Consider the following 40,584-nt stretch of genomic DNA (forward strand, 5'->3'; position numbering starts at 1 on the left):
GGCCGCGCTCCCCCCGGGGATCGACGCGTCCATCGATCGCACTTTCGTCGCCGAGGGCTTCCGCCGACAGTTCGACACGCTGGTCCGTGGTGCGGCCGCACCGGTGACGATCCGCCGAAGTGTGCCTGCGCCCCGTGCGGGGGGGACACCCGAGGCGCGGCCCGAGGCGCGGCCTGTGCCGCAGGCCGACGTGCGGCCCGAGGTGCGCCCCGAGCCTGGGCCCGATGTGCGGCCTGAACCACTGCCAGCACCTCGGCCCGACGCCGTCGCGACGCCCCGCCTCGAAGTGCTTCCGACGGCCCTGCCCGAGACGCTGCCCGAACCCGTACCCACGCCCGTCCGACTCGACCCGCGTCCCCACCTGTTGACCGTGGCGAGACAGGTCATGCAGTCCAGCATGGGCGTCGAGGTCGACGAGGAACCGGCCGCCCTCGTGGGAGCGGCCGGCGATCATGTCGTCCTCGTCCCGCTGGAGATGAGTGAGCCCGCCGGGACGTATCGCGTGCGGATGCGCGTGGAGGCGGAGGTGACACTCGCGCTCGCCCAGCGCGCCCGCCGCCATGTCACGGTGGACGAGGCCATGGCCGTGCAGGCGCTGCAGGATCTCGCGTGGACGCTCGCGAGCCGGTTGCTCGGCGCGATGCGGGCCGATGGCGTCCGCGGCGAACTCGGCCTTCCCGAGCTGACGACCGCGGCCGAGCCAGGTGGCCCGACCGACGGCAGCACCGTCACCGAGGTGGGATTCGCCTCGACGGCTGGTGACGTCCGTTTCTCGCTGGCACTGCAGGTGGCGCCGGCGGGGGCCCCGCGACCCTGACCCCGTCTCACGCTCACGACGGGCCCGGGGGCGCCGATTGCCCGACCATGCGGTCCCGCGACGTGCACGCCCCCCGGTTCCCCTCCCGACTGCACGGTGTGCGGCGCCTGGTCGCGGCCGGCCTGGCGATGGTCTGCCTTGCGCCGGGAGTGGCCGCAGGCCAGGACGTGCGGGGCACGCCGGAGGACACGCTCGCGGCGTTGTGGCAGTCCTACCGCGACCGCTACATCACCGCGAAGGGCGAGGTGGTCGATCCCTCGCGCGAGGGGCGCGTCTCCTCGGAAGCGCAGTCCTATGCGCTCGTGCGGGCGGTCTGGATGCGCGACCATGCCACGTTCGGGCGTGTGCTCGCCTGGACCGATGCCCATCTCCGACGGCCAGACGGCCTGTATTCGTGGTGGTGGGATCCGGCGCGGAACGTCGCGCTCGATCGCAACACCGCGACCGACGGCGACATCGAGATCGCCTATGCCCTGGCCATGGCCTCGGTCGTGTTCGAGCGCCCGGCGTATGCCACGGCGGCGCGTGCGCTCGTGCGTGCCATTCGCGCCGGGGCGACGCTGCCCGTTGGCGACGGCTGGTTTCCCTCGGCCGGCAACTGGGCGGGCCCGGAGCGCATCGTCAACCTGTCGTACTTCTACCCGTATGCCACGCCGTGGTTCGCGTGGCTCGACCCGGGGGCCGGCTGGGAGCAGCTGAATGCGCGCGGCTACGCCCTGATCGCACGCAGTCTGGACGCGGGCCCCTGGGCGCTGCCGGCCGACTTTCACGTGCTGCGCGAGACCGGGGGCCTCGAGCCGCTGCCGCCGGGGCATGCCCTGAGCGCGCTGTTCTCGTACGACAGCATGCGCATCCCGTGGCGCGTGGAGATGGCCTGTCGCCTGCTCGGTGAGGCGCAGGCGTGCCGGCTGAGCGAGCGCCTCGTGTCGCGGCTGCGCGCCCTGCAGGAGCGCGACGGACGCCTCGTCACGCGGTACTCGGCGGAGGGTGTCGCGCGCAACGCCGAGGAGTCCACCAGCTTCTACGCGGCGTTCCTGCCAGGCTTCCAACGCGTCGCCCCGGAGATCGCCAGCACGTGGCGCGCCTCGCATCTCGGCGCGGGGGCGATAGGCGGTGTCATGCGGGACACGCACCGCTACTACGATGCGAACTGGGTCTGGTTCGGCCTGGCCGCCGCCGACGGCGTCCTCGATTCACGCACGCCGCCGGTTCCCGGTCAGCCCTGACGGCCGGCTCGGAGAGCCGGCCCTACCCGGAGCCCGGAGCCCGGAGCCCGGTTCCCGGTTCCCGGTTCCCGGCTCCCGGTTCCCGGCTCCCGGCTCCCGGTTCCCGGTTCCCGGTTTGCTATATTCCGCTCCATCATCATGACCACGCACCTTCCCGTGTGTGCGGCGTGCCTGTTGGCCACGCTGCTCGTCGCTCCACTGGCCGCGCAACAGGCGCCGGCTCCGACGTCGCCCAAGCCGAGTCCGAAGGACACCGAGGTCTGGGAGCCCGCACCCGTGGTGGTGACGCCCGGCGCGTCGAGCGACGCCGCGCCGTCGGATGCCATTGTCCTGTTCGGCGGCACGCACCTCGACGAATGGGTCAACGTCAAGGGCGGAGGCCCGGCCGGCTGGAGGGTCGCCGACGGTGTCTTCACCGTCGACAAGCCGGTCGGCAACATCCAGACGAAGCGGTCCTTCACCAATTACCAGCTCCACCTCGAGTGGCGGGTGCCGGCCACCATCACCGGCAAGGACCAGGGCCGCGGCAACAGCGGGCTGTTCCTCGCGTCGACTGGCGGCGGCGACGCCGGCTACGAACTGCAGATTCTCGACTCCTACAACAACCGCACGTACGCGAACGGGCAGGCCGGCAGCCTCTACAAGCAGGCCATCCCGTTGGCCAATGCCATGCGCAAGCCGGGGGAGTGGAATGTCTACGACGTGATCTGGACCGCGCCCACGTTCAACAGCGACGGCTCGGTGCGCACGCGGGCGCGTGTCACCGTCCTGCACAACGGCGTCCTGATCCAGAACAACTACGAGCTGACCGGCGAGACGCGCTACATCGGCGCGCCGACCTACAAGGCGCACGGCGCCACGCCGATCAAGCTGCAGGCGCACGGCGACCCGAGCGAACCCCTCAGCTTCCGCAACATCTGGCTGCGCGAGCTCGAGTAGGGCCGTGAGACGACCGGACGCGCGGCGCGATGACTGACGCAGGTCCCCCGACCCCGTCGCCGCCCGCGGGGGCGCCTGCGCCCGCGCGGCGCCACGTGCGCGGTGTCGGCATCGCCCTGTTCGCGCTGGCGGGGCTGGCCCTGATCACCCCCATCGCCACCGACAGCGCGATGGGGCGGGTGGGGCTGCTGCTCCTCATCGCCGGCTTGCTCGAGGTCTACGACGGCTTCCGCCGATCGCGCGACGCCGATGCCCGCGCGGCCTGGGTCAACGGCGCCGGCACCATGCTGATCGGTGTGGTGGTGCTCAACAGCACCACCCTCGTGACCAGCGCGTTCCTGATCGTGCTCGGCGCGTGGTTCTTCGTCGACGCCCTGCGCTATGCCCGGCGCGGCGTCGCGGTCGCCCGTGGTCACGCCACGCTGCCGTGGCGGGCCTGGGCGTTCCCGCTGCTCGGCAACCTCACCGTCGCCCTCGTCATCCTGCTGCTGCGCGAGCGGGTGTTGCCGCTGACGATTGCCATCACGGCGTTCCTCCGCATCCTCGGGGCCGCCTGGAACGTCCTGGCCGCGCCGGTGCTCGCCTCGACCGACGCCGGCGACACGGCGCTCGTCGACCTCGGGCTGCACGACAATCCGGCCCTCGTGCGCATGGCCGATCGGCTCGAAGAGGAGGAGGTCGCCCGTGGCTCCTTCGATCGCGAGTGGATCGTCGGCTTCACCGCGACCCTGTTCGCGCTGCACGCCGGACGCATGGGCTTCGACGGCTCCCTGCTGGCCGCGGTGTCGCCCGCAGTGGCGGTGCTGGGCGACTGGTTCATCGCCCTGCTCGTCGCCGCCTTCGTCGTCACCCCGGCGCGGCTGTCGTTTCGCAAGCTGACGCGTCCGCTCGAGCGGTATGCCTGGTCCGTGTCGATCGGCGACTCGCCGCTGTGGGTCGCGCGCTACGGGCAGCGCGTCGCCCGGTTCTGGCTCGAGGCCCGGCTGCGCTTCGCCATTCGCGTCCGCCAGGCGCGCTATTCGCCGCGGGCCGCGCTGCGTCGCGGCTTGCGCATCGGGCTCCCGGCCGCCGCCGTCATCGCGGCCACCGTGCCCGTGTGGGGCATGAGCTGGTACTTCGACACGGAGAACTGGGCCGCTGGCGTCTGGAACTCCTGGGCCGAGGCGCGCACCGACACCTGGCGCGAGGCGATGGTCCGCGCCGTCATGGCTGCCGAGCCGGTCGGGGCAGGCGCGTCGGCGTTCGCCGTCACGCCTGAGGGACTGCCGCCCGCGAGCGACTTCTCCTTCATCGTCATCGGCGACACGGGCGAGGGCGATGCCTCGCAGCACGTCCTGCGCGATTCGCTGCTGACCGCCGCAGGGCAGCCCGACGTGAAGTTCGTCGTGGTGTCGTCCGACGTCGTCTATCCCACCGGCGCCATGCGCAACTACGAGGCGAACTTCTGGCTGCCCTTCAAGGGCGTGCGCGTGCCGGTGTACGCCATCCCCGGCAATCACGACTGGTACGACGCGCTCGAGGGCTTCGCCGCGACGTTCCTCACGCCGAGCGCGGCGAAGGTCGCCATGCGGGCGCGCATCGAGGCCGACGAGCGGATCACCAGCACGACCGACGCCGACATCGAGGCCCTCGTCGCGAAAGCCGGCTTTCTCGGTCGCGAGTACCGCGTGCCCGTCGGCCGTCAGCGGGCGCCGTTCTTCCAGGTCCAGACGGAGACGTTCGCACTCATCGCCGTCGACACGGGCGTCGCGCGCCGTGTGGATGACGCGCAGTGGGCCTGGCTTGAGGGCGCGCTCGACGCCGCGCGCGGCAAGTTCGTGATGGTCGTGCTGGGGCACCCGCTGTTTGCCGGCGGCACCTACCAGGCCGATCCCGACGACGATGATCCGACCGGATTGGCGGCGCTCCACGCGCTGCTGCGCTCGCATGGCGTGTCCATCGTGATGGCCGGAGACACTCACGACCTCGAGTACTACGTCGAACAGCCGCAGCGCCGCGGGATGTCGACGATGCATCACTGGGTCAACGGCGGCGGCGGCGCGTATCTGAGCTTCGGGACGGCGCTCGCATGGCCGGCGTCACCTGCCACCACCACATGGGCGCACTACCCGGGGTATCGCGACGTGCGCGCGAAGATCGGGGGTGAAACCCCCTGGTGGAAGCGGCCCGCCTGGTGGTGGACGCGCGACCTCGGCGCCTGGCCCTTCACGGCCGAGTGGTTGTCGGCGTTGTTCGACTCGAACGAAGCGCCGTTCTTCCAGAGCTTCGTCGAGGTCCGGGTCGAGCCGACGGCGCGGCGGGTGCGCGTGCGGCCGTGGGGTGTCCATGGTCGGCTGCGGTGGCGCGACCTCCACGCCTCGGCCGACCTGCCGGCCGGCGGCGCCCAACCCAGCGATCAGGTCGAGTGGGTGCTTCCCTGGCGCTGACGCGCCTCACTCCCAGCGGAACACGTAGGACGCCAGCGCCGTGAAGGCCACGAACATCACGGCGAGCACGGCCGCCTCCGGCGCATGGGCGATCCAGCCCTCGCCGCGCCAGATGCCGCGCAGCAACGAGACCGCGTGCGACATCGGGAGCGCGTGTGCCACCACCTGCAGACTCGCCGGCAAGCGGTCGAGCGCCACGAAGAGCCCGGAGAACCCGAGCATCGCGTAGACGACGAGACTGGCCACCGGCTGGGCGAACCGCGCCGTCGGCACCACGCTGGCGATGATGAAGCCGACCGACAGCAGGCACAGGGTCGTGAACAGCAGGGCGATGCCGAACGAGACCAGCGGTGCGCCGCCCGAGGGGCCGAACGATCGCGCCCCGACGAGCACGAGAGCCAGGAGCGACAGCGCCGTGAACCCCAGCTTGACGAGCACGTGCGCGAGCAGGATGGTGACGGGTTGCAGCGGCGTGGCGCGCAGCCGCTTCAGGATGCCGCCCTCCCGGTAGATGGCGATGATGGCGACCAGCGACACCACCGCGCTCAGCGCCACCATCACGGAGGCCAGGATGGGCAGGTCACCCGACAACAGGGCGGGCAGGGCGGTGCGTGGCGCGCCCCGGCCCATGCGTCGCATCAGCAGGAACAGCAGGATGGGGAAGCCCACCGTGCCGATCACGCCGAGCGGCTCGCGCAGGAAGATCTTCGTCTCGAGCCAGGTCAGCTTCCAGAGCCCACGCAACATCCTGATCAACTCCTGATGGAGTGGCCGGTCAGCCGGAGGAAGACGTCCTCGAGCGTGGCGGTCTGCGACTGCACGCCGGTGACGTGCAGGCCGTTGGTGGACAGGCACGCCAGCACATCGTCCAGCAGGTCCTCGTCGTTCCCGTGCACCAGCACACCCTGCGCGCCAGGGTCGACGCGCGTCACCGAGCGACACGCGGCCAGCAACGAGGCGGCCCGGGCATCGTCGGTGGTGATGGCGACGGCGCGCTCCGGACAATGCCGACGGACCAGGGCCGCCGGCGTGCCGATGTCGATCACGCGGCCGTGATCGACGATGGCCACGCGGTCGCAGAGGCGCTCGGCTTCCTCCATGAGGTGCGTGGTGAGCACGACGGTCTTGCCGCGGGCACGGATGCCGCGAATCAGCTCCCAGATGGTGCGGCGGGCCTGCGGGTCGAGGCCCGTGGTGAGTTCGTCGAGGAAGACGATCTCGGGATCGTGGATCAGGGCCAGGGCGATGAAGAGGCGCTGCTTCTGCCCGCCGGACAAGGTCATGAACCACGCCGAACGCTTCTCGTGCAGGCCGAGCTGCTGGAGCAGGCGGGCACCGTCGACCGGCTGGCGATACAGGGACGCCCAGAGGTCGACAGCCTCCCAGACCGTGATGCGTTTCTGGAGGTGGGCTTCCTGCAACTGCACGCCGAGGCGGGGCTGCAGGGCGGTGGCGTCGCGCCAGGGATCCAGCCCGAGCACGCGGACGCGCCCGGCATCCGGTGTGCGCAGGCCCTCGACGCACTCCAGCGTGGTCGTCTTGCCGGCGCCATTGGGACCGATCAGGCCGAAGATCTCGCCTTCCCTGACGTCGAACGACACGTCCTCGACGGCCAGCACCGTCCCGTACTGCTTGCGCAGCCCGTCCACCTCGATCACCTGGGCCATCCGCCTCAAGCCTATCCTGTCCGGGCAATCCCTCGCGCTGGATCGGCGCGCCCCGACGTACGATCTCCAGCCATGCCCGACATCTCGGGGCCCGCTGACACCTCGCGACGCCGACTTGCGGCCGTCGATGCCCTGCGCGGCCTCGTCATCGTGCTGATGGCGCTCGACCACGCCCGCGACTTCTTCCACGCCGGCGCGATGACCGGATCGCCGACCGATCTGACGCAGACCACCGCCGCAGTGTTCCTCACGCGCTGGGTCACACATCTCTGTGCGCCGACGTTTGCCGGGCTGGCCGGGCTGGGGGCGTGGCTCCGTCTGCAGCGCCCAGGGGAGTCGCGTGCCTCGGTCGCGCGCTATCTGGTCAGCCGCGGCGTCGGGATCATCGTGCTCGAGTTGACGGTGATGCGGTTGGCGATGAACGCGACGTGGTCACCGGCCCATCCGCTGTTGCTGCTCGTGCTGTGGATGCTCGGGCTGTCGATGATCGTGCTGGCGGCGCTGCTGTGGGTGCCGACGCGGCTCCTGCTGGTGGCCAGTGTCGCGGTCATCGCGGCGCACCACGGCCTCGATCGGGTGGTGGCGGCCGACCTCGGCTCGTGGGCCGGACTCTGGCGGGTGCTGCACGAGCCAGGGGTGGTGACGGTGCGCGGCGTCGTGGCGGTGGTGGGGTACCCGTTGATACCGTGGGTCGCGGTGATGAGCGCAGGCTTTGCGATCGGCCCGTGGTTCACCCTGCCGGCGGACGCGCGTCGGCGGCGCCTGTTCGGCGTCGGCCTGGCCCTGTGTGTCGGGTTCGTCGTGCTGCGGTGGGCCAACGGGTATGGCGACCCGGCCCCGTGGGCGCCGCAGGCCTCAGGCGTGTTCACCGGCCTGTCGTTCCTGAACACGACGAAGTATCCGCCCTCGCTTGCGTTCCTGATGATGACCCTTGGGCCGGCGCTGCTGCTGCTCGGCTGGATGGAACGACGAGGCTGGCAGCCAGGGCATCCGCTCGTGGTGCTGGGGCGCGTGCCGCTGTTCTTCTACGTCAGCCACTTCGTCGTGCTGCACGCGATGGCGGCGGGGCTGGCCCTGGCCGTGTACGGCGGGGCGGCCTCGGCGGTGCTCCGGATGCCGGTGCCTTCGATGGGCGGACCGGCGGCGGCCTTCCCGCCGGGGTTCGGCTATCCGCTCTGGGTGACGTACGTGGCGTGGGTGGTGGTGCTGATCCTGCTGTGGCCCGCGTGCCAGTGGGTGGCGGGCGCCCGCGCGAGACGCGGCGGTGCGGGAGCGTTCCGGCCGGGCGGCGCGCGGCGTGGTGCGCCGGCGTCGCCCTGAGCCGGAGCCGGCTCACTGTGCGGGAACGGCCTGCACCGACAGCGCGATCTTCACCTCGTCGCCGACGAGGAAGCCGCCGGTCTCGAGCGCGGCGTTCCACGTCAGCCCGTAGTCCTTGCGGTTGAGGGTGTACTCGGCTTCGAACGCGATCCGCTCGTTGCCCCAGGGGTCCTTCGCCGTGCCGAGGAAGGTCACCGGCAGGGTGATCTCCCGCGTGACGTCGCGAATCGTGAACTGCCCGGTCACGTGGTACGCATCGCCACCCTGCGCGGTGATGCCCGTGCTGGTGAAGGTGATGGTCGGGTACGTCTCGGTCTCGAAGAAGTCAGGCGAGCGCAGGTGGGCGTCGCGGTCCTTCTGGTTGGTGTCGATGCTCGCGGCCTGAATCGTGAAGGCCACGGTCGAATTCGCAGGGGCGGCGGCGTCGAAGGCGATGGTGCCGGCGAACTCGGAGAAACGACCGCGCACCTTGGTGATGAGGTGGCGGACCGTGAAGGTGGCCTCGGAGTGGGCCGCGTCGATCTGATAGTGGGTCACGCTGGTGGCGTTGGCTGTCGTCATGTGCGTCTCCTGTGATGACTGGACTGCAGGGTCGAAGGCGGTGAGGGGGCGCGAGTCCTATGTCGCGATGCCCCGGCGCAGCGCCGCGAGCAACGTGATGAGGGTCTGCACCTGGTCGGCGTCGAGCAGGCCGACGTGCTGCGCCAGGAAGCGGGCGGTCACGTCGTCGAGGGCCGCAAGGACCTCGAGGCCTTTGGCGGTGATTCGGGTGGTCACGTAGCGACGGTCGTCGCCGCCGCGCGCCCGCGCAATGTAGCCGGTGTCCTCGAGGCGATCGAGCAACCGCGTCACGTCGGGCACCCGACGCACCATCCGCTCGCCGACCTCACTCCGGCACAGGCCGTCTTCTCCGGCCCCGCGCAGGATGCGCAGCACGTTGTACTGCGTGCTCGTGATGCCCGACGCCTTGAGCTCGGACTCGAGCGCATGCTCGAGCAGCGCGGCCGTGCGCTGCACCGAGACGAACGCCTCCTCGAGTGGGGTACGAAATGGCTTCGTCTGCTTGAGTTCGACCTGCAGGTCCGTCTGCATGTGATGACAATAGATGTTTAAACACGCATTGTCAACAGCCATCCAGCGCGACAGGGCGGGAGGGGCCCGTACGAGCGCCCATCCCGCCTTCCCTTTTCCCTTCAACCTTCAACCTTCAACCTTCAACCTTCAACCTTCAACCTTCGACCTTCAACCTGAGCCCGTCCAGCCGAGCCCTGAGCCCTGAGCCCTGAGCCTGCCCTGCTGAGCCTTGAGCCCTGAGCCGTGAGCCCAACCTATGCCGGCGGCTTCGCTGCCGCAGCGGGCTTCGGTTCCGGCTTCTTCGTCGGGGGGTGCCGCTGGCCCTGGTGGCAGGTGTAGCAGGTGACGCGCTGCTCGCCGGCCTTGGGTTCGTCACCAACGCTGGCGGGGAAGCTCTGGTTCACCGCGTCGGTGTACTTCATCATCTCGCGCGTCGCTTCCTTGTGCTCCTTGCGGTCGCTCTCGAAGTTGTACGCCGACATGTCCGACGGATCGGGGCCGGCAACGTGACAGTACACGCAGCGCACCCCCATCGACTGGCTGAAGCCCTGCATGATGGCCAGCAGTTCCTTGGGCTGGATGTCCTTGGGCAGCAGCTTGAGGTTCTTCGGGGCTGGCGGCAGCCAGTCGGCCGGGAGTCCTCCCTGGGCCGGGGCGGCGGTGCCCGCCGCAGGTGGCGTCGGGGCCTGCCCGGCGGCGGTGACCATCACGCTGCAGAGGAGCACAGCAGCAGAGAAGGGAACGAAACCACGCATCATGCAATCTCCCGGGAAGCGACAGCACTGTGCTGAAGCCGCGATGCTAACGCATTTTCGCCGGAGCTTGCTGCCACCGTGGCGCATCCAGGTCGCGTGGCGGCTCAGGACCCGAGCTCGGCGATGACGCCGCCGATGGACCGCGCGTCGGGGGCCACTTGCTGCAACGCGTAGCCCGCACCCGCCAGGCACAACACCACGACCACGGCCGGCAGCCAGGTGCGCCGCACCACGCCGACACTCCAGTGCTGCATGTCGCGTGGACGCAGCCGGCGGTACACGGTGGTGACGAGCGCGGCATCGAGCGTGACCTCGGCGAGGAGCGCCGGTGCGATGGCGATGACGTAGCCCACCGCGATCAGGCCCCCGCACACCAGCACCGCCACCACGACGAGCCACACGGCGTCGTCGGCGTCGAGGTCGAAGGACCAGCCGCCCGATCCGCTGCCCACCGTGGCCGATCCACGCGCGTCGGCCACCGCGCGCACGTCACCCGACCACCGCGCGCCCCCTCCGCCGCCGCCGCTGCGGCCGCCGCCGGCCAGCATCTGGACGGGGCCGTCGTCACCGCGTGCGTTTCCTGTCCCGGACCACACGTCGAGGTCCGGCACCCACTCCCACCGGTGAAGATGAATCCAGCACTGCAGCAGCGCGAGAAAGGCGAGATAGCCGCTCATGGCGGCAAGGGGGTAGCGGATCGCCATCGCGTCCACGCCCGCGCGCAGCAGGCCGACGGACGTCAGGAAGCCGGCCACGCCAGCGCCGGTCACGATGAGGGTCAGCTGAATTCTCGGGAACCGCGGCGCGACGTGCCGGCGCTCGAGATCGCGGATGAGGGCGTCCCGCTCAGAGAGGGCCATCGATCCACTCGCGCGCCGCGGCGGGCGTGTCGAACACCTGCGATCGGTACCCATACGCGGTGAGGAGATCGGCGATGTCGTGCGTGGCGGCCAGGGCCTGGTCGGGAGCGGCCACGAGGGCCACCCGGCGCCGGGCGAGGCCGCGCGTCGCCCAACGGGTCACGCGATCGCGCAGCGTGTCCAGGGCGTCGTCGTGCGGCGCCAGCGTGGCTCGGCGCAGATCCACGATCAGCGGCGCCGTGCTGTCACCGAGCCCGACGTCCACCAGCGTGTCGCGCACCTGCCCGGGGTCGGGCAGGCCGATGTCGCCGATGACCACGAGGTGCAGCACGCGGCCCGAGGGATCGGCGACCACGGTGAAGGAGGAGGCCGTCATGAGGCGCGCCCGTCGGTGGGGAAGCCGCGGTGCGTGAGCAGAGCGGTGACCTCGGGATCGCGACCGCGGAACTGCCGGTAGGCCTCCGCGCGGTCGATGCTGTTGCCGGAGGCCAGGATGAGGCGCCGGAACGCATCGGCCACCTCGGGCGCCCACGGACTGCCGGCCTCCTCGAACGCGGCCCAGGTGTCGGAGGCCATCACGTCGGCCCACAGGTAGCTGTAGTAGCCGGCCGAGTAGGCGTCGGACGCGAAGAGATGCGTGAAGTGCGGCAGCCGGTGCCGCATCGCCACCTCGCGTGGTGCCCCGATGGCGGCCAGTGTCTCGCGTTCGAACGCCGCCGGATCCACGAGGCCGTCCGGGCGCGTGTGCAGCCGCATGTCGACGAGGGCCGGCGCGAGATACTCGACCGTCGCGTAGCCCTGGTTGAACGTCGAGGCCCGCCCCACCTTGTCGACCAGTGCCTGCGGCATCGGCGCCTTCGTCTGGTAATGGGTCGCGTACGTGTCGAGCAGGTCGCGGGTCAGCACCCAGTGCTCGTGCACCTGACTGGGCAGTTCGACGAAGTCGTACGGCGTCTCGGCCAGGCCCGGGTAGCTCACCTCCATCAGCAATCCGTGCAGGGCGTGGCCGAACTCGTGAAAGAGCGTCCTGGCGTCGTCGAGGCTGATCAGGACCGGCTCGCCGGGCGCTCCCTTGACGAAGTTGTTGTTGTTGGACGCGATGGCCGTGACCGGACCGTCCCACAGACGCTGGTCGCGATACGCCGCCGCCCAGGCCCCCGATCGCTTGTACTGCCGGGCGAAATCGTCGCGGTAGAACAGACCGATGTGGCGTCCCGACTCCGTGTCGGTGACCTCGAACACCCGCACGTCGGGGTGGAAGACGGGCACGGTGCCGGTGATCTCGGTGAAGGTCAGCCCGTAGAGGCGCGCCGCCATGGCGTACGACGCCGCGATCATGCTGTTCAGCTCGAAGTACGGCGTGAGCTCGTTGGTGTCGAGCGCGTAGCGGTCGCGCCGGACCTGCTCGGCGTAGTAGAGGTAGTCCCACGGCTCGATCGTGATCCCCGGCGCCTCCGCCGCGGCGATCGCCTGCATGTCGGCGACCTCCTCCCGCACCCGCGTCACCGCCGGGGCCCAGACCTTCAGCATCAGGTCGGTGGCCCGTTCGGGTGTGCCGGCCATGGTGTCGTCCAGGCGCCAGTGGGCATGTGAGGGGAAGCCGAGCACGGCGGCCCGCTCGGCCCGGAGGCCGACGATGCGAGCGACCAGCGCATTCGTGTCGGAGAGACCACCCGTGTCGCCGCGCTGCTTGAATGCGGTCCAGAGGCGTGCCCGCAGGTCCCGTCGGGCGGAGTGCGTGAGGAACGGATCGACCGAGGAGCGGGTGTGGACGACCACCCACTGGTCGGGGAGCTGTCGCTCGTCCGCGGCCGCCCGATACGCAGAGACCAGCGACGCCGGCAGGCCCGCCAGGTCGTCCTCGTGCGCGAGCACCGTCCAGGCGTCCTCGGCGGCCAGCACCCGCGTGGAGAACTCGGAGAAGGCGCGGGCCAGCTCCTGGTTGAGGCGCGACAACTCCGCCTTCTCGTCGGCGCCCAGGCGCGCGCCCTGACGGACGAAGGCGTCGTAGGTGCGTTCGGTGAGGCGCTGCTGGTCGGCGGTGAGGCCGGCGGTCGCCCGCGAGGCATGGACCGCGGCGACACGCGCGAAGAGTGCGGCGTCGAGCCGGATCGCGTCGTCGGCCGCGGTCAGCACCGGCGACCACTCCTGATCGAGTGCCTGATACTCGGGCGTGTTGGCGTTGCTGCTCATCACGCTGAACAGGACCAGCACGCGGCCGAGCGGCCGCCCGGCCCGTTCGAGCGCCTCGATGGTGTTGGCCCAGGTCGGCGCCTCGGGCGACGAGGTGATGGCGAGGATCTCGTCGCGTCGCAAGGCGACCGCGGCCGAGAACGCGGCGGGGAACTGCGCGGGTGTCACCTCGTGCCACGGCGGCACGCCGCCGTACGGGCCGGTCCACGGCGAGAGCAGCGGCGGCAGCGGCGACGAGGGCGGCTGGGGCGCGACGGTCGAATCTGGCGGCGTCGGAGTGGTCACGGAAACGTCCACGGTGTGCGTGTCGGCCCCCCGGAGTCAAGACCCCGTAGAATGGGCGCCTTGGCCCTGACCGCGACGATCCATACCGTGGACATCGATCTCACCGACCATGATCGAGGCGTCTACGACACCCTCGCCCTTCGTGTCGCGCGTCATCCCTCGGAGTCGGACGACTATCTGGTCACGCGCGTGCTGGCCTACGCGCTCGAGTACGGCGAGGGCATCGCGTTCTCGACCGGCGGACTCTCCTCGCCCGACGATCCGCCCCTGACCATTCGCGACCTGACCGGAGGCCTCCTGGCCTGGATCGAGATCGGCTGGCCGGACGCGGCGCGGTTGCACAAGGCCGCCAAGGCGTCGCCGCGCGTGGTCGTGTACCCGCACAAGGACCCCGGGCAGTGGGTCAGGCGCCTCGACGGGGCGCGCATCCATCGAGCCGCCGACATCGAGGTGCGGGTGATCGACGGCAGCCTGATCACCGCGCTGGCCGCGCGGCTGACGCGACGCATGGCCTTCGGCCTCGCGGTGTCGGAAGGCGAGCTCTTCGTGTCGCTCGCCGACGAGACGCTGACCGGCACCGTCTCGCCGCTCACGCTCCCCTGACGCCGCTGGCCGCCGGTATAGTGGTGCGGAGATGCCCCGGACGATGAGCGCCCTGGTCGGCGCCCTGGCGCTGGCCGCACTGACGATGGCCATCGGGTGCCGCGGCGATCAGGCCGCACCGCCACCCGTCGCCTCGGGCACGGCCCCCGCCTCCACACCCACCACCGCGACCTACGCCGGCCGCGCCCAGTGCGCCCGCTGCCATCAGGCCGAAGCGCAGGCGTGGCAGGGCTCGCACCACGACCTGGCGATGCAGGAGCCGACACCGCAGACCGTGCTCGGCAACTTCGGCCGGGCCACGTTCACATACGCCGGCACCACCACGCGCTTCAGTCGTCGTGGTGCCACTTACGTCGTGCGGACCGACGGACCCGACGGGGTGGTGCGCGATTACGACGTCGCGTACGTGTTCGGCGTCTATCCGCTGCAGCAGTACCTGATCGCCTTTCCGGACGGCCGCTATCAGGCCCTGAGCATCGCCTGGGATGCGCGTCCCGCGCGCGAGGGCGGGCAGCGCTGGTACCACCTCTACGCAGACGAGCGCGTCACCCACACGGACGTGCTGCACTGGACGAAGTTCAGCCAGAACTGGAACGCGCAGTGTGCGACGTGCCACTCGACCAACCTGCGCAAGGGGTACGACCGGGCGACCAACACCTACAAGACGACCTGGTCCGAGATCGACGTGTCTTGCGAGACGTGTCATGGACCCGCGTCGGCGCATGTGGCCTGGGCCGACGCCCGTCCGTCCGGATCGTCACCGGCGTCGATCAGCGCGGCAGCGATGGGATTGACGGCCTCGCTGCGTGAGCGTCGTGGCGTGCAGTGGACGATGCAGATGGCGACGGGCATCGCGCGGCGCAGTCCGGCGCCCGGGGCCGATCGGGCCGAGGTCGAGGTGTGCGCGCCGTGCCACGCGCGTCGCGCCGAGCGCTTCGATGCGCACGTGCCGGGACAGCCGTTCCTGATGTCCTACCGGCCGACGTTCCTCTCCGAAGGGCTGTACCGCGCCGACGGCCAGATGCAGGACGAGGTCTACAACTACGGCTCGTTTCTCCAGAGCCGCATGTACGCCGCGGGCGTGACCTGCGCCGATTGCCATGACCCGCACAGCCTGAAGCTCAAGGCCGAGGGCAACGCGGTCTGCGCCCAGTGTCACCTGCCCAGCACGTTCGACGTGCCGACGCACCACGGGCACCAGTCGGGTACCGCCGGTGCTTCCTGCGTCGCGTGTCACATGCCCACCGAGACCTACATGGGCGTCGACCGTCGTCACGACCACGGCTTCCGCGTGCCGCGACCCGACATCACCGAGCGCGTCGGGACCCCCAACACCTGTGCGGCCTGTCACGCCGCCAAACCTGCGGCCTGGGCCTCGGCCGCTCTCGACCGCTGGCGCCCGCCGACATGGCGGGCCCGCCCGCAGTTTGCCGAGACCTTCGCCGGCGCGCGTGCGGGTCGCGCCGATCGCATCGCGGCACTCCCGGCGATCGCGTCGGACCCGCGGCAGCCCGGCATCGTGCGCGCCTCGGCCCTCGACCTGCTGCAGGCGTCCGGGAGTGCGCTGCTCGAGTCGTCGCTCGACGCGCTGGCGGGTGATGCGGATCCGCTCGTGCGCCTGGCGGTCGCGTTGGGGCTGCCCCGCCTCGAACCGGCGGCGCGCGCCCGCGTCGGCGGTCGACTCCTCACCGATCCGCTCCGGACGATTCGGGTGGATGCCGCATCGGCCCTCGCGGGGGAGCCCGCGGCCTGGTTGCCGGCCGACCAGCGGCAGGCCCTCGAGCAGGCGCTGGCCGACGTGCGCGTGTCCGAGGGATTCAATGCCGACCGGCCGGAGTCGTATCTGAACCTCGCGTTGCTCGAGGAGAAGCGTGGAAACGTCGCGGCAGCGATGCAGGAGTACGAGGCGGCCACCGCGTATGCCCCGTGGTTCCTGCCGGCCTGGGTCAATCTCGCGGAACTGCAGCGCCAGGGCGGCGATGAGGCGACGGCCGAGCGGACACTGCGCCGCGCGCTGGCCGTCGCGCCCGGCGATGCGAGCGTGCTCTACGCACTGGGACTCTCCGCCTATCGACAGCAGCGTCCCGACGACGCCGTGGCGTTGCTGGCGCAGGCGTCGCGCGCGGCCCCGGAGGTGCCGCGGTATGCCTTTGCCCACGCGCTCGCGCTCGACGCGCGCGGCAAGGTCGCCGAGGCGCTGGCCGTCGTCGATGCGGCGCTGGTGCGCCATCCGGATGATCGGGATCTCCTCGATGCCGGGCTGGCGGCGGCGCAGAAGTCCGCGGACGTCGATCGGGCGCGCGTCTACGTGCGACGGCTGCTGGTGCTGGCACCGGGCGACCCCGAGCTGAACGCACTGGCGGGGCGTCTCGGCGTCAGATGATCGGGGGGACGCGTCAGACCACGCTGTCGGGCGGCGGCGATGGGATACTGCGGCGATGAGCACGATCCGCATCGCGCTGGCCAACCTCGCCTTTCCGACCACGCGAGACGCCTCCGTGGCCCTCACGCGTGCGGCGGTTCATGACGCGGCCACCGCCGGCGCGGCCATTGTCTGTTTCCCGGAATGCTACGTGCCGGGGTATCGCGCGAGCGGCAAGGGGGTGCTGCCTGCCGACGAGGCCTGGCTGGCCGACGCCGTCGCGCAGGTAGGGGAGACCGCCGGCGCCGCCGGCATCACCGTGGTGCTTGGCACGGAGCGCGTGACCGACGCCGGGCTCCACGCCTCGGCGATCGTGATCGGTCCCGACGGCCACGTCGCCGGCATCCAGGACAAGGTGCAGATCGATCCCTCTGAGGAGGGGCTGTACACACCGGGCGCGGGACGCCAGATGTTCACGGCGGCCGGGGTCATGTTTGGCGTGACCATCTGCCATGAGGGCTGGCGCTACCCGGAGACCGTGCGCTGGGCGGCGCGGCGCGGCGCGCAGGTCGTCTTCCACCAGGCCTTCCATGAAGCGGAACCCGGCGGTTACCGACCGACGACGTTCGCCGACCCGGCCAACACGTTCCACGAGAAGGCCGTGCTCTGTCGCGCGGCCGAGAACACCTGCTTCGTGGCCACGGTCAACTACGCCAGCGACGGATCGCCGACGACCTCGGCGATCGCGCGGCCGGACGGGACGCTGCAGGCGTATCAGCCCTACGGCGTCGCCGGCCTGCTCGTGGCCGACCTCGACCTGTCGCTCGCAACCGGCCTGCTGGCGTCGCGCTGCGGCGAGTACCGCTGAGAGCCCCGCAGATGACGGACCACATCGACGCGGCGGTGCTGCTCTGGCACTACACGGTCTCGGGGCGACTGCAGCGCATCCTCGCCGATGGCGTCTTGAAGCGCTCGACCACCGGACTGCGCAAGGGGGAGCGGGCCGGGGTGTGGTTCACGTCACGGTCGACGTGGGAGCCGACGGCGACGCCATGGCGTCGCGGCGCCGATGGGCAGTTCCGCGCCGCGTCGATGGACACGCTGGCGGCCGCGGGCCTGGCGCGGATCGGCGTCGCCCCGGATCTGGTGCGCACCACCTGGGCGCAGCATCGGCGTTTCGGTGGCTTGCCGTGGGCCGATGGCGAAGCCGTCGAGCGCAATGCCCGACAGCAGGCCTCCGATCCCGAGCAGTGGCGCGCCAGCTACCGCGACGTGCCGCGGTCGCAGTGGGCACGCGTCCAGGTCTCCACCGATGGCGTGACGTGGACCGACGTGCCCGAGGGCTGACCGCCGCACGTCAGACGTCGCTCGGGTGCGTGAACGCGATGGAGGTGAAGGCGACCGCGAGCGCGGCGTACACCACGGCGACTCCCCACACCCCTGCCGTGGCTCCCTTGGCGGCGAACCTGAGCAGGGCCAGCCCGCCTGCGACGAAGTGCACCAGGTTGGCCATCACCAGCGGGCGGGCGTAGATGCCCCCCATGCGGGCGCCTCTCGACATCCAGTCGAGCATGGCGAACCCGAGGTAGAGGGCGCCACCGACCTGCACCGCGGCCGCGGCGGCCGGCGTGGCGGCAGCGCCCGTCGCCGCCAGGACTTCGTGCGGCGCGAACTGCAAGGCGAGTCCCGCCCCCGCCATCAGGATGGCTGCCGCGGACATGACCGGTCGCGTCTGCATGTCCGCAGCCTACTCCGAGCGCACCGCGCGTCGTTCAGCCCGGGAGGGCCCAGGCCCCGACGGCCGCCAGCGCAGGGATCTCGTAGTTGCGCAATTGGTCCGCTCTGGCGCCGACATATGTCTCCAGTGCCTGGACCAAGCGGAAGCCGGCTTCCCAGGCCGACGGTCCACGCGCGGTGAGCTGCGTGCCGTTGGGGAACACGACCTGCGACATGATGTTTTCCGGCCCGATTCTGTAAACTTCCGCCTCGAACATGCCCTGCTGGTTGTCGTCCACGCGGACGCAGAACCGCTCCTTGCCGAGCTCATACACCGTCGATTTCATGACTGTCGGACCTCCACAGTGGGTCGACAGTGCAAGGGCGAGTCCAACTGGACTGGCGGGGGGAGCGGCGACAAAGTCAGAAGGGCGAAAAGGGCGAACAGGGCAAAAAGACAGGGCGGAAAGAGGGAAGGGTAAAGAGGAGGAAGGCCGAAGATGGAAGGAGAATGGGCGGCGGGTGGTGCAGCGCGTCGCCTGAAGTACGGCGGCAGCACGCGCAGAACCTGACCGCGGTTCCGACCCGCGACTCTCAAGTGCGCAGCTTCGGCCATCGCATGGGCGCGCGGCCCGCGCCGATTGCCGCGGAGAACGTCGAACAGTAAGTCCTGCGTTGCAGGTACGAATGCGCGAGGGGGAAGAGAGCACGGAGCAGCCGCCAATGGAAGACACCAACGTCCGTTGACCTAAGGGAACCCGCCGTTGCGCGTGCCTTTCTCCTTGCCGCGGGCGACGGAGGCGTATCGCTTCATCCTCGCCGAGCAGGCCGCTGCGCGGACCCGTTAGTGATGCTCCGGCTGCAAGAAGCGGCACGGAGATTCGGTACCCACTGAAACGGGCGCGCGAGCGCCTGCAAGTGCATTGAACCAATGACGCTCGAGATTGAGGCATCGAAGGCCAACGCCGACTTCGCCGACGCTCTGCTGGCGCTGCGTCTCGGCGTCGCTGCGAACGCGCTCCGCGCCCAGTCATCGCTTGGGCTGGTACTCATGGGGGGCCCTGACGATCCGGCGTCCCGCCGGGATCGCACCCTGTCTGTCGTGCAGGCGCTGGGGCTGCTCTCAGAGGCGTTGACGCTGCTTCCGGGGGCACCGACCGACCCGAAGAGCCCGTGCGGGCGCGCGCAACGTTGGGCGCACCATGGCGAAGTCGCCGAGGACGTGGCTGCGGCGATGGGGCTTCTGCTCGTCAAGGCACACCCACTGTCCGCCTTCATCAAGCGCGTGCGCGACAAGCATGCCTCTCACTGGGACAAGGCTGTGCTGACGCCGTGGCTGAAGGAGGCGCTCACGGGGACAGGGCACACAGTGTGGCTGACCTACGCCCCTGACGGCAGCGTTGTACATCAGGCGAGCCTTGACGCGCTCCAGTTCGCGTTGGTCCCCCAAAAGGACGGCCAGGCGCTGGTGGGCGAGTTCGCCAACTTGATGCGCGCGTCTGCCGAAGCCATGGCCATCGTCAACATGTACTTCGATGCGGCGGGTATCGGCTTCCTGCGTGAATGCGGGAAAGCGGATCGCGCGACGGACGACGGGAGGGCCAACGATGCCGAAGCGAACTCATGACGGGCTGTTCAACCGGTGCGAAGTGCGCTCATGGTGCCTCACGTTGGCGCCCCTGGTGGTTGGCAGACTTGCAGACCCAAGAGAATCGACCGCTTGAGCTATGCCGATGGTGTGATCGCGGCCAGGGAGCGTCTTGCGACGCGGCGTGCGCTGCTCGGGATCGTTGGAGGTGGCGTCATCGTCTGGGGTACCCCTGAACTCGTGCCGGCCTGGCCCGTGCTCTCTATGGCCGCGCGACTCGTCGCGGCCGCCGTGGCGGTGGCGGTCTCACTGAAGTTGCCACCCGCGCGTCAGTGGACGGAACGCATTGAGGTGCTCAACGCGGAGCTCGCTGCGCTCCGTGGTGTCGTTGAGGCCCGAGGCGCCGCCTACCCGACGCGCGGGAAGGGCGAGATGTTCAAGGCGGCCTACCAACTGCGCGGGCGTGCGCTCGACTCGCTCGAGGAGGCCCTCGGCGTGGGAATGTTTCGGGAGGGCCGCGAGGTGTTCGTGACGGCCTTCATGCGCGAGGGTGTGGCGGTGCGGGTGACGGCGGCAGTAGGTACGCCATCAGCGTGCCGGCCGGCGGATCGGCCGGAGGGCTGGCCGAGGCACTTCCGGCGGCTTGGATGCGACGAGATCCGGCAGTACCACAACCACCCGGGCACGTCCGGGGCGACGGCTCCCTCAGGGAATGACCGCCAAACGTGCATCCAACTCGAGCACGTCCTAGGTGAACTCGCGCCACAGCTGCGCAGCTTCATCGTGTACTGGAACGAAGCGCACGAGTGGAAGGTGCTGGAGTACGACGCACGAGGCGCGGGCAAGGTCGTTGTCGAGTTCGACGCGCGAGCGGCCCTGATGGCGGGGCAGTCGGTGGCCGAGGCAAAGGGATGATGAGCGCAGCCGGGGGCGTCTCGGCCGGGGCTGGTACCGCAGGCGGTTCGTGGTCTCCGATGGTTGGACGTGCCGCTACTGGTAGGCCGCCCCGGTCCCTCCCTGCACTTGAGGTCAAGGCCACGGTTTGCTTCTGACCCTTGGGGCCTGAAGGAGCCTGTCCTAGTGCGATGGGACAGAGCTCGAATCTGCCCGCTGAAAACAAGACCGGCACAAGACCGAGCCAAGAGCGGCCCAACTCGGTCATTAGCTTCGCCGACGTCTGTGGCGCTAAGTGCTTGTTGTGTCGGTGTTTGGTGATGGTGCGCAGTACTGGATTCGAACCAGTGACCCCCGCCGTGTGAAGGCGGTGCTCTACCGCTGAGCCAACTGCGCACACTGAGGGGGGGTGTGCTCCATGCCGGTCGCCTACCGCGCGGCCGCCACGAACACCGAACTATAACGCAGCCGTCCGGAGGCTGGCAAGACACGGCGGACGTCCGCGCGGCCCAGCCGGCCCCGCCCTTCATTCTGCATGCTGAATGTCGGCGAAGCCCGCCTCAATTGCGCGAGCCTGTGAGCGCCGGCGCAAAGGCGCTCACAGGCTCGCGCTGACCACCCACCACCACGCGAGGGCCACCAGGGCGCCGGCGAGCGTGTCGACGAGGAAGTGGTAGCGGCCGACCACGGTGGCCACGCAGATCGCCAAGGCGGCTACGGCGAAGAGCGGTGCCAGCGGCACGTGCAGCCACGCCAGCGACACCGCGACCGCGACGGCGCCCGCCGCATGGCCGCTCGGAATCGTGTTCATCCGGTGACTGCCGTGCGTCAGCACCGTCTCGTTCGCGTGGCGAAAGGTGGACCGCGTCCGCAGCGCCGCGGCCCAGGGTTCGAGGTCGCGGGGCGGGCGGGTCGGCAGCCACGCCAGCGCCAGGTAGCACGACGCCTCGGCGAGAAAGACGACGGTCCAGTAGCGGTCGACGGCCACCGCGCGGCCGTGCGCCCATGCGGCCCACGCGCCGAGGGGCAGCAGCGCGTAGACGCTCAGGTACGCCGCCTCGAGGCCTTCCAGCACCCAGCGGGGCCCAGTTGTGAGCCGGTGCGGCAGGCGCAGCGCGTCGAGCGCCCAGTGGTCGATCGCGAGCAACCGCGCTTCGAGGCGGGTGTCCGGCGCGACGACGTATCCAGCGGCCGTCCAGTAGGCGCCGAGCACGAAGAGGGCCGGCAGCAGCGTCCGCACGACGTCACCCGCCGCGGTGGCTGGCAGCCACGTCGTCGCCAGCGCGGTCAGGCCGAGAACAGAGGCGCCCCCCAACACGTGGCGACGCGGCGCCGCCTCGAGGGGGCGCACGAACGCCACGACGGCGGCGACGAGGCACCACCACAGGACCACCAGGTCCAGCCGAGAGAGCATCATCTCGAGGGAATGTGACATCGCGCTGCGGATGGGCTCATCGGGCGCGACGAGCTCCGCGCAGGTGGTAGCGACCGAAACACGTGTGAAAATCTGCCCCGTGAAGGATCGCGGGTCTCGCCTCGTGTACTCCAGCGACCAGGGTCGCACGTGTCCCACGTGCGGCTGGCCGTCGAACAACTGTCAGTGCAGCACCCGCGCGGCCGCCGACGAGCCGGTGCCGGCGCGCGTCACCGCCAAGCTCAGGATGGAGAAGAAGGGGCGCGGCGGCAAGACGATGACGGTGGTGGATGGCCTGCCGCGCAACGCCGTCTTCCTCAAGGACCTGTGCACCGAACTCAAGCGCCTGTGCGGCACCGGCGGCGCCATCGAGGACGGGGCCATCGAACTGCAGGGCGACCTGCGCGAGCGCCTGCGGCCCCACCTCGCGTCGAAGGGCTTCATCGTCAAGGGCTGAGCGAAGTCGGGCTAGGATGAGCGCACCCATGCGCATCTCCCGTCTGATCCTCGGTCTCGCCGCGCTGCCTGCGGCGTTCCTGGCCCTGCCCGTGCAGGCCCAGGACGCCGTGACCGGCACCCCTGAAATCCTCGTCACGCCGGTCAGCCCCTCGTGGACGTACGCCGTCGGCGCGCCCGCGTCGTTCTCGGTGCACGTGCGCCGTGATGGCCATCCGCTCCCTGGCGTCACCGTGACCGTGCGCTGTGGGCCCGAGATGCTGCCGCCGGTGCTGACGCGCGAGATCGTCAGCGGCCAGGCGCCGTCGACGATCGAGGCGGGCACCATGACCGCGCCGGGCTTCCTGCGCTGCATCGGCACCGCCATGCACGAGGGCCGCGCCTATCGCGGCCTCGGCACCGCGGGCTTCGACCCGCAGACGATCGCGCCCACCGTCACCAATCCGCCGGACTTCGATGCGTTCTGGGCCGACGGCAAGGAGAAGCTCGCACGCATTCCCATCGAGCTGACGCGTGAGGAATTGCCTGCCTATGGCGGCCCGGGCATCCGCGTCTCGCACGTCAGTTTCCAGACCGTGGGCCTCGAGGCCAACGGGACGAGCACGAGCCGCATCTACGGCATCCTCTGCGAGCCCACCGCGCCGGGGCGGTACCCCGCGCTGCTGCACGTGCCCGGTGCCGGCGTGCGCCCCTACCGCGGCCTGCTCACGCAGTGCCAGCGGGGCATCATCACGCTCCAGATCGGGATTCACGGCCTGCCGGTGACGCTCGACCCGCAGGTCTACGCCGGGCTCGGGGCCGGGAGCCTGTCGCGCTACTTCATGAACAACGTCGAGGACCGCGACCGCTTCGTCTTCCGGCGCATCTACCTCTCGACCGTGCGCGCCAACGACGTGCTCACGAGCCTGCCGACCTTCGACGGCACCAACCTCGGTGTCATCGGCGGCAGCCAGGGCGGCGCGCTGTCCATCGTGACGGCGGGACTCGATCCACGTGTGAAGGTGCTGGCCTCCATCTACCCGGCGCTGGCGGACCTGACGGGATATCTCAACAACCGCGCGGGCGGCTGGCCGCACTTCTTCCACCCGACCCGACCCGGGCCGAAGCCGACGCCCGAGGCGCTCCGCACGCTGCCGTACTACGACGTCGTCAACTTCGCCCGTCGCGTCACGGCGCCGGGGCTCTATACGTGGGGCTACAACGACGAGACCGTGCCGCCGACGTCCATCTTCGCGGCGTTCAACGTCATCACCGCGCCGAAGTCGTGGATGCTCGCCCTGACCACCGGCCACAACACGACGCCGGAACAGAACCTGCGCATGGACGCGTGGATCGAGGCGGCGTTGAAGACCGGTCGTGTTCCCAGCACGATTCCGCTGCCGCCGCCGCCCGTCGTCCCGTGAGGGTGGTGGGTAGGGCCCGTTCTCCGAACGGGCCGTCAGCGGCAGGGCGCAGGGCACGGGTCTGACGATGACGGCCGGCTCGGAGAGCCAGCCCTACCCACAGAGAGCCGGCTGTCACGTCACATCACCCGCTCACATCGTGCCGTAGAGGCGGTCGCCGAAATCGCCGAGGCCGGGGACGATGAACTTGTGCGCGTTGAGGTGGTGGTCGATCGCGGGCGTGTAGATCTGGACGTCCGGAAATGCGGCCTCCACCTCGCGGATGCCCTCGGGCGCCGCCACGATGCAGAGCAGGCGCGTGCGCCGGGCCCCGCGATCGGCCAGCAGTTGCAGCGACGCCACGGCGCTGCCACCGGTCGCGAGCATCGGGTCGACGAGGACGACGACACTGGAGTCGAGGCCCGACGGGAACTTCGCGTAGTACTGCGAGGCCACGGCCGTCGCCTCGTCGCGCTGCAGGCCGATGTGCCCGACGCGCGCGTGCGGCACCACGCTGAGCACCGCGTCGAGCATCCCGAGGCCGGCGCGCAGCACCGGCACCACCACGACATCCGACGCGATGCGCGCGCCGTCGGCCGGGCCGAGCGGCGTGTCCACCACGACCGGGCGCGTCGGGAGATCGCGCATCGCTTCGGTGGCGATGAGCACGCTCAGGCGTTGGGCGTACTGGCGGAACAGCGGCGAGGGAGTCTGCGCGTCACGCAACTGCGTCAGCAGGTCCTGCGCGACGGGATGGGAGATGAGGTGCACGGCCACGCCGGCACTCTATCTGCTGGCTTGCCCTGCCTGCAACGCCCGGCATTCCAGCATTCGGCATTCGGCATTCCCGGCATTCTCATGATGCCTCCCCGGCCCAGCCGTCATACCCGGGGAACCTCGTGCGCATGGTCTCGGTCCAGCCGGCGCCGTGCACGAGCAGCGCCGTCGACAGCGCGTCGCAGAGGAATGACGACGGACCGGTGACCCCCGCGGCACCGGCGCGCTGCACTGGTCGACCCGTGCGGGGATCGACGACGTGGCCGAGCGTCTCGCCATCCACCAGGAAGACGCGCCCGTGAGGTGCCGAGACGGAGAGGGCCCCATCGCGCAGGTGGACGCCGCCACCAGGGCCGTCCCAGCCGATCCACCAGCCGCGCGGGTCCTCGGGGGGCGCGCCAATGGTGTGGACGCTGCTGGTGCCGCCATGCAGCAGGGCAGACGTCACCCCGGCGTCCTGCAGCACCGCGATCGCGAGGTCGATCGCATGGCCCTTGCCAGCGGCCCCGAGGTCCAGTGACAGGCCAGGCGCCGAGAAGCTCACCGTGAGCGCGTCCGCGTCGACCAGCACGCGTGCGGCCCCGACGCGCCCCCGTGCCGCCGCGAGGGCGTCTGGGGCCGGCATGCGCCCCGTGTCGCCAGCGGCGCGCCACAGCCGCACGAGCGGTCCCACGGTGACGTCGAACGCCTGGTCGCACGCGCGCGCGAGTCCGAGGCAGCGACGCAGGACGTGGCAGGTCTCGGCCGTCACGCGAACAGGCTGCCGGGCGGCATCGTGGTTGATGCGACCGATGTCACTTTCGGCGCGATAGGCCGACAACAGCGCGTCCACGCGGGCGATCTCGGCGAGGGCCTCCTCGCCAGCGGCGCGCAGATGGACCGGGTCGTCCCCGTGCAGCACGAGTTCGAACCGGGTCGCCATGGCGTGGGTGGCGAGCAGGAGGCGCATGGGAGGGAAGTAGAACGCAGAACGCAGAACGCAAAAAGCGCCGAACGCGGTGAGGGAGACAGCCCGCGTTCGGCGCAGGCGAGGGATCGGCGGAGGACGGTCCGACCCCTCGCGTTGGCAGCGGCGCTAGGTCAGCCGCTTCTTGGCCTCGTCGAAGGTCACCTGACGCTTCTGACGATAGGCGGTCTCGGCCATCGAGACGATCGTCTGCACCTTGCAGCCGAGCTCGATGCCGCAGTTGGGTTGCCTGTTGGCGCGCATCGACTCGACGAAGTTGCGCATGTGCTTGAGGGGCGATTCGCCCGATCCTTCCGGCGTCTCGTCGCTGGCCTCGATCTCGTCGGTGTACGGCCGCTCGGGCTGCAGCATCAGCTTCGTGCCGCCCGCCAGCAGGTTGGCCTTGTTACCGCGGATCACATCGTCGATGCCGCGCTCGTTGGTGGTCGAGCCAGCGAGGAAGATCATCTTGCCGGACGGGAACTCCACCATCACGAGGGTGGTGTCGGCCACGTCGCGCGGCTCGCCCCACGGCTTGCCGTCGGGGCCCGGGCCCGTGTCGGTCTTCGCCATGTCGCTGCCCATGCAGGCGACGCGCGCCGGATACTCGTCGATGTCCATCGCGAGCATGAGCGGGTGGAGGCGGTGCGGCCAGAGGTCGCCGATGATGCCGTTGCCGTAGTCCCAGTACTTGCGCCACCGGAAGTAGCGCTCGGCGCTGAACGGACGCTTGGGCGCCGGGCCGAGCCAGGTCTGCCAGTCGATCGTCTCGGGCGTGCCCTCGGGATCGATCTCGTAGTTCCACTCGCCCCTGGGGTTGTTGCGGCAGTAGCTGCCCTGGGCCCACAGCACGGTGCCGAGCGTGCCGGCCTTGACGAGTTCGCCTGCCTTGAGCCACTTCGGGTCGGAGCAGGCCTGCGAACCCACCTGCACCAGCTTGCCGGTGGCCTTGGCCACGCTCTGGACCTTGAAGGCCTCGTCGAGCGTGTGGGTCATCGGCTTCTCGACGTACACGTGCTTGCCGGCCTGCAGCGACGCGATGGTCAGCGCCGCATGCCAGTGATCTGGCGTCGCCACGACGACGGCGTCGAGGTCCTTGCCGACGGCCGACAGCATCTTGTCGAAGTGCGCGAAGGCCTGGGCCTCGGTGAGGTTGGCGTTGGTCACGGCGGCGGCGCGGGCCTTCGCCCACACGTCGCAGATCGCCACGACCTGGACGTTGTCGTTCTGCGTCATCTCGCCCGACAGGTTGCGGAGATGCCCGCCGCCCATGCCCTTCACGCCGACGACCGCGAAATTGACGCGGTCGTTCGCGCCGAGCACGCGACCGGCCGACCTGGCCGTCTGCGGCAGGGCGCTCGCCGGCTTCGCGGTGACGATGGATGTCGCCACGGCGCCGGCCGTGGTGCCGGCCGTGGTGATGATGAAGTCCCGTCGGGACATACCCGGCGTGTGATCGGTGGCCATGGGGCTGGGCTCTTTTCTACGTGAGCGAGAAGAGGTCGGGGGTGAGTTCGATGCGACGGCCGGTGAGCGTGGCCTCGTGGGCCTTGATCGCGGTCACGGTGGCGTGCAGGCCCTCGAGCGCGCCCGCATTCACCGGCGCCTTGCCGCGCACCGCCCATGCGAAATTGTCGAGGGCCAGATAGAGCGCCTCCTGCTCGGGTTCGACCGGCCCGTCCTTGCCCGGTTCCTTGCCGGCCGCGAGGATCTTCGTGGAGTCCGCGACGAGCGCGATGCCGACATCGTCGTGCACCGGTTCCTTGCGGGCATAGACTTCCCACCCGAGGAGGGCCGAATCGGCTTCCTTGAACAGCCAGGCCCGCTTGTCGCGAATCAGGAGGCTGCTGTTGTTGCCCTGGAAGGTCGCGTAACTGCCACCGAACGAACTGGTGAGCGTGGCGGCGTAGGTCGCGCGCATCACCTTGCCGTAGTCGAACAGGCAGGTGACCGAGTCCGGGATGTCGCGACCATCGGCCCAGCCGGCGATGGCCCCCGAGCCGCTCACGGCCGTGGGCAGCGTGCCGAGGTAGCTGGAGATGAGGTCGAAGTGGTGGATACCGATCTCACCCGGCAGCCCGGCCGACGATACCCTGGACAGCCGCCAGTTCACCTGCGTCTCGCGTTCGGGGGTCGGCGCCGCGCGGCGCCAGCTTTCCTTCTTGTTCCATTGGGCCTTGACGAGCGCCGTCTCGCCGAGCACGCCGGACTTGACGAACTCCCAGACATGCTTCTGGAGGGCGTTCGAGCGCCCCTGGAGGCCCACCGCGAAGACCTGCCGACCGGCGGCCGTCGCCGCCAGGGCGATGGCACGGGTGTCCTCGATGGTCGAGGCGAGGGGCGCTTCGCAGTACACGTGCTTGCCCGCCTGCAGGGCCGCGAGGACGATCTCCCTGTGGGTGTGCGTGGGGGTCGCGATGATCACGGCCTCGACGTCGGCCAGGCTCAGGACGGCCGTGTAGTCGGCGAGGGCCTGAGCCTTCGGCGCCGCCTGCTGGGCCCGCTTCAGGAAGGGGGCGTAGCTGTCGCAGACGGCGACGAGCGACAGCGGCGTCACCCGCCCGAGGTGCGTGAGCAGCTCGCGTCCCCAGGGGCCGACGCCGATGAGCGCGACCTTGACGGGCGGACCTTCCCAGACCGGTTCGTCGTCCTGCGCGGTCACGTGAGCGGCGGAGAGACCACGCTCCCCGAGGAGGGCACCGAGCGTCGCCGCGGCTCCGGTGAGGAACAGGCGGCGGTCGAGAGGGTCTGGCATCTGTGCTCCTGCCGGAAATCCGGCGGTCGAGGCAGTATCCCTCCGGCGACCCGTGATTTCCACCGGAAACGGGCGCAATTTCGCCGCTTATTCGTGTGGGACGACGCCTACAGGATTCGGGGGAGGGGGCCGTCACGGTACACTCAGTGGTTCGCGCGCAGGCAGATGGGCTGCCAGAAGCGTGCGCCCCCACTCCATGCTTCGACTCGGCATCGTCGGCCTGCCCAACGTCGGCAAGTCCACGCTCTTCAACGCGCTCACGTCCGCCGGGGCGCTCGTCGCCAACTATCCGTTCGCGACGATCGAACCCAACACCGGCATCGTGATGGTGCCGGACCCGCGTCTGGGCGGCCTCGAGAAACTCGTCGCACCCGAGCGGGTCGTGCCGGCCTCCGTGGAGTTCGTCGACATCGCCGGCCTCGTCAAGGGCGCGAGCCAGGGCGAGGGACTCGGCAACCAGTTCCTGCACAACATCCGCGAAGTGGATGCCATCGTGCACGTGGTCCGGTGTTTCGAGGACGAGAACATCCAGCACGTGATGGGCGCGCCGGACCCGGTGCGCGACCGCGAGATCATCAACATCGAACTCGGGCTGGCCGACCTCTCGACGATGGAGAAGCGGCTCGAGAAGTCGATCAAGCTGGCGCGGTCGGGTGACGCGGCGGCCAAGGCCGAGATGGCCATGGTCGAGGCGATCAAGACGCTGCTCGAGGCCGGCAAGCCGGCACGGCTCTACGAGCCGACCGACGACCTGCTGCCCGCGTTCAAGGGCCTCAACCTGCTGACGTCCAAGCCCGTGCTGTATGCCGCCAACGTGCGGGAAGACGAGGCCGCGGAGGGCAACGCGTTCGTCGCCCAGTTGCAGGCGCGCATCACCGAGGAGCACGAGAATGCCGGCGTGGTGGTGTTCTCGGCCAAGGTGGAGGCCGAACTCGCCGAACTGGAGCCCGAGGAGCGGCAGGAGTTCCTCGGCTCGCTCGGCCTGACCGAGTCGGGCCTGGACCGCCTGGCGCGGGCCGCCTACACGCTGCTCGGTCTGCGGAGCTACTTCACGGCCGGCGAGAAGGAAGTGCGGGCCTGGACCATCCACGCCGGCGACAAGGCGCCCGCCGCCGCGGGCGTCATCCACACCGACTTCGAGAAGGGCTTCATCCGCGCCGAGACCGTCGCCTACGACGACTTCATCCGCGTCGGGGGGTGGAAGCCGGCGCGCGAACAGGGCCTCGTGCGCTCCGAGGGCAAGGAGTACGTCGTGCAGGATGGCGATGTCCTGCTGTTCCGCTTCAACGTGTAAGCGCGTTGGGTAGGGCCCGTTCTCCGAACGGGCCGTCACCGGAGACATGACGTGACGCACACCACGCTCCATCGATGCCTCGCGGCGCTGCTCGCGCTAGTTGCGCTCTCCGGGTGCGGGCAGACGCCGACGCGTGGCACCGAACCCGCGCCCGCGCCTGCCGCGAGCACGCAGTCGCAGGCCTCCATCGTGATCACCGGAGGCACGGTGATCACGATGGACGACCAGCGTCGCATCCTGACGCCGGGGGCGATCGCGATCGCCGGCAGCGACGTCGTGGGCGTCGGCACCCCTGACGAGATCGCCGCCCGCTTCAGCGCCGCCGAGACGATCGACGCGACCGGACAGGTCGTGATGCCTGGCCTGATCAACACCCACACGCACGCGGCGATGGTGCTCTATCGCGGCCTTGGCAACGACCTCAACCTGCAGGACTGGTTGACGAAGTACATCTTCCCGGCCGAGGGCAAGACGGTGTCGCCGGAGTTCGTGCGCGCTGGCACGCGGTTGGCCGCGCTCGAGATGATGCTCGGCGGCACGACCACCTTCGCCGACATGTACTACTTCGAGGCGGACGTCGCGGCAGTCGTGCGCGAGGCAGGGCTGCGCGGCGTGCTCGGCCAGACCATCATCCAGTTTCCGGTGGCCGATGCGAAGACGCCCGAGGAGGGGCTGGCCCGCACCCGCACCTTCATCGCCCGCTACAAGGGGGATGCGCTCGTGACGCCCGCGGTCGCGCCGCATTCGATGTACACCCTGAGCGCGGCGACGCTGCAGGCGGTGGACCGTCTCGCTCGCGAGCAAGGGGTGCCCGTGCTGATCCACCTCGAGGAGACCAGCACCGAGCGCGAGGACTCGCTGCGGGCACACGGCCTGTCGCCGACGGCGTACCTGGCCAGGCTCGGCGTGCTGGGGCCGCATGTCCTCGCCGCGCACGGGGTGTGGCTGGCGCCGGCCGACATCGCGACGCTGGCCACCTCGCGCACCGCCATCTCGCACAATCCCGAGAGCAACATGAAGCTGGCCAGCGGCGCGGCGCCGGTGGCCGGGTACGTGGACGCCGGGGTCGCCATCGGTCTCGGCACCGACGGCGCGGCGAGCAACAACGATCTCGACATGTTCGAGGCGATGCGCCAGGCGGCGTTCCTGCAGAAGGTGGTGCGCAAGGACCCGACGGCGGCACCGGCGGCGCTGGTCCTCGAGATGGCGACCCGGCGGGGCGCGGAGGCCCTCGGCATGGGCGATCGGATCGGACAACTGACCGTCGGCCGTCGCGCCGACGTCATCGTCGTCGACACGCGGGCCCCGCACCTGCAGCCGATGTTCGATCCCGTCGCCCAGGTGGTCTACGCGGCCAAGGGCAGCGACGTGCGCACGACGATCGTCAACGGTCGCGTGCTGATGCACGAGCGGGTGGTGAAGACGCTCGTGCCCGGCGCGGTGGTGGCGGATGCTCAGAAGATGGCCGAGCGGGTGAAGGCAGCGCTACCCCGATAAGTCGACACGTGACATGTGATGGGTAGGGCCCGTTCTCCGAACGGGCCGTTCACGGCCGGCTCGGAGAGCCGGCCCTACCCCTCGTCCAGCACGCCGATGTAGGGCAGGTTCCGGTAGCGTTCGGCGTAGTCGAGGCCGTAGCCGATGACGAAGCGGTCCTCGATGGTGAACCCGACGTAGTCGACCGGCACGTCGACCTGACGCCGTGACGGCTTGCTGAGCAGGCAGGCCGTCTTCACCGATCGTGGCCCACGCGCCTTGAAGACCTCGGTCAGGTACGTCAGCGTCAGCCCCGTGTCGACGATGTCCTCGACGATCATCACGTCGCGGCCTTCGATGCCCGTGTCGAGGTCCTTGATGAGCCGCACCTCGCCGGAGGACCGCGTCGCCTTGCCGTAGCTGGAGGCGACGATGAAGTCCAGGGTGACGTGCCGATCGAGCTGACGGACGAGGTCGGAGAAGAAGACGAAGGCGCCTTTCAGCACGCAGACCATGTGCAGGTCGCGGGTGCTGGCATAATCAGCGCGGATCTGTGCGGCGAGTTCGGCCACCCGTGAGGCGATGGCCTCCTGCGTCAGCAGCGGGGTGGGGTGGCTGGGCAGGTTCTCGGGATCGAGGGCCATTCGACGCGGCAGGCTAGCACATATGGCACGTTTCGCAATGATCACGGAGGCTGACGCGCGCATGCTGCCCGAGGGCAGCACCGTGGAGCTGTTGCCGAAGGGGCACATCACGCCCCTGGCGGCCGACACGCTGCGCGATCGCCGGATCACCGTCCTGCGTGCCGACCAGGTCGTCGACGGCGACGGCGCCGACCTGGTGCCGGTGGCCACGGTCCGCCGGGTGATCATCGGCAGCGACCACACGGGCGTCGGACTCAAACAGCACCTGGTGACCGCGCTGCGCGGGCGCGGCCTGGCCGTGCAGGTCGTCGGACCCGAAGGCGCGCACCCCGTGCCGGTGGACTACCCCGACATCGCCGAGCAGGTCGGCCTCGCCGTCGTGCGCAAGGAAGCCGATGCGGGCATCGTCATCGACGGCGCCGGCCTCGGGTCGACGATGGCGGCCAACAAGGTGGCGGGCGTGCGTGCCGCCCTTTGCCTCAACGAGACGCTGGCCAGCTATGCCCGCCAGCACAATGGCGCCAACGTGATCGCGCTCGGGGCGACACTGCTGTCGCCTGCCGATGCGCTGGCGATCGTGCACACGTTCCTCACGACGCCGATGACCGAGCCCCGGTACATCCGGCGGCTGGCGAAACTGCAGCGCCTCGACAAGACCAGGGCCGGGTAGGGCCGGCGCACGGCGGGTAGGGCCGGCTCGCGATGGGTAGGGCCGGCTCTCCGAGCCGGCCGTCACCGTCAGACCACCCTTCGGCTCGAACGAATGTCTTCCGCTGACGGCCCGTTCGGAGAACGGGCCCTACCCAACGAGATATGTCCTACACGCCCTTCGACGTCGAACGCCTCGTGCAGATCATCACGGAGGAGGTCCTGCGCGCGGCGGGGGGCCTCGCGCCCGGCGGCCGCTGCCCCTGTCACGACGTGCATGGCGAGTGCTGCCCGGACCGTCTGCGTGGCGTGCTCGATGCGGGGGCGACCCGTCTGGGGCTGCAGGCCTCGGGCGCCCCGGCCGGCAGCGTCGCGGGCTTGATCGACCACACCCTGCTCAAGCCGGAGGCCACGCAGGCCGAGATCGAGACCCTCTGTCGCGAGGCGCGCGACTACGGCTTCGCCACGGTCTGCCTCAACCCGACCTGGGTGCCGCTGGCGGCGCGGTTGCTGCGAGGCAGTCCCGTCGGCGTGTGTACCGTGGTCGGCTTTCCGCTCGGTGCCACGACCGCGGACGTCAAGCAGTACGAGACCCGCCGCGTGATCTTCGACGGCGCCACCGAAGTCGACATGGTGATCAACATCGGCGCCCTCAGGTCCGGCGACGTCCGGACCGTCAAGCTGGACATCGACGCCGTCACGGACGTGTGTCGCGCCGCGGGCGTGGTGAGCAAGGTCATCATCGAGACCGCGTTGCTGACCGACGAGGAGAAGGTCACCGCGTGCACGCTGGCCAAGGCCGCGGGGGCGACCTTCGTCAAGACGTCCACCGGCTTTGCGCGGAGTGGCGCCACGCCGGCCGACGTCGCGCTCATGCGGCGTGTGGTGGGCGACGAGATGGGGGTGAAGGCGGCCGGCGGCGTTCGCGACCTGTCCGGCGCCCAGGCGATGGTGCAGGCGGGGGCCACGCGGCTCGGCGCCAGCGCGGGCGTCAAGATCGTGCAGGAGTCCAAGGGGGCCCCGGTGGCCGCGTCAGCCGGCGGCGGGTACTAGCGCGGGGGTCGTGCCCTCGACCCAGGCCGCGACCTCCGACGGCGAGAACTGCACGCCGGTGTAGAACGGGCCGAACTCGCCGTAGTCTGCGCTGGCCTCGTCGAAGCGCATCTCGTAGATCAGCCGCTTGAAGACCACCGGGTCGTCGGCGAACAGGTCGACGCCCCACTCCCAGTCGTCGAAGCCGATCGACCCGGAGATGATCTGCGTGACTTCGCCGGCATACAGACGACCGATGTGACCGTGCTCGCGCATCATCGCCGCCCGCGTCTCGAACGGCGCGCTGTACCAGTTCTTGATCTCGCCCCGCCGCTTGTCCATCGGATAGAAGCAGACGTAGCGACGGGCCGGGAACGCCGTGTAGAGCCGACTGCTGACGCGGCCGTGCTGGACCTGCATCGCCGCCTTCTGCGCCGCCCGGTAGTCGTCGGTGCCGTGTTCGAGGCCCTGTGCGGTGAGCTGCTCGTGCAGTTTCGCCGTCATGTCGTACATGCCGAGCTCGACGACCGACACGTAGGACGTCGTGGCCTCGAAGGCCTCGGCGATCGGCAGGCGGGCGACATCGAGCTGGGCCTGCACCAGCGCGTCGAACGACCGGCGCGCATGCACCAGCATGAGGTCGGCCTTGTGGCCGAGCATGGCCACCGCGATCGTCGTGCCGTCGGTGTCCGACCCGCGTTCGAGGAACTCGCGCAGGCCCTGCGCCAGCTCGGCGCGCTCATCGTTGGTGGCCTGCACGAGCGCGGGCCAGGAGACGCGGAACATCTGGTGCAGGAGGCACCAGCCTTCGAGGGTTTCGGGGACGGTCAGCACACCCCGTAGCCTACAGCCTCGGACCGCGACCTACCACCGAATTGCTCGCCACGGCGCGCTGAAGGCGTCGGTCCACGGCGCCTCGCGGCTGACGTGAGGCCGTCCGAGCGGCTGCAGCGTGTCGGCGCTGCGCGAGAGCAGCAACCAGCGCGTGGCCTGCACCAGCCCGGGGCCGGCGTCGCCCTCGACGAGCACGGCGTGGAAGCCCTGCTCGCGCCCGGCGGCCGTGACGATCCCGGCGAGGTCGAGGTAGCGATTGGCGACGTTGACCGCGATCAGGCTGCGGTCGTCGCGCAGGTGGCGGGCATACGCCGCGAGGGCCTCGCGCGTCACCAGATGCACCGGCACCGCATCGCTGCTGAACGCATCCATCGCCAGCAGGTCGACGCCGAGCGGCGGCGTCCGTTCGAGGGCCAGGCGACCGTCGCCCACCACGATGTCGATGTGCGCCGGACTGTCGCGGACGTAGGTGAAGGGCGGCCGCGCGCCCTCCGACAGCGCCACCACCTGCGGGTCGATCTCGTAGAAGGTGTACGTATCGCCCGGGCGGCCATACGCGGCCAGCGTGCCGATGCCGAGGCCAATCACCGCCACGCGCGTCGCGGCGCGGCGCGCCGCGACCATCGCCATCGCCCGGCCCACCCCACTCGACGACGTGAAATACGCCGTGGGTTCCCGACGCCGATCCGGTGCGAGCCATTGGACGCCGTGCAGCGTCGACCCGTGGATGAATCGACGGTACGCGGCGCCGTCAGGCAGGGCCAGTTCGCGCACGCGCACCGTGCCGAAGAAGTTGCGCGAGGCGTGCGTGGTCTGTCCGGCCACGAGCCGTGCGTCGGCAGCCGTGGCCGCCAGCAGGACGAGTCCGGCCAGGACCTGCGCCTCGGCCAGCAGGCGTGTCCGGCGCCGGGCCACCGGCGGTCGGTGACGAGCCTGACTGAACAGGTGCACGGCCAGCACCAGCAGCGTCGCCGCCACGGTCAGCGGGTACTCGATGACGCGCGTGAACACCAGGGGCGCACCGAAACCCACGAGCGCGCTGCCCAGCACGCCGCCGGCGGCGATGACGAGGTAGTAGCGCGTCAGCCCCTGCGGGTCGGGCGCTCGCCGGGCCAGTTCGCCGTGGAGGGCGAGGCCCGCCACCAACAGGAGGAGCAGCGTCAGCCCCAGCTGCACAGGCATGGCCCACGGCGCGAGGGAGGCGATCGCCGCGACGACGATCACCTGTGCCAGCCGCGCCAGTGGACAGACCGCCGGCCGCTCGAAGGCGACGATGAACGAGATGAGGTAAAGGGCGAGCGGCACCATCCACAGGAACGGCACGGCGGCGATGTCCTGCGTGAGGCGCGTGGTGGTGGCCTGCAGCAGCGCCGAGGGCACCGCCGCCAAGACGAGCCACACCGCGACTCCGGCGTGCCACGGCCGTTCCGTGGCGGTGCCCGCGGAAGGGCCTGTGGGGAGGGCCCGTGCTCCGAACGGGCCGTCACGCTCGCCCCACACCTGCCAGGCACACAGCGCGAGCGCCCCCCCGAACGCCACGAAGGCCAGCGTCCACCACAGGCCCTGCTGCCTCAGATCCAGGTGCGGCTCGACGAGCACGGGATAGGTCAACAGCCCCGCCAGCGAGCCGGCGTTGGACACCGCGTACAGGCGATAGGGAGAGGCGTCGCTGCCGAGATCCGCGCGCCAGCGCTGCAGCAGCGGACTCGCGCTGGCCAGCACCAGGAAGGGCACACCGACGGCGACGACCAGGAGCAGCGTGATGGCGGTGATCGGGGCCGTCACGTCCTGAGGCCGCCAACTGTCATCCGGGGATACCGGCGACGGCCACACCAGGGCGCGCCACGCCAGCAGGGCCAGCGCTGTCGTCAGCAGGCCGACGTGGACAACGACCTGGCGCCGCCGCGATCGCAGGCGGGCGATGCCGTGCGCCCAGGCGTAGCCGGCCAGCAGCAACGTCTGGAACACCACGAGACTCGTCGACCACACGGCGGGCGCCCCGCCGAACCAGGGCAGGATCTGGCGAGCCAGCAGGAACTGAATCTGGAAGAGCAGGCAGGCGCCGAGACCGATGGCCACGACGAAGGCCGCCTCGACGGCGATCACGCGCCTACCACCGCACCGTCTGCAGCAGGTTGCTGGCGGCGTCGGTCCACGGCGTCGTCTGCGCTCCGGCCCACGCCTCACCGAAGGCCGTCAGGGCCGCGGGGTCGCGGGCCAGCAGCATCCAGGTACTCCGCTCGCTCTCGTTGTCCACGAGGTCGTTGACCACCTCGACGGCGTGGAAGCCTGCCTGTGCACCGCTGGCCTGCACGATGCCCTCGAGCTCCAGGTAGCGGTTGGAGGTGTGCACCGCGAGGACGCTGCGCGCGTCGCGCAGGTGGCGCGCGTAGAGCGCGAAGGCCTCCTGCGTCAGCAGGTGTACCGGGACCGAGTCGCTGCTGAAGGCGTCCACCACCAGCACGTCGAAGCCGTGGGGACGCGCCCGTTCGAGGCTGAGCCTCGCATCGCCCCCGACCACCGAGATGCGGGCGGCCGACTCGCGCAGGTAGCGGAAGAAGGGCGTCGGCGCCGTCGAGAGCGCGACGACCTGGGGATCGATCTCGAAGAAGGTGAACGCGTCCCCAGGACGGCCGTAGGCGGCCAGCGTCCCGACGCCGAGCCCGATGACGCCGACACGTGCCGGGCGTTCGAGCATCGCGAGGGCGCTCATCGCCTGGCCGACGCCGCTGGAGGTCGTGTAGTACGTCGTGGCGACCTTCGCCTTGTCACCGGCGAGGTACTGCAGGCCGTGCAGGGTGGTGCCGTGCTGCAGGCGTCGATACCGTTCGCCGGTGTCGAACACCTGTTCGCGCACCCGGAGCGCCCCGAAGAAGCTGCGCGACGTGAACACCGCGTCGGAGGTCAGCTCGACCCATCCGAGTGCGGTCTTGCCGCCGATCACGCCACCCAGGACCGCGAGCATCACGCCGGCGATGCGGGCGATGCGTGCTCCCCACCGCGACGTGAGATGTTCGGCGCGCGTCACGTGCACCAGGCCCAGCACGAGCGCCGCCGCCATCAGCGTCAGGGGGTACTCGACCAGCCCGTCGAAGGCGATTGGGGCGCCGAGCGCAACCACGGCGCTGCCGAGCGCGCCGCCGGCCGAGACCAGCAGGAAGTAGCGGGTCAGGTGCCGTGGCGCGGGCGCGCGTGCCGCGAGCTCGCCATGGAAGCACCAGCCGACCAGTCCGAGCAGTCCGAGTGTGGTCGCGAGCGTGACGCGGGTGCTCCACTCGGGGAGCGCCGCCGCCATGCCGAGGGCCACGGCCAGGGTCAGCCACTCGAGGCGGAACAGCCGCGGCATCTCGAAGGCGATGATGAAGGTCACCAGGTAAATGGCCAGCGGCACCATCCACAGGAAGGGGACCGCCGCGATGTCCTGCGTGATCTTCGTCGTCGTGGCCTGCAGCAGCGCCGCGGGGATCGCGGCGAGCAGCAACCACAGCGCCTGCGCCCCGACCGAGGGCAGCGCGTCCGCCTCCGGACTCCCGTCTGGCGATTCCCGATTCCCGGTTCCCGGTTCCCGACTGACTTCGACGCTGCGCACGCTGCGCGCGCACGCCAGAACGGCCCCGGCGTACACGAGGTACGCCACCGCCCACCAGCGCCCCTGCTGGAAGAGGTCGAGCCGTGGCTCGATGATCAGGGGATACGAGATCAAGCCGCCGAGCGACCCGAGATTGGACAGCGCGTACAACCGATAGGGCGAGCGCTCGGGGAATCGGTCCGCGTACCACCGCTGCAGCAGGGGACTCGTGCTGGCCAGCAGCACGAACGGCAAGCCGATGGCCCCGGTCAGCAGCAGCAGGATCTGCGCGATGGGGGAGCCGTCCGGATCGGGCTTCCAGCCGTCACCAGGCGTGACGGGCGACGGCCACGTGACGGCGCGCCAGGCGAGCAGCCCGAGCACGATGGCAATCACGCCGACATGGCGCAGCCACTGCGCCCGTCGCGGCAGGCTGGCGATCGCGTGCGCATAGGCATAGCCGGCCAGCAGCAGCACCTGGAAGGCGACCAGGCTCGTGGACCACACCGACGGCGATCCGCCGAACCACGGCAGGATCAGCTTGGCCAGCAGGAACTGGATCTGGAAGAGCAGGCACGCGCCGAGGCCGATGGCGAGGCCGAACGCGACCGCCGGACTCATGCCTTCGGGTCGCCCGTCGTGGGGAGTGTCGCCGACGTGGGTAGGGCCCGCTCTCCGAGCGGGCCGTCATGCGTCGGCGCGATGACCACGTTGCGATAGGGAAACGGAATCTCGATGCCCTCGGTGTCGAACGCGCGCTTGACGCGTCGCAGGAACTCGCGTCCGACCACCCACTGCTTGCTCGGGATGGTCTTGAGGCGCACCTTGATGTCGACCGAGGACTCGCTGAAGCGGTCGACCCCCAGCACCTCCAGCGGGCCGAGCATGAAGGGCCCGAACTCCGGCGTCGCCAGCAGCGCATCCGCCACCTGCACCAGCACCGTCGTCACCCGGTCGGTGTCCTCGCGATAGGCGACCGCGACGCTGGTCACGTAGAACGAGAAGTCCTTGGTCAGGTTCGACAGGCGCTGGATGTTGCCGTTGGGGAAGACGTGAACCGTGCCGGTCTCGTCGCGCAGGATGATCGTGCGCAGCGTGATGCGCTCGACCAGACCGCCCGTGCCGTCGATGTTGGCCACGTCGCCGACCCGCACCTGATCCTCGAGAATGAGGAAGAAGCCGCTGATGATGTCCTTCACCAGCGACTGCGCGCCGAACCCGACCGCGAGCCCGACGATGCCGGCGCCGGTCAGGATCGGGGTGATGTCGACGTTGAGCTCGCGCAGGATCATCAGCAGCGCGATGGTCGAGACCAGGACGTAGACGGTGTTGTGGACCAGCGTCCCGAGCGTGCGGGCCCGCTTGGCCCGCTCCAGCACGTTGACCGTCGTCGCCGTCCCGATCGACGCTTCGAGGCGCGCCACCACCAGGCCGACCACGTGGATGACCAGCCACGACAGCAGCGCCACCAGCAGGATGCGGAGCCCCGACCCGGTCATCCAGTCGCCCAGCCGTGCTGGCGTGAGGCCGACGTTGGACTGGATGCCGACGACCGCCATGGCCGGGAAGATCAGGACCGCGCCCACCATCAGCGTGACCAGGACGCGCACCGCCCGCAGACCGGCCCGCGCGTTCTTGCGCACGACCGTGTCGCCGGGCATGTCCCGGTTGACCCGAGCCACGCCGGCCAGCAGGAGGCGGGTGACCAGTTCGGCCACCAGGTACGCCAGGGTCAGCACCACGACGACGGCGAGCATCGCCCTGACCCAGGGCGGATACGCGTCGAACAGGCCCTGCAACAGCGCTGGCGTGGCCCTGGTCACGACGGTCTACTTGCCGTACAACTCGCCGCGGCGGAGCCGACGGTACATGTCGAGCGAGTCCTTCAGGATGGTCACCGCGTCCTCGGGACCGAGGAAGTCCGTGACCTCGACGGCCTTGTTCTCGAGGGTCTTGTAGTCCTCGAAGAACCGCTTGATCTCGCGCAGCGTGTGGCCCGGCAACTGGGTGTGAGTGCTGTAGTCGTTGAAGGCAGGGTCGAGGGTGCTGACGGCGATGATCTTGTCGTCGAGTCCCTTCTCGTCGCGCATGCGCATGACGCCGATGGCCCGGGCCTGCACCACCGTCAGGGGATGCACCGGCTCCTGGCCGAGGACCAGGGCGTCCAGCGGGTCGCCGTCGTCGCAGAACGACCGCGGGATGAAGCCGTAGTTGGCCGGGTAGTACACGGCGCTGTACAGCACCCGGTCGAGCCGCATCAGGCCGGACTCCTTGTCCAGCTCGTACTTGTTCTTGCTGCCCATCGGCACTTCGATGACGACAGGGAAGGTCTTGGCGATGAGGTGATCGTCGACGTAGATGTCGTGCCAGGGGTGCATACGGGGTCGATTGTAAGCGGGAAGGCGCCGCCGGCCGGTCTGGCGGTCTGCCCGGCCGGGCTGACACCCGGCCGGGCGACTAAGCAGGCGGGCGGGGTCCGTCGTACTCTTGTGTGGATCGATGACGCGATTGACCTCCCTCCGTCTGCTGCCGCACCCGAGTTCCCGTCGACTGCTGACGGCCAGCGCCGCCAGCGCCGCCGCCCTCATGCTTGCGCTCGGCAGCGCCGGATGCGGCGGGGCCGCGCCTGCCGG

37 protein-coding genes, 1 tRNA gene and 1 pseudogene are annotated in these 40,584 nt (G+C 70.2%); 17 read left to right on the forward strand and 22 right to left on the reverse strand.

What is annotated here, in order from left to right; all coding sequences use genetic code 11:
- The 4 genes and pseudogenes from Q0C41_RS10835 to Q0C41_RS10850 all read left to right on the forward strand — a co-directional run.
- Window positions 1–817: pseudogene (locus Q0C41_RS10835) on the forward strand (hypothetical protein); the annotation flags it as partial.
- 47 nt (window positions 818–864) lie between these two features.
- Window positions 865–2,043, forward strand: coding sequence for a glycosyl hydrolase family 8 (locus Q0C41_RS10840; RefSeq protein WP_291983645.1), 1,179 nt, complete (start codon window positions 865–867; stop codon window positions 2,041–2,043).
- Between the two features lie 138 nt (window positions 2,044–2,181).
- Window positions 2,182–2,982 (forward strand): DUF1080 domain-containing protein, encoded by an 801-nt coding sequence (locus Q0C41_RS10845; RefSeq protein WP_291983646.1) that lies wholly within the window; start codon window positions 2,182–2,184, stop codon window positions 2,980–2,982.
- 29 nt (window positions 2,983–3,011) lie between these two features.
- Window positions 3,012–5,408, forward strand: a complete 2,397-nt coding sequence (locus Q0C41_RS10850; RefSeq protein WP_291983648.1) for a metallophosphoesterase — start codon at window positions 3,012–3,014, stop codon at window positions 5,406–5,408.
- A gap of 6 nt (window positions 5,409–5,414) precedes the next feature.
- Here Q0C41_RS10850 and Q0C41_RS10855 read toward each other — a convergent pair whose 3' ends face one another.
- Together Q0C41_RS10855 and Q0C41_RS10860 are read right to left on the reverse strand one after the other, a co-directional pair.
- Window positions 5,415–6,155 (reverse strand): ABC transporter permease, encoded by a 741-nt coding sequence (locus Q0C41_RS10855; protein WP_291983650.1) that lies wholly within the window; start codon window positions 6,153–6,155, stop codon window positions 5,415–5,417.
- Window positions 6,156–6,160: 5 nt separating this feature from the next.
- The gene (locus Q0C41_RS10860) at window positions 6,161–7,075 is read right to left on the reverse strand and encodes an ABC transporter ATP-binding protein (RefSeq protein ID WP_291983652.1); all 915 of its coding nucleotides are present in this window, start codon (window positions 7,073–7,075) and stop codon (window positions 6,161–6,163) included.
- A 72-nt stretch (window positions 7,076–7,147) separates the two neighbouring features.
- Between Q0C41_RS10860 and Q0C41_RS10865 the strand changes: the two genes are divergently transcribed.
- Complete coding sequence (locus tag Q0C41_RS10865) at window positions 7,148–8,395, forward strand: heparan-alpha-glucosaminide N-acetyltransferase domain-containing protein (protein WP_291983654.1); 1,248 nt, start codon at window positions 7,148–7,150, stop codon at window positions 8,393–8,395.
- A 12-nt stretch (window positions 8,396–8,407) separates the two neighbouring features.
- Here the strand turns inward: Q0C41_RS10865 and Q0C41_RS10870 are convergent, their stop codons facing one another.
- The 6 genes from Q0C41_RS10870 to Q0C41_RS10895 all read right to left on the reverse strand — a co-directional run bounded on the left by Q0C41_RS10870 (window position 8,408) and on the right by Q0C41_RS10895 (window position 13,562).
- Window positions 8,408–8,956, reverse strand: coding sequence for a YceI family protein (locus Q0C41_RS10870; RefSeq protein ID WP_291983657.1), 549 nt, complete (start codon window positions 8,954–8,956; stop codon window positions 8,408–8,410).
- A 57-nt stretch (window positions 8,957–9,013) separates the two neighbouring features.
- A complete protein-coding gene (locus tag Q0C41_RS10875; RefSeq protein ID WP_291983659.1) occupies window positions 9,014–9,487 on the reverse strand; it encodes a MarR family transcriptional regulator in 474 nt (157 codons plus the stop codon).
- A gap of 236 nt (window positions 9,488–9,723) precedes the next feature.
- Window positions 9,724–10,224, reverse strand: a complete 501-nt coding sequence (locus Q0C41_RS10880) for a c-type cytochrome (protein ID WP_291983661.1) — start codon at window positions 10,222–10,224, stop codon at window positions 9,724–9,726.
- 104 nt (window positions 10,225–10,328) lie between these two features.
- Window positions 10,329–11,084: a hypothetical protein gene (locus Q0C41_RS10885; RefSeq protein WP_291983662.1), complete on the reverse strand. Its 756-nt coding sequence runs from the start codon at window positions 11,082–11,084 to the stop codon at window positions 10,329–10,331.
- A complete protein-coding gene (locus Q0C41_RS10890; RefSeq protein WP_291983664.1) occupies window positions 11,071–11,460 on the reverse strand; it encodes a hypothetical protein in 390 nt (129 codons plus the stop codon). The genes Q0C41_RS10885 and Q0C41_RS10890 overlap by 14 nt, the downstream gene beginning before the upstream one ends.
- Window positions 11,457–13,562 carry a M3 family metallopeptidase gene (locus tag Q0C41_RS10895; protein ID WP_291983666.1) on the reverse strand — a complete coding sequence of 702 codons (2,106 nt, stop codon included), beginning with the start codon at window positions 13,560–13,562 and terminating at the stop codon, window positions 11,457–11,459. Before Q0C41_RS10895 ends, Q0C41_RS10890 begins: the two co-directional genes overlap by 4 nt.
- 60 nt (window positions 13,563–13,622) lie before the next feature.
- Here Q0C41_RS10895 and Q0C41_RS10900 point away from each other — a divergent pair, with 60 nt between their 5' ends.
- The 4 genes from Q0C41_RS10900 to Q0C41_RS10915 are packed head-to-tail and all read left to right on the forward strand — an operon-like array spanning window position 13,623 to window position 17,874.
- The gene (locus Q0C41_RS10900) at window positions 13,623–14,165 is read left to right on the forward strand and encodes a YaeQ family protein (RefSeq protein ID WP_291983668.1); all 543 of its coding nucleotides are present in this window, start codon (window positions 13,623–13,625) and stop codon (window positions 14,163–14,165) included.
- Window positions 14,166–14,196: 31 nt separating this feature from the next.
- Window positions 14,197–16,548 carry a tetratricopeptide repeat protein gene (locus Q0C41_RS10905; protein ID WP_291983670.1) on the forward strand — a complete coding sequence of 784 codons (2,352 nt, stop codon included), beginning with the start codon at window positions 14,197–14,199 and terminating at the stop codon, window positions 16,546–16,548.
- Between the two features lie 55 nt (window positions 16,549–16,603).
- Entirely contained in the window at window positions 16,604–17,395 is a 792-nt protein-coding gene (locus tag Q0C41_RS10910; protein ID WP_291983672.1) for a carbon-nitrogen hydrolase family protein, read from the forward strand.
- A gap of 11 nt (window positions 17,396–17,406) precedes the next feature.
- A complete protein-coding gene (locus Q0C41_RS10915) occupies window positions 17,407–17,874 on the forward strand; it encodes a hypothetical protein (protein ID WP_291983673.1) in 468 nt (155 codons plus the stop codon).
- A gap of 10 nt (window positions 17,875–17,884) precedes the next feature.
- On the opposite strand, the gene Q0C41_RS10920 is transcribed toward Q0C41_RS10915, so the two are convergent.
- Both Q0C41_RS10920 and Q0C41_RS10925 read right to left on the reverse strand, forming a co-directional pair.
- Window positions 17,885–18,265, reverse strand: a complete 381-nt coding sequence (locus Q0C41_RS10920; RefSeq protein ID WP_291983675.1) for a hypothetical protein — start codon at window positions 18,263–18,265, stop codon at window positions 17,885–17,887.
- 34 nt (window positions 18,266–18,299) lie between these two features.
- The gene (locus tag Q0C41_RS10925; RefSeq protein ID WP_291983677.1) at window positions 18,300–18,590 is read right to left on the reverse strand and encodes a hypothetical protein; all 291 of its coding nucleotides are present in this window, start codon (window positions 18,588–18,590) and stop codon (window positions 18,300–18,302) included.
- 584 nt (window positions 18,591–19,174) lie between these two features.
- Between Q0C41_RS10925 and Q0C41_RS10930 the strand changes: the two genes are divergently transcribed.
- Both Q0C41_RS10930 and Q0C41_RS10935 read left to right on the forward strand, forming a co-directional pair.
- Complete coding sequence (locus Q0C41_RS10930) at window positions 19,175–19,870, forward strand: hypothetical protein (protein ID WP_291983679.1); 696 nt, start codon at window positions 19,175–19,177, stop codon at window positions 19,868–19,870.
- Between the two features lie 93 nt (window positions 19,871–19,963).
- Window positions 19,964–20,746: a hypothetical protein gene (locus tag Q0C41_RS10935; protein WP_291983681.1), complete on the forward strand. Its 783-nt coding sequence runs from the start codon at window positions 19,964–19,966 to the stop codon at window positions 20,744–20,746.
- A 300-nt stretch (window positions 20,747–21,046) separates the two neighbouring features.
- Here the strand turns inward: Q0C41_RS10935 and Q0C41_RS10940 are convergent.
- Window positions 21,047–21,121 (reverse strand) — tRNA-Val (locus Q0C41_RS10940).
- Between the two features lie 202 nt (window positions 21,122–21,323).
- Window positions 21,324–22,160 carry a phosphatase PAP2 family protein gene (locus tag Q0C41_RS10945; RefSeq protein ID WP_291983683.1) on the reverse strand — a complete coding sequence of 279 codons (837 nt, stop codon included), beginning with the start codon at window positions 22,158–22,160 and terminating at the stop codon, window positions 21,324–21,326.
- A gap of 79 nt (window positions 22,161–22,239) precedes the next feature.
- On the opposite strand from Q0C41_RS10945, the gene Q0C41_RS10950 reads away from it, so the two are divergent.
- Together Q0C41_RS10950 and Q0C41_RS10955 are read left to right on the forward strand one after the other, a co-directional pair.
- A complete protein-coding gene (locus Q0C41_RS10950; protein WP_291983685.1) occupies window positions 22,240–22,596 on the forward strand; it encodes a hypothetical protein in 357 nt (118 codons plus the stop codon).
- 28 nt (window positions 22,597–22,624) lie between these two features.
- Window positions 22,625–23,998 (forward strand): acetylxylan esterase, encoded by a 1,374-nt coding sequence (locus Q0C41_RS10955; protein WP_291983687.1) that lies wholly within the window; start codon window positions 22,625–22,627, stop codon window positions 23,996–23,998.
- A 132-nt stretch (window positions 23,999–24,130) separates the two neighbouring features.
- Here the strand turns inward: Q0C41_RS10955 and upp are convergent, their stop codons facing one another.
- The 4 genes from upp to Q0C41_RS10975 form a co-directional block, all read right to left on the reverse strand.
- Window positions 24,131–24,754, reverse strand: a complete 624-nt coding sequence (gene upp / locus Q0C41_RS10960) for a uracil phosphoribosyltransferase (protein ID WP_291983689.1) — start codon at window positions 24,752–24,754, stop codon at window positions 24,131–24,133.
- 79 nt (window positions 24,755–24,833) lie between these two features.
- Window positions 24,834–25,703: an FAD:protein FMN transferase gene (locus tag Q0C41_RS10965; protein WP_291983691.1), complete on the reverse strand. Its 870-nt coding sequence runs from the start codon at window positions 25,701–25,703 to the stop codon at window positions 24,834–24,836.
- A gap of 126 nt (window positions 25,704–25,829) precedes the next feature.
- The gene (locus Q0C41_RS10970) at window positions 25,830–27,167 is read right to left on the reverse strand and encodes a Gfo/Idh/MocA family oxidoreductase (protein ID WP_291983693.1); all 1,338 of its coding nucleotides are present in this window, start codon (window positions 27,165–27,167) and stop codon (window positions 25,830–25,832) included.
- 16 nt (window positions 27,168–27,183) lie between these two features.
- The gene (locus Q0C41_RS10975; RefSeq protein WP_291983695.1) at window positions 27,184–28,455 is read right to left on the reverse strand and encodes a Gfo/Idh/MocA family oxidoreductase; all 1,272 of its coding nucleotides are present in this window, start codon (window positions 28,453–28,455) and stop codon (window positions 27,184–27,186) included.
- Between the two features lie 196 nt (window positions 28,456–28,651).
- Here Q0C41_RS10975 and ychF point away from each other — a divergent pair, with 196 nt between their 5' ends.
- Both ychF and Q0C41_RS10985 read left to right on the forward strand, forming a co-directional pair.
- On the forward strand, window positions 28,652–29,749 hold the full coding sequence (ychF, locus tag Q0C41_RS10980) for a redox-regulated ATPase YchF (RefSeq protein ID WP_291983697.1): 1,098 nt from the start codon (window positions 28,652–28,654) through the stop codon (window positions 29,747–29,749).
- 51 nt (window positions 29,750–29,800) lie between these two features.
- Entirely contained in the window at window positions 29,801–31,246 is a 1,446-nt protein-coding gene (locus Q0C41_RS10985; protein WP_291983699.1) for an amidohydrolase, read from the forward strand.
- Between the two features lie 74 nt (window positions 31,247–31,320).
- Here Q0C41_RS10985 and hpt read toward each other — a convergent pair whose 3' ends face one another.
- Window positions 31,321–31,869 carry a hypoxanthine phosphoribosyltransferase gene (gene hpt, locus Q0C41_RS10990; protein ID WP_291983701.1) on the reverse strand — a complete coding sequence of 183 codons (549 nt, stop codon included), beginning with the start codon at window positions 31,867–31,869 and terminating at the stop codon, window positions 31,321–31,323.
- 22 nt (window positions 31,870–31,891) lie between these two features.
- Between hpt and Q0C41_RS10995 the strand changes: the two genes are divergently transcribed.
- Entirely contained in the window at window positions 31,892–32,539 is a 648-nt protein-coding gene (locus Q0C41_RS10995; protein ID WP_291983703.1) for an RpiB/LacA/LacB family sugar-phosphate isomerase, read from the forward strand.
- A gap of 317 nt (window positions 32,540–32,856) precedes the next feature.
- Window positions 32,857–33,570 (forward strand): deoxyribose-phosphate aldolase, encoded by a 714-nt coding sequence (deoC, locus tag Q0C41_RS11000; RefSeq protein ID WP_367079196.1) that lies wholly within the window; start codon window positions 32,857–32,859, stop codon window positions 33,568–33,570.
- On the opposite strand, the gene hemQ is transcribed toward deoC, so the two are convergent.
- The 5 genes from hemQ to Q0C41_RS11025 are packed head-to-tail and all read right to left on the reverse strand — an operon-like array spanning window position 33,550 to window position 40,329.
- The gene (gene hemQ, locus Q0C41_RS11005) at window positions 33,550–34,383 is read right to left on the reverse strand and encodes a hydrogen peroxide-dependent heme synthase (protein ID WP_291983707.1); all 834 of its coding nucleotides are present in this window, start codon (window positions 34,381–34,383) and stop codon (window positions 33,550–33,552) included. The genes deoC and hemQ overlap by 21 nt on opposite strands.
- Before the next feature lie 30 nt (window positions 34,384–34,413).
- A complete protein-coding gene (locus tag Q0C41_RS11010; RefSeq protein WP_291983709.1) occupies window positions 34,414–36,489 on the reverse strand; it encodes a fused MFS/spermidine synthase in 2,076 nt (691 codons plus the stop codon).
- Between the two features lie 4 nt (window positions 36,490–36,493).
- Entirely contained in the window at window positions 36,494–38,572 is a 2,079-nt protein-coding gene (locus tag Q0C41_RS11015) for a fused MFS/spermidine synthase (protein WP_291983711.1), read from the reverse strand.
- Complete coding sequence (locus tag Q0C41_RS11020) at window positions 38,569–39,774, reverse strand: mechanosensitive ion channel family protein (protein ID WP_291983713.1); 1,206 nt, start codon at window positions 39,772–39,774, stop codon at window positions 38,569–38,571. Before Q0C41_RS11020 ends, Q0C41_RS11015 begins: the two co-directional genes overlap by 4 nt.
- A gap of 6 nt (window positions 39,775–39,780) precedes the next feature.
- Window positions 39,781–40,329, reverse strand: a complete 549-nt coding sequence (locus Q0C41_RS11025) for an inorganic diphosphatase (protein ID WP_291983715.1) — start codon at window positions 40,327–40,329, stop codon at window positions 39,781–39,783.
- Window positions 40,330–40,584: the final 255 nt, after the last annotated feature.

Origin of the sequence: Luteitalea sp., assembly GCF_022842525.1 — a bacterium.
Lineage (GTDB): Bacteria > Acidobacteriota > Vicinamibacteria > Vicinamibacterales > Vicinamibacteraceae > Luteitalea.

Coding starts and splice junctions, on each gene's coding strand:
- Q0C41_RS11025 (WP_291983715.1), bottom strand. CDS start 40,329: ATGCACCCCTGGCACGACATCTACGTCGACGATCACCTCATCGCCAAG.
- Q0C41_RS10865 (WP_291983654.1), top strand. CDS start 7,148: ATGCCCGACATCTCGGGGCCCGCTGACACCTCGCGACGCCGACTTGCG.
- Q0C41_RS10885 (WP_291983662.1), bottom strand. CDS start 11,084: ATGGCCCTCTCTGAGCGGGACGCCCTCATCCGCGATCTCGAGCGCCGG.
- Q0C41_RS10840 (WP_291983645.1), top strand. CDS start 865: ATGCGGTCCCGCGACGTGCACGCCCCCCGGTTCCCCTCCCGACTGCAC.
- Q0C41_RS10995 (WP_291983703.1), top strand. CDS start 31,892: ATGGCACGTTTCGCAATGATCACGGAGGCTGACGCGCGCATGCTGCCC.
- Q0C41_RS10945 (WP_291983683.1), bottom strand. CDS start 22,160: ATGTCACATTCCCTCGAGATGATGCTCTCTCGGCTGGACCTGGTGGTC.
- Q0C41_RS10955 (WP_291983687.1), top strand. CDS start 22,625: ATGCGCATCTCCCGTCTGATCCTCGGTCTCGCCGCGCTGCCTGCGGCG.
- Q0C41_RS10965 (WP_291983691.1), bottom strand. CDS start 25,703: ATGCGCCTCCTGCTCGCCACCCACGCCATGGCGACCCGGTTCGAACTC.
- Q0C41_RS10970 (WP_291983693.1), bottom strand. CDS start 27,167: ATGGCCACCGATCACACGCCGGGTATGTCCCGACGGGACTTCATCATC.
- Q0C41_RS10880 (WP_291983661.1), bottom strand. CDS start 10,224: ATGCGTGGTTTCGTTCCCTTCTCTGCTGCTGTGCTCCTCTGCAGCGTG.
- Q0C41_RS10915 (WP_291983673.1), top strand. CDS start 17,407: ATGACGGACCACATCGACGCGGCGGTGCTGCTCTGGCACTACACGGTC.
- Q0C41_RS10845 (WP_291983646.1), top strand. CDS start 2,182: ATGACCACGCACCTTCCCGTGTGTGCGGCGTGCCTGTTGGCCACGCTG.
- Q0C41_RS10905 (WP_291983670.1), top strand. CDS start 14,197: ATGCCCCGGACGATGAGCGCCCTGGTCGGCGCCCTGGCGCTGGCCGCA.
- Q0C41_RS10850 (WP_291983648.1), top strand. CDS start 3,012: ATGACTGACGCAGGTCCCCCGACCCCGTCGCCGCCCGCGGGGGCGCCT.
- Q0C41_RS10890 (WP_291983664.1), bottom strand. CDS start 11,460: ATGACGGCCTCCTCCTTCACCGTGGTCGCCGATCCCTCGGGCCGCGTG.
- Q0C41_RS10920 (WP_291983675.1), bottom strand. CDS start 18,265: ATGCAGACGCGACCGGTCATGTCCGCGGCAGCCATCCTGATGGCGGGG.
- Q0C41_RS10860 (WP_291983652.1), bottom strand. CDS start 7,075: ATGGCCCAGGTGATCGAGGTGGACGGGCTGCGCAAGCAGTACGGGACG.
- Q0C41_RS10930 (WP_291983679.1), top strand. CDS start 19,175: ATGACGCTCGAGATTGAGGCATCGAAGGCCAACGCCGACTTCGCCGAC.
- Q0C41_RS10875 (WP_291983659.1), bottom strand. CDS start 9,487: ATGCAGACGGACCTGCAGGTCGAACTCAAGCAGACGAAGCCATTTCGT.
- Q0C41_RS10870 (WP_291983657.1), bottom strand. CDS start 8,956: ATGACGACAGCCAACGCCACCAGCGTGACCCACTATCAGATCGACGCG.
- Q0C41_RS10975 (WP_291983695.1), bottom strand. CDS start 28,455: ATGCCAGACCCTCTCGACCGCCGCCTGTTCCTCACCGGAGCCGCGGCG.
- Q0C41_RS10925 (WP_291983677.1), bottom strand. CDS start 18,590: ATGAAATCGACGGTGTATGAGCTCGGCAAGGAGCGGTTCTGCGTCCGC.
- Q0C41_RS10855 (WP_291983650.1), bottom strand. CDS start 6,155: ATGTTGCGTGGGCTCTGGAAGCTGACCTGGCTCGAGACGAAGATCTTC.
- ychF (WP_291983697.1), top strand. CDS start 28,652: ATGCTTCGACTCGGCATCGTCGGCCTGCCCAACGTCGGCAAGTCCACG.
- Q0C41_RS10910 (WP_291983672.1), top strand. CDS start 16,604: ATGAGCACGATCCGCATCGCGCTGGCCAACCTCGCCTTTCCGACCACG.
- hpt (WP_291983701.1), bottom strand. CDS start 31,869: ATGGCCCTCGATCCCGAGAACCTGCCCAGCCACCCCACCCCGCTGCTG.
- Q0C41_RS11015 (WP_291983711.1), bottom strand. CDS start 38,572: ATGAGTCCGGCGGTCGCGTTCGGCCTCGCCATCGGCCTCGGCGCGTGC.